At 57.6% G+C, this 56,948-nt stretch carries 51 protein-coding genes, 4 tRNA genes and 1 riboswitch (1 of these 56 running past the window's edge); of the genes, 21 read left to right on the plus strand and 34 right to left on the minus strand.

The window, feature by feature from the left end; all coding sequences use genetic code 11:
• Positions 1-416: 416 nt before the first annotated feature.
• Positions 417-493: transfer RNA gene (locus tag KGB21_RS08045), tRNA-Arg, on the minus strand.
• Positions 494-1,070: 577 nt separating this feature from the next.
• On the opposite strand from KGB21_RS08045, the gene KGB21_RS08050 reads away from it, so the two are divergent.
• Positions 1,071-1,397, plus strand: coding sequence for an Arc family DNA-binding protein (locus KGB21_RS08050; RefSeq protein ID WP_003178899.1), 327 nt, complete (start codon positions 1,071-1,073; stop codon positions 1,395-1,397).
• Positions 1,398-1,499: 102 nt separating this feature from the next.
• On the opposite strand, the gene mgtE is transcribed toward KGB21_RS08050, so the two are convergent.
• On the minus strand, positions 1,500-2,942 hold the full coding sequence (gene mgtE, locus KGB21_RS08055; RefSeq protein WP_034151449.1) for a magnesium transporter: 1,443 nt from the start codon (positions 2,940-2,942) through the stop codon (positions 1,500-1,502).
• Between the two features lie 320 nt (positions 2,943-3,262).
• Here mgtE and KGB21_RS08060 point away from each other — a divergent pair, with 320 nt between their 5' ends.
• The gene (locus KGB21_RS08060) at positions 3,263-3,781 is read left to right on the plus strand and encodes a cell envelope protein SmpA (RefSeq protein WP_223504644.1); all 519 of its coding nucleotides are present in this window, start codon (positions 3,263-3,265) and stop codon (positions 3,779-3,781) included.
• Between the two features lie 19 nt (positions 3,782-3,800).
• Here KGB21_RS08060 and KGB21_RS08065 read toward each other — a convergent pair.
• From KGB21_RS08065 to ltaE, 7 genes are all read right to left on the minus strand, one after another.
• Positions 3,801-3,877: transfer RNA gene (locus KGB21_RS08065), tRNA-Arg, on the minus strand.
• Positions 3,878-3,948: 71 nt separating this feature from the next.
• Positions 3,949-4,025: transfer RNA gene (locus tag KGB21_RS08070), tRNA-Arg, on the minus strand.
• A 107-nt stretch (positions 4,026-4,132) separates the two neighbouring features.
• Positions 4,133-4,223 (minus strand) — tRNA-Ser (locus KGB21_RS08075).
• Between the two features lie 62 nt (positions 4,224-4,285).
• Positions 4,286-4,474: a carbon storage regulator CsrA gene (csrA, locus tag KGB21_RS08080; protein ID WP_002554426.1), complete on the minus strand. Its 189-nt coding sequence runs from the start codon at positions 4,472-4,474 to the stop codon at positions 4,286-4,288.
• 188 nt (positions 4,475-4,662) lie between these two features.
• Complete coding sequence (locus KGB21_RS08085; RefSeq protein WP_034151451.1) at positions 4,663-5,904, minus strand: aspartate kinase; 1,242 nt, start codon at positions 5,902-5,904, stop codon at positions 4,663-4,665.
• A gap of 91 nt (positions 5,905-5,995) precedes the next feature.
• Complete coding sequence (gene alaS / locus KGB21_RS08090; RefSeq protein WP_223504646.1) at positions 5,996-8,614, minus strand: alanine--tRNA ligase; 2,619 nt, start codon at positions 8,612-8,614, stop codon at positions 5,996-5,998.
• Between the two features lie 146 nt (positions 8,615-8,760).
• Positions 8,761-9,765 carry a low-specificity L-threonine aldolase gene (gene ltaE / locus KGB21_RS08095; protein ID WP_223504648.1) on the minus strand — a complete coding sequence of 335 codons (1,005 nt, stop codon included), beginning with the start codon at positions 9,763-9,765 and terminating at the stop codon, positions 8,761-8,763.
• A gap of 196 nt (positions 9,766-9,961) precedes the next feature.
• Positions 9,962-10,132: riboswitch (FMN riboswitch) on the plus strand.
• Between the two features lie 103 nt (positions 10,133-10,235).
• Here ltaE and KGB21_RS08100 point away from each other — a divergent pair.
• The gene (locus KGB21_RS08100; protein WP_034151454.1) at positions 10,236-10,745 is read left to right on the plus strand and encodes a 6,7-dimethyl-8-ribityllumazine synthase; all 510 of its coding nucleotides are present in this window, start codon (positions 10,236-10,238) and stop codon (positions 10,743-10,745) included.
• Between the two features lie 132 nt (positions 10,746-10,877).
• Here KGB21_RS08100 and astE read toward each other — a convergent pair whose 3' ends face one another.
• The 7 genes from astE to KGB21_RS08135 all read right to left on the minus strand — a co-directional run bounded on the left by astE (position 10,878) and on the right by KGB21_RS08135 (position 18,823).
• Positions 10,878-11,888 carry a succinylglutamate desuccinylase gene (gene astE / locus KGB21_RS08105; RefSeq protein WP_034151455.1) on the minus strand — a complete coding sequence of 337 codons (1,011 nt, stop codon included), beginning with the start codon at positions 11,886-11,888 and terminating at the stop codon, positions 10,878-10,880.
• A gap of 12 nt (positions 11,889-11,900) precedes the next feature.
• The gene (locus KGB21_RS08110) at positions 11,901-12,191 is read right to left on the minus strand and encodes a hypothetical protein (RefSeq protein WP_034151456.1); all 291 of its coding nucleotides are present in this window, start codon (positions 12,189-12,191) and stop codon (positions 11,901-11,903) included.
• A 61-nt stretch (positions 12,192-12,252) separates the two neighbouring features.
• The gene (gene astB / locus KGB21_RS08115) at positions 12,253-13,599 is read right to left on the minus strand and encodes an N-succinylarginine dihydrolase (RefSeq protein WP_223504650.1); all 1,347 of its coding nucleotides are present in this window, start codon (positions 13,597-13,599) and stop codon (positions 12,253-12,255) included.
• 165 nt (positions 13,600-13,764) lie between these two features.
• Entirely contained in the window at positions 13,765-15,234 is a 1,470-nt protein-coding gene (gene astD, locus KGB21_RS08120) for a succinylglutamate-semialdehyde dehydrogenase (RefSeq protein ID WP_172668719.1), read from the minus strand.
• Complete coding sequence (astA, locus tag KGB21_RS08125) at positions 15,231-16,256, minus strand: arginine N-succinyltransferase (protein ID WP_034151459.1); 1,026 nt, start codon at positions 16,254-16,256, stop codon at positions 15,231-15,233. Before astA ends, astD begins: the two co-directional genes overlap by 4 nt.
• An 87-nt stretch (positions 16,257-16,343) precedes the next feature.
• Complete coding sequence (gene aruF, locus KGB21_RS08130; protein WP_008033116.1) at positions 16,344-17,363, minus strand: arginine/ornithine succinyltransferase subunit alpha; 1,020 nt, start codon at positions 17,361-17,363, stop codon at positions 16,344-16,346.
• Positions 17,364-17,602: 239 nt separating this feature from the next.
• Positions 17,603-18,823 (minus strand): aspartate aminotransferase family protein, encoded by a 1,221-nt coding sequence (locus tag KGB21_RS08135; protein WP_223504652.1) that lies wholly within the window; start codon positions 18,821-18,823, stop codon positions 17,603-17,605.
• 275 nt (positions 18,824-19,098) lie between these two features.
• On the opposite strand from KGB21_RS08135, the gene KGB21_RS08140 reads away from it, so the two are divergent.
• Positions 19,099-24,159, plus strand: coding sequence for a dermonecrotic toxin domain-containing protein (locus KGB21_RS08140; RefSeq protein ID WP_317846715.1), 5,061 nt, complete (start codon positions 19,099-19,101; stop codon positions 24,157-24,159).
• Positions 24,160-24,174: 15 nt separating this feature from the next.
• Here KGB21_RS08140 and argR read toward each other — a convergent pair whose 3' ends face one another.
• From argR to acs, 7 genes are all read right to left on the minus strand, one after another.
• A complete protein-coding gene (argR, locus tag KGB21_RS08145) occupies positions 24,175-25,155 on the minus strand; it encodes a transcriptional regulator ArgR (protein ID WP_034151469.1) in 981 nt (326 codons plus the stop codon).
• A gap of 246 nt (positions 25,156-25,401) precedes the next feature.
• Positions 25,402-26,166, minus strand: a complete 765-nt coding sequence (locus tag KGB21_RS08150) for an ABC transporter ATP-binding protein (RefSeq protein ID WP_034151461.1) — start codon at positions 26,164-26,166, stop codon at positions 25,402-25,404.
• A 27-nt stretch (positions 26,167-26,193) separates the two neighbouring features.
• On the minus strand, positions 26,194-27,306 hold the full coding sequence (locus KGB21_RS08155; protein WP_034151462.1) for a M14 family metallopeptidase: 1,113 nt from the start codon (positions 27,304-27,306) through the stop codon (positions 26,194-26,196).
• A gap of 1 nt (position 27,307) precedes the next feature.
• Positions 27,308-28,006 (minus strand): ABC transporter permease, encoded by a 699-nt coding sequence (locus KGB21_RS08160; RefSeq protein WP_223504654.1) that lies wholly within the window; start codon positions 28,004-28,006, stop codon positions 27,308-27,310.
• Entirely contained in the window at positions 28,003-28,692 is a 690-nt protein-coding gene (locus KGB21_RS08165) for an ABC transporter permease (protein ID WP_034151464.1), read from the minus strand. The genes KGB21_RS08160 and KGB21_RS08165 overlap by 4 nt, the downstream gene beginning before the upstream one ends.
• Positions 28,693-28,784: 92 nt before the next feature.
• Positions 28,785-29,558: an ABC transporter substrate-binding protein gene (locus KGB21_RS08170; protein ID WP_034151465.1), complete on the minus strand. Its 774-nt coding sequence runs from the start codon at positions 29,556-29,558 to the stop codon at positions 28,785-28,787.
• Positions 29,559-30,258: 700 nt separating this feature from the next.
• A complete protein-coding gene (gene acs / locus KGB21_RS08175) occupies positions 30,259-32,214 on the minus strand; it encodes an acetate--CoA ligase (protein WP_034151466.1) in 1,956 nt (651 codons plus the stop codon).
• Positions 32,215-32,664: 450 nt separating this feature from the next.
• Here acs and KGB21_RS08180 point away from each other — a divergent pair, with 450 nt between their 5' ends.
• The 6 genes from KGB21_RS08180 (at position 32,665) to KGB21_RS08205 (ending at position 37,731) form a co-directional block, all read left to right on the plus strand.
• Entirely contained in the window at positions 32,665-32,928 is a 264-nt protein-coding gene (locus KGB21_RS08180; RefSeq protein WP_034151467.1) for a DUF2790 domain-containing protein, read from the plus strand.
• 549 nt (positions 32,929-33,477) lie between these two features.
• Complete coding sequence (locus tag KGB21_RS08185; protein WP_007978181.1) at positions 33,478-34,725, plus strand: ribonucleotide-diphosphate reductase subunit beta; 1,248 nt, start codon at positions 33,478-33,480, stop codon at positions 34,723-34,725.
• A gap of 391 nt (positions 34,726-35,116) precedes the next feature.
• Entirely contained in the window at positions 35,117-35,830 is a 714-nt protein-coding gene (locus KGB21_RS08190) for an HNH endonuclease signature motif containing protein (protein ID WP_034149225.1), read from the plus strand.
• Positions 35,831-36,004: 174 nt separating this feature from the next.
• Positions 36,005-37,198 (plus strand): S-type pyocin domain-containing protein, encoded by a 1,194-nt coding sequence (locus tag KGB21_RS08195; protein WP_223504656.1) that lies wholly within the window; start codon positions 36,005-36,007, stop codon positions 37,196-37,198.
• A 10-nt stretch (positions 37,199-37,208) separates the two neighbouring features.
• Positions 37,209-37,460: a pyocin S6 family toxin immunity protein gene (locus KGB21_RS08200; RefSeq protein ID WP_034149223.1), complete on the plus strand. Its 252-nt coding sequence runs from the start codon at positions 37,209-37,211 to the stop codon at positions 37,458-37,460.
• Between the two features lie 13 nt (positions 37,461-37,473).
• Positions 37,474-37,731 (plus strand): colicin E3-like toxin immunity protein, encoded by a 258-nt coding sequence (locus tag KGB21_RS08205; RefSeq protein ID WP_223504657.1) that lies wholly within the window; start codon positions 37,474-37,476, stop codon positions 37,729-37,731.
• Between the two features lie 138 nt (positions 37,732-37,869).
• Here KGB21_RS08205 and KGB21_RS08210 read toward each other — a convergent pair whose 3' ends face one another.
• From KGB21_RS08210 to KGB21_RS08225, 4 genes are all read right to left on the minus strand, one after another.
• Positions 37,870-38,346, minus strand: coding sequence for a hypothetical protein (locus tag KGB21_RS08210; RefSeq protein WP_223504659.1), 477 nt, complete (start codon positions 38,344-38,346; stop codon positions 37,870-37,872).
• 74 nt (positions 38,347-38,420) lie between these two features.
• Positions 38,421-39,632, minus strand: coding sequence for a hypothetical protein (locus tag KGB21_RS08215; RefSeq protein WP_223504660.1), 1,212 nt, complete (start codon positions 39,630-39,632; stop codon positions 38,421-38,423).
• 12 nt (positions 39,633-39,644) lie between these two features.
• Positions 39,645-41,648 (minus strand): hypothetical protein, encoded by a 2,004-nt coding sequence (locus KGB21_RS08220; protein ID WP_223504662.1) that lies wholly within the window; start codon positions 41,646-41,648, stop codon positions 39,645-39,647.
• Between the two features lie 8 nt (positions 41,649-41,656).
• Positions 41,657-42,511: an SH3 domain-containing protein gene (locus tag KGB21_RS08225; protein ID WP_223504665.1), complete on the minus strand. Its 855-nt coding sequence runs from the start codon at positions 42,509-42,511 to the stop codon at positions 41,657-41,659.
• Positions 42,512-43,045: 534 nt separating this feature from the next.
• Between KGB21_RS08225 and KGB21_RS08230 the strand changes: the two genes are divergently transcribed.
• Positions 43,046-44,014: a hypothetical protein gene (locus tag KGB21_RS08230; RefSeq protein ID WP_223504667.1), complete on the plus strand. Its 969-nt coding sequence runs from the start codon at positions 43,046-43,048 to the stop codon at positions 44,012-44,014.
• Between the two features lie 30 nt (positions 44,015-44,044).
• Here KGB21_RS08230 and KGB21_RS08235 read toward each other — a convergent pair whose 3' ends face one another.
• The gene (locus KGB21_RS08235) at positions 44,045-44,740 is read right to left on the minus strand and encodes a DUF6933 domain-containing protein (RefSeq protein WP_223504669.1); all 696 of its coding nucleotides are present in this window, start codon (positions 44,738-44,740) and stop codon (positions 44,045-44,047) included.
• Between the two features lie 29 nt (positions 44,741-44,769).
• Complete coding sequence (locus tag KGB21_RS08240) at positions 44,770-45,141, minus strand: hypothetical protein (RefSeq protein ID WP_223504671.1); 372 nt, start codon at positions 45,139-45,141, stop codon at positions 44,770-44,772.
• Between the two features lie 222 nt (positions 45,142-45,363).
• On the opposite strand from KGB21_RS08240, the gene KGB21_RS08245 reads away from it, so the two are divergent.
• A complete protein-coding gene (locus tag KGB21_RS08245; RefSeq protein WP_223504672.1) occupies positions 45,364-45,681 on the plus strand; it encodes a helix-turn-helix transcriptional regulator in 318 nt (105 codons plus the stop codon).
• A gap of 47 nt (positions 45,682-45,728) precedes the next feature.
• Here the strand turns inward: KGB21_RS08245 and KGB21_RS08250 are convergent, their stop codons facing one another.
• Positions 45,729-46,787: an MBL fold metallo-hydrolase gene (locus KGB21_RS08250; protein WP_223504675.1), complete on the minus strand. Its 1,059-nt coding sequence runs from the start codon at positions 46,785-46,787 to the stop codon at positions 45,729-45,731.
• 213 nt (positions 46,788-47,000) lie between these two features.
• On the opposite strand from KGB21_RS08250, the gene KGB21_RS08255 reads away from it, so the two are divergent.
• Both KGB21_RS08255 and KGB21_RS08260 read left to right on the plus strand, forming a co-directional pair.
• The gene (locus KGB21_RS08255; RefSeq protein WP_034149213.1) at positions 47,001-47,612 is read left to right on the plus strand and encodes a TetR/AcrR family transcriptional regulator; all 612 of its coding nucleotides are present in this window, start codon (positions 47,001-47,003) and stop codon (positions 47,610-47,612) included.
• Positions 47,613-47,726: 114 nt separating this feature from the next.
• Positions 47,727-48,260, plus strand: a complete 534-nt coding sequence (locus KGB21_RS08260) for a DUF1003 domain-containing protein (protein ID WP_223504677.1) — start codon at positions 47,727-47,729, stop codon at positions 48,258-48,260.
• Between the two features lie 6 nt (positions 48,261-48,266).
• On the opposite strand, the gene KGB21_RS08265 is transcribed toward KGB21_RS08260, so the two are convergent.
• The gene (locus KGB21_RS08265) at positions 48,267-49,208 is read right to left on the minus strand and encodes a LysR family transcriptional regulator (RefSeq protein WP_080758003.1); all 942 of its coding nucleotides are present in this window, start codon (positions 49,206-49,208) and stop codon (positions 48,267-48,269) included.
• Positions 49,209-49,223: 15 nt separating this feature from the next.
• Between KGB21_RS08265 and KGB21_RS08270 the strand changes: the two genes are divergently transcribed.
• Both KGB21_RS08270 and KGB21_RS08275 read left to right on the plus strand, forming a co-directional pair.
• Positions 49,224-49,931, plus strand: coding sequence for a CTP synthase (locus KGB21_RS08270; protein ID WP_223504679.1), 708 nt, complete (start codon positions 49,224-49,226; stop codon positions 49,929-49,931).
• The gene (locus KGB21_RS08275; protein WP_223504681.1) at positions 49,928-50,251 is read left to right on the plus strand and encodes an antibiotic biosynthesis monooxygenase family protein; all 324 of its coding nucleotides are present in this window, start codon (positions 49,928-49,930) and stop codon (positions 50,249-50,251) included. The genes KGB21_RS08270 and KGB21_RS08275 overlap by 4 nt, the downstream gene beginning before the upstream one ends.
• 138 nt (positions 50,252-50,389) lie before the next feature.
• Here the strand turns inward: KGB21_RS08275 and KGB21_RS08280 are convergent, their stop codons facing one another.
• Positions 50,390-50,716 (minus strand): DUF2025 family protein, encoded by a 327-nt coding sequence (locus tag KGB21_RS08280; protein WP_223504683.1) that lies wholly within the window; start codon positions 50,714-50,716, stop codon positions 50,390-50,392.
• 220 nt (positions 50,717-50,936) lie between these two features.
• Here KGB21_RS08280 and KGB21_RS08285 point away from each other — a divergent pair, with 220 nt between their 5' ends.
• Positions 50,937-52,064 (plus strand): glycerophosphodiester phosphodiesterase, encoded by a 1,128-nt coding sequence (locus KGB21_RS08285; protein ID WP_223504685.1) that lies wholly within the window; start codon positions 50,937-50,939, stop codon positions 52,062-52,064.
• 183 nt (positions 52,065-52,247) lie between these two features.
• A complete protein-coding gene (locus KGB21_RS08290; RefSeq protein ID WP_034149206.1) occupies positions 52,248-52,553 on the plus strand; it encodes a PepSY domain-containing protein in 306 nt (101 codons plus the stop codon).
• Between the two features lie 63 nt (positions 52,554-52,616).
• Here KGB21_RS08290 and KGB21_RS08295 read toward each other — a convergent pair whose 3' ends face one another.
• The gene (locus KGB21_RS08295; RefSeq protein WP_034149205.1) at positions 52,617-53,051 is read right to left on the minus strand and encodes a hypothetical protein; all 435 of its coding nucleotides are present in this window, start codon (positions 53,049-53,051) and stop codon (positions 52,617-52,619) included.
• A gap of 208 nt (positions 53,052-53,259) precedes the next feature.
• On the opposite strand from KGB21_RS08295, the gene KGB21_RS08300 reads away from it, so the two are divergent.
• Together KGB21_RS08300 and KGB21_RS08305 are read left to right on the plus strand one after the other, a co-directional pair.
• Complete coding sequence (locus KGB21_RS08300; protein WP_223504687.1) at positions 53,260-54,282, plus strand: transporter; 1,023 nt, start codon at positions 53,260-53,262, stop codon at positions 54,280-54,282.
• Positions 54,283-54,535: 253 nt separating this feature from the next.
• Positions 54,536-56,149, plus strand: coding sequence for an inorganic phosphate transporter (locus KGB21_RS08305; RefSeq protein ID WP_223504689.1), 1,614 nt, complete (start codon positions 54,536-54,538; stop codon positions 56,147-56,149).
• Between the two features lie 151 nt (positions 56,150-56,300).
• On the opposite strand, the gene KGB21_RS08310 is transcribed toward KGB21_RS08305, so the two are convergent.
• Positions 56,301-56,741 (minus strand): multidrug/biocide efflux PACE transporter, encoded by a 441-nt coding sequence (locus KGB21_RS08310; protein ID WP_223504691.1) that lies wholly within the window; start codon positions 56,739-56,741, stop codon positions 56,301-56,303.
• A gap of 101 nt (positions 56,742-56,842) precedes the next feature.
• On the opposite strand from KGB21_RS08310, the gene KGB21_RS08315 reads away from it, so the two are divergent.
• Positions 56,843-56,948 carry the 5' portion of a LysR family transcriptional regulator gene (locus KGB21_RS08315; protein WP_034149201.1) on the plus strand. The gene runs 749 nt beyond the window's last position, so the window shows 106 of its 855 coding nt (coding positions 1-106); its start codon is at positions 56,843-56,845; its stop codon lies beyond the right edge, outside the window.

Below are 56,948 nucleotides of genomic sequence, written 5' to 3' on the forward strand. Positions count from 1 at the left end.
TTATTTTCAGAAGTTTTCAAGGAATCCTTAACAACTTCAACCACTTGCGCTTTCGATCTCTCGTCAGCGGGAGGCGAATTCTACAGCGTTACACGCTGCTGTCAACACCTCTTTTTCAACTTCCTTTTGGCTTCGATGACCTGAAGCAACCTGCTGCCGAAAACTGCGTAACTCGTTGTTTACCAAGGAGTTTTCCGTTTCGACTGCGCCGGAAGTGGGGCGAATTATAGACACCTGAGATCTGCCGTCAAGCACTGATTTTGGTTTTCTATCAATTACTTTGCCAAAGCATAAAAACACCTCACCCCCCTTCTTCTATATAGAAGAGACCGACTCAGACTCAATCGTAGGAAGAAGCCACGCAACACCCGAGAAATAACTACCAGGCATATGAGAGAGGGGAATAACGAAGAATGTGGTGTCCCAGGGCAGGTTCGAACTGCCAACCTTCCCCTTAGGAGGGGGATGCTCTATCCAATTGAGCTACTGAGACCCAGATTGCCCGCAAGAATGCGCGAAGCAATTGACGGCGTGCATGTTAACGGGCGAGCAACGCTTTGTCATGTCGTCCTTGGGCGATTTAAGTGTAGGCAAACTCCTCCGGAGTCGTTGAGAAGTACCGCAAAGACCCAAAAGCTCACGAAGACCTGTGCACCCCCTGATCCTCTCATCACTGAAATCGCTGCCTTCAATCCTAAATAGCACCCACCATGCGCCTCCCCCTAGTAAATCGGCCATTTGCCACTATCCTATAAAGGCAAGGAACAGTGACTGAATTCGCACGACATGCTGATCGCTTTTTGAGACCCAGGATCGGGCAGCAGACGCGCCCAGCAATACGGACACAGACGAGTTTTCAAAACCAGTCCGCATTTCTGACAACTGGTGCTGGCATAACGCCTTTATCCAGTTCAATATTTGTCACAGAATTGGCGCCAATGATCTGGCAATTTTGAGGCATCATGCCAGCCTCTTCAATTCAGGTTGAACATTTGGCCAGAGGGCTTGTCCTATCAGACATCCTGCGGCCAATCCCGAGAACCGCTCCCCTGAACTAACCGGTTAAATATATGCGCCCATTGAAACAGGCAATTTATTCCAGCCGTACGGCTGACAAGTTCGTCGTACGTCTGCCAGACGGAATGCGTGAACGCATTGCCGAGGTGGCTCGCAATCATCATCGCAGCATGAACTCTGAAATCATCGCACGCCTTGAGCAGAGCCTTATTCAGGAAGGTGCGCTGGGCGAAGAGCTGAGCATGCGCCTGGATAGCCCAGAGCTTTCTTTGCACGAGCGCGAACTGTTGCAACGCTTCCGCCAACTTTCCCATCGCCAGCAAAACGCTCTCGTTTCGCTGATTGCCCATGACGCTGAAATGGCCGCAGACGCCTCCTGAGTCACGCAAAAAAAACCCAAGCCAGCTTAATCGCTGGCTTTTTTTTGCCTGAATTTCGCGCATAAAAAAACCCGCCAATAGGCGGGTCTTAAAATAAACGATTCAGAGCAGGAAGATTGTTGCCAGACCAAGGAAGATAAAGAAGCCACCACTGTCAGTCATAGCCGTAATCATCACGCTGGCTCCCATGGCAGGATCGCGACCAAGCCGCGCCAGAGTCATGGGGATCAATACTCCCATCAACGCCGCAAGCAACAAGTTGAGCGTCATGGCGGCCGTCATCACAACCCCCAAAGACCAACTACCATAAAGCAGATAGGCGACAACGCCGATCACACCACCCCAGACCACGCCATTAATCAGCGCTACAGCCAACTCCTTGCGCATCAGCCGCGAAGTATTGCCCGTACTCACCTGGTCCAGCGCCATAGCCCTAACGATCATCGTTATCGTCTGGTTACCGGAATTACCACCGATCCCCGCCACAATAGGCATCAACGCCGCAAGCGCCACCAGCTTCTCGATAGAGCCTTCGAACAGGCCAATCACGCGAGATGCAACAAATGCAGTAATCAGATTCACCGCCAACCAGGCCCAACGGTTACGCAGGGACTTCCACACCGACGCAAAAATATCCTCCTCTTCGCGCAGACCAGCCATGTTGAGAACTTCGTTCTCACTCTCTTCACGAATCAGGTCGACCATTTCATCGATAGTCAGACGACCGATCAGCTTGCCGTTCTTGTCCACCACCGGCGCCGAAATCAAGTCATAACGCTCGAACGCCTGGGCTGCATCGTACGCATCTTCATCCGGGTGAAAACTCACCGGATCGCTCGCCATGACTTCAGATACCTGCTTATCAGGGTCGTTGACGAGCAAACGCTTGATTGGCAACACGCCCTTGAGGACGCCGTCGTAATCGACCACAAACAACTTGTCGGTATGGCCCGGCAATTCCTTGAGGCGTCGCAGATAACGCAGAACCACTTCGAGACTGACATCCTCGCGGATGGTTACCATCTCGAAGTCCATCAGTGCACCGACTTGCTCCTCGTCGTAGGACAGAGCCGAACGAACGCGTTCACGCTGCTGGTTATCCAGCGTCTCCATCAGCTCATGGACGACGTCTCGCGGCAGCTCGGAAGCCAGGTCAGCAAGTTCGTCGGCATCCATGTCCTTGGCCGCGGCCAGGAGCTCATGATCGTCCATGTCGGCGATCAGGGTTTCTCGAACGGAGTCAGATACTTCGAGCAGGATGTCGCCGTCGCGATCAGCCTTTACCAATTGCCAGAGCGTCAGACGATCGTCCAGCGGCAAGGCTTCAAGAATGTAGGCGACGTCGGCGGAGTGCAGATCGTCGAGCTTGCGTTGCAGCTCGACGAGGTTTTGCCGGTGAACCAGGTTCTCGACCCGATCGTGATGCGGGCCTTCCTGGCGGTGAGTCAGGTCTTCAACCACTCGCTGACGCTGCAACAGCTCAACAACTTGAGCGAGGCGGTCCTGCAAGCTTTCCTGCGTTTTCTTTACTTCTACTTCAGACATAGGCGAACTCCACTCCCAGCAGTGGAACACGCCGGAAGGATCAATCAGTCAATTCATGATTGGAAAAACGGTTTACTGAGTAACTACTGGGTAAGTCCATGGAGGTATTCCACAAGCCCCGGCGGGGCTGACGGGCGCAATGATACACCGCCTGACGGTTTTAAATGTTAAAAAATCGCGGCTGAAACAAGCGCTTGCGAGACAAACTTGAGCGCCGCTCTGATCCTTGAAACTGCGACGACTCATCCTGAAAAGAAAACACACCGGCAACTGAAAATGTAGCAGCTACCCTTGATTCGAGCCGTCATGGAGGACGTCGAATGCCACCGAAAATTTTCCGCTTCTTGCTAATCACCCTGCCCGGCCTGGCGTTTGCGGCACCAGCCACCACCATCCACCGCTGCGAGGCACCTGACGGGCGCATTACCTTTACGACGCTGAGCTGCGCCGTTGGTGACACCCTTTCCAACCAGGAAGTGCACACCTACCTGCCCAGCACCGCCACCGCACTCATGCCAGAAGCCAACTACCGTGAAACATCAGGCATTAAAATCAAAAACCGCGATCTGACAATCGTCGGAGAGCCAGAAGATGGATGCGGAAACTTAATCAGCGCCAAAGAGCGGCGCGAAGCGATCATCAATCGGCGAGTTGTGGCCGGAATGAGCCAGCAGGACGTCGTAAGCGCCCTGGGCAAACCTGACAAGATCAGTATTCGGAATTCGTCCACGAGTTACCGCTACGAAACCAAGCGAGGTCGCAGCGCGCAGATCGAGTTCGATGAGAGAGGATGCACGAAAGGAAAAGCCAAATCCCAGACGGCAAAAAGCCCGCATTAAATGCGGGCTTTCTGTTGTATGGTGCACTCGACAGGATTCGAACCTGTGACCGCTCGGTTCGTAGCCGAGTACTCTATCCAGCTGAGCTACGAGTGCATTTGTGTTTTTATACCAGATCACAACTGGTTGGAGCCAAGTCATTCACATTACTGCAAACAACTCTTAAATGGTGCACTCGACAGGATTCGAACCTGTGACCGCTCGGTTCGTAGCCGAGTACTCTATCCAGCTGAGCTACGAGTGCATTTGTTGCCGCGCATTATAGGCCGTCTAATCTCTATGTCAAACACTTTTTCTAGTAATTTCAACAACTTACCGAAGAAGCCAGATTACAACGTACTACGCAAATAATGGCGGAGAACGGGGGATTCGAACCCCCGACACCCTTTTGAGGTGTACTCCCTTAGCAGGGGAGCGCCTTCGGCCACTCGGCCAGCTCTCCGCAACACGGGGCGTATCTTAACCAACCTTTTCCCCGTTTGCAAACATAAAAAACGATAAAAATTAATGGCTTGGTTCTTCGTCCTTCTCTTTCTTGATACGCAGGTAGATTTCCTCACGGTGGACCGCGACCTCTTTCGGGGCGTTGACACCAATACGCACTTGATTTCCTTTGACGCCGAGCACGGTCACGGTGATTTCGCCATCACCAATAATCAGGCTTTCTGCGCACCGACGAGTCAGAATCAACATACCTTTCTCCTCACGCCTTACATTTCAGGGACAACAGTCTGCAAAAAAATAGGCACTCGACCTACAACCCAAATCGGTCGCGGCCTACATGCCTGAGTATTGACCAGCGCGAGCAAAAGAACAGCTTCGGGGTCGCGCCATTCAAAAAAACAAAAGGCGCGGTCAAACCGCGCCTTTTGGCAAACGCATCACTCACCCTGGCGGGAAGGCGCGTCCAGTTCGAAAGCCGTGTGCAGGGCGCGCACAGCCAGCTCCAGGTACTTCTCTTCGATCACTACGGAGACTTTGATTTCCGAAGTCGAGATCATCTGGATGTTGATGCTTTCCTTCGCCAGGGATTCGAACATGCGGCTGGCTACGCCTGCGTGAGAGCGCATGCCAACGCCGACGATCGAAACCTTGGCGATCTTGGTGTCGCCAACGACTTCACGGGCACCGATCTCGCGAGCAGTGTTTTCCAGCACGGTCTGTGCCGCCTGGTAGTCATTGCGGTGCACGGTAAAGGTGAAGTCGGTGGTGTTATCGTGCGCGACGTTCTGCACGATCATGTCGACTTCGATGTTCGCGGCGCTGATCGGACCGAGAATCTTGAAGGCAACGCCCGGGATGTCTGGCACGCCACGGATGGTCAGCTTGGCTTCATCGCGGTTGAAAGCGATACCGGAAATGATCGGCTGTTCCATGGTTTCCTCTTCATCGATAGTAATGAGGGTGCCCGGACCCTCCTTGAAGCTGTGCAGTACGCGCAGCGGAACGTTGTACTTGCCGGCGAATTCCACCGCACGGATCTGCAACACCTTGGAACCGAGGCTGGCCATTTCCAGCATCTCTTCGAAGGTGATCTTGTCCAGGCGCTGAGCCACGGACACCACACGCGGGTCGGTGGTGTAGACACCGTCGACGTCGGTGTAGATCTGGCACTCGTCAGCCTTCAAGGCTGCCGCCAGCGCCACGCCGGTAGTGTCGGAACCGCCACGACCGAGGGTGGTGATGTTGCCGTGTTCGTCGACGCCCTGGAAACCAGCGACAACCACCACGCGACCGGCCTTCAGATCACCACGAATCTTCTGGTCATCAATCTGCAAGATACGCGCTTTATTGTGCGCGCTATCCGTCAGAATCCGTACCTGGTTGCCGGTGTAGGACACTGCTGGCACACCGCGCTTGATCAGCGCCATGGCCAACAGGGCAATCGTCACCTGCTCACCGGTGGATACGATCACATCCAGCTCACGGGGAACCGGTTGGCCGTCACCACTGATTTGCTTGGCCAGATCGATCAGACGGTTGGTTTCGCCGCTCATTGCAGACAGCACAACCACCAGGTCATCGCCGGCATCGCGGAATTTCTTAACCTTGTCGGCGACCTGCTCGATTCTCTCGACAGTGCCGACCGAGGTGCCTCCAAATTTCTGTACGATCAAAGCCATTTCAAAGCCGCCTCTGCCCATGAAGGGCGCCCAAATAATCACTCAAACAGCGTTGCGGCCCGCCACTAGACTGCGAGCCGCAAGCACTGCCTTATAAACCCTGCTCTACAAATGGAACGGTCAGCGCCAGTGCTGCATCCAGTGCGCCAGCGTCGGTACCGCCGCCTTGCGCCATGTCTGGACGACCACCGCCCTTCCCGCCCACTGCCGCAGCGGCTTGCTTCATCAAATCACCGGCTTTGAGTTGGCCAGTCAGGTCTTTGGTTACGCCTGCAACCAGAACGACCTTTTCCTCATGGACACTGCCGAGCAGGATCACTGCGCGGCCGAGTTTGTTTTTCAGCTGATCGACCAGCGCCAGCAGCGCCTTGCCGTCCTGACCGTCGAGACGCACGGACAGTACCTTCACGCCTTTGACATCCAGAGCGGAAGCCGACAGATCATCGCCCGCCGCGCTGGCTGCCTTGGCCTGCAACTGCTCGAGCTGCTTCTCCAGCAGACGGTTGCGCTCCAGCACAGCCGACAGCTTGTCGATCAGGTTATCGCGGCTGCCCTTGACCAGGTTGGCCGCTTCCTTGAGTTGTTCTTCCGCAGCGTTCAAGTAGGCCAGTGCCGCAGCACCGGTGACTGCCTCGATACGACGCACACCCGACGCCACACCGCCTTCGCTGATGATTTTCAGCAGGCCTATGTCGCCGGTACGGTTGGCGTGGATACCGCCGCACAGTTCGACTGAGAAATCGCCGCCCATGCTCAACACGCGTACGTTGTCGCCGTACTTCTCGCCGAACAGCGCCATGGCGCCTTTCTGCTTGGCGGTTTCGATGTCTGTTTCTTCGGTTTCAACGGCGGAGTTCTTGCGGATCTCGGCGTTGACGATGTCTTCCAGGGCCTTCAGCTGTTCAGGCTTGATCGCCTCGAAGTGGCTGAAGTCGAAGCGCAGGCGCTGGCTATCAACCAACGAACCTTTCTGCTGAACGTGCTCGCCCAATACCTGACGCAATGCTGCGTGCAGCAAGTGGGTGGCCGAATGGTTCAACGAAGTCGCGTGACGCACCTCGGCATCCACGTGGGTTTCCACTGGAGCGCCGATGGTCAGGCTGCCGGAATCCAGCACGCCATGGTGCAGGAACGCACCGCCGGTTTTGGTGGTGTCACGTACATCGAAACGCGCGTTGCCCGCCTGGAGAAAACCGCAGTCGCCGATCTGGCCGCCGGATTCAGCGTAGAACGGCGTCTGGTTGAGAACGATCACCGCCTCTTCGCCTTCATTCAAGACGTCGACCGACTGGCCATCTTTATAGATAGCGACAATTTTCGCCGAACCGCTGGTGTCTGCATAACCGGTGAACTCGGTGGCCACATCAACCTTGACCAGCGTGTTGTAGTCCAGACCGAACGAGCTGGCCGAACGCGCGCGAACACGCTGGGCTTCCATCTCACGCTCGAAACCGACTTCGTCGACGGTCAGGTTGCGCTCGCGTGCAATGTCGGCGGTCAGGTCCATCGGGAAACCGTAGGTGTCGTAGAGTTTGAACACCACGTCGCCCGGCACCACGGTGCCTTTGAGTTCCAGCAGGTCCTGCTCGAGAATCTTCAGGCCGTGCTCCAGGGTCTTGGAGAACTGCTCTTCTTCGGCCTTGAGCACGCGCTCGATGTTGCTCTGCTGCTTTTTCAGTTCCGGGAAGGCTTCGCCCATCTCGGCGACCAGTGCCGCGACGATCTTGTAGAAGAAGCTGCCAGTGGCGCCCAGCTTGTTACCGTGACGGCAGGCGCGACGGATGATCCGGCGTAGTACGTAACCGCGACCTTCGTTGGACGGCAGCACGCCGTCAGCGATCAGGAAACCGCACGAACGGATGTGGTCGGACACCACTTTCAGCGAAGACTGATCGCCATTTTCGCAGCCGATCGCCTCGGCCGACGCGCTCAGCAGGTTCTTGAACAGGTCGATTTCGTAGTTGGAGTTGACGTGCTGCATTACCGCACTGATCCGCTCCAGGCCCATGCCGGTGTCGACCGACGGTGCTGGCAGCGGATGCAACACGCCATCGGCGGTGCGGTTGAACTGCATGAACACGTTGTTCCAGATCTCGATATAACGGTCGCCATCTTCTTCCGGCGAGCCCGGTGGGCCGCCCCAGATGTGGTCGCCGTGGTCGTAGAAAATCTCGGTGCATGGGCCGCAAGGACCGGTATCGCCCATGGTCCAGAAGTTGTCGGAGGCGTAAGGCGCGCCTTTGTTGTCACCGATGCGAATCATACGCTCGACCGGCACACCGATCTCTTTGGTCCAGATGTCATACGCTTCGTCGTCGGAGGCATAGACGGTGACCCAGAGTTTTTCCTTCGGCAGTTTCAGAACGCCAGTCAGGAAGGTCCAGGCGAAGGTAATCGCATCGTGCTTGAAATAGTCACCGAAGCTGAAGTTACCCAGCATCTCGAAGAAGGTGTGGTGGCGAGCGGTATAACCGACGTTTTCCAGGTCGCTGTTCTTGCCACCGGCACGCACGCATTTCTGGCTGCTGGTCGCGCGGGTGTACGCACGTTTTTCCTGGCCCAGGAAGCAGTCCTTGAACTGGTTCATCCCCGCGTTAGTGAACAGCAGGGTTGGGTCGTTGCCCGGAATCAAAGAGCTGGAGGCTACACGGGTGTGGCCTTGCTCTTCGAAGAAGCGAAGGAAGGCTTCACGGATTTCTGCGCTTTTCATTAGGTTCTTCCACGGAGGCTGCGGCCAAAGGCCTGTTCGAAACGTCAACAGACGAAGCGACGGCAAAGGGCCGCATTATATCGGCCCTGCGCGCGGGGTACAGCGTGTTTATACGATAGAAACAGTCAATTGGACCGCTAACCCTATCACTTGCGGGAAAAGTCGACGAATGTCGCGACGACCTGCTCGATTTGCCCACGGCTGACGTCCATGTGCGTGACCATCCGCAGACGCGCGGCAGCACTGAGCTTGATCCCGCGTTCGGCGGCGAAAGACTTGAGTGCTTCGGCCTTGCCGCCCATGGTCACGTAGACCATGTTGGTCTGCACCGGCTCGACTTCATAACCTGCCGCGCGCAGGCCTTCGGCCAGCAATTGCGCGTTGGCGTGATCGTCGGCCAGACGCTGAACGTTGTTGTCCAGTGCGTACAGACCCGCCGCCGCCAGAATCCCGGCCTGACGCATCCCGCCGCCGACCATTTTGCGCAGGCGTCGCGCCTTGCCGATCAACTCCGCCGAACCGCACAACACCGAACCGACCGGCGCGCCCAGGCCTTTGGACAGGCAGACCGAGACCGAGTCGAAATGTTGTGCAATTTCTCGGGCATCAACCCCGAGCTTAACCGCCGCGTTGTACAGCCGAGCGCCATCCAAGTGCAGTTGCAGTCCGTGCTCACGAGTAAAATTGCGCGCCCGGGCCAGATATTCCAGCGGCAAGACTTTGCCCTGCATGGTGTTTTCCAGCGCCAGCAACCGTGTACGCGCGAAGTGGAAATCGTCCGGTTTGATCGCGGCGGCGACCTGCGCCAGGTCGAGCGAGCCATCGGCCTGCACTTCCAGCGGCTGCGGCTGGATCGAGCCGAGCACGGCCGCACCGCCGCCTTCGTACTTATAGGTGTGCGCCTGCTGACCCACGATGTATTCGTCACCGCGCTCGCAATGGGCCATCAAACCAAGCAGATTGCTCATGGTGCCGGTAGGAACGAATAGCGCCGCAGCGAAACCCAGCCTTTTCGCCAGTTCCGCTTCCAGACGATTGACCGTCGGATCTTCGCCATAAACGTCGTCACCGGTGGCGGCAGAAGCCATCGCGTCGAGCATGCCAGCGGTAGGTTGGGTGACGGTGTCGCTTCGAAGATCGATAACACTCATGAATCTGGCCTCGGTTAGCAGGGGAAAATCCCTTTCAGAGAGGAATTACTGCGGTCATGCCGACGAATATTCAACCCTTGGGTAGGAAAAGGCGTATTGAACCGACGAAAAAGTCGATAGCAATCATCAGATAGCAGCAATGCACAGGTGAGAAATATGTGTTAAAAACGCTGCGCCGCCAAACATTCTGGCGGCAAAACGTTCTCAGGGCGGGGTGTAACTCCCCACCGGCGGTAATTGCGCGCAATGCGCATAGCCCGCGAGCGCTTGGTGACAGCACGGCTTCGGCGGTGACTGGCGGCAAGGTCAGCAGACCCGGTGTGATCCCGGGGCCGACGGTCATAGTCCGGATGAAGAGAGAACGGGATTGGCGCCAAAGGGCCGTCCGCAGGCACTCGTGCGAGCGTGCGTACCCTTAAATCCCATTCGATTCATAACGCCCTGTTTTTCACACAAACAGGAGTCAGAACATGCAACCCACCGCAATCGATAGCAAAAGCAAACACCATCAAGGCGAGCGCGTAGCGTTCATCCAGGCCTGCTGGCACAAGGAAATCGTTGATCAGAGCCGTAAGGGTTTCATCAGCGAAATGATTGCCCAGGGTTATCACGAGTCCGACATCGACTTTTTCGAAGTCGGCGGCGCCTTTGAAATGCCCCTGCACGCCAAGTTGCTGGCCAAGACCGGTCGTTATGCCGGCATCGTCGCCGCAGCCCTGGTGGTGGACGGCGGGATCTACCGTCACGAATTCGTCGCCCAGTCGGTGGTCAGCGGCCTGATGCAGGTTCAGCTGGAAACCGAAGTGCCGGTGTTCTCGGTATCCCTGACCCCGCACCACTTCCACGCTGGCGAAGAACACCAGAAGTTCTTCTTCGAGCATTTCGTGCACAAAGGTCAGGAAGCGGCGAAGACCTGCGCGGATACGCTGAGCAAGATTCGCGCGCTGCGTCGCACTGAGCCACGTGCGGTAGCCGTCTAAACACCGAACCTGTAGGAGCTGACGAGTGCAACGAGGCTGCGATCTTTTGATCTACAAAAACAAGATCAAAAGATCGCAGCCTGCGGCAGCTCCTACAGTTGTTGGTTTCAGGCCAGGTTTTAGTGTTTGTTTTCAGGCCAGGTTTTCGTCGGTGGTCGGCACGATCAGGATGCCGGCGCGCAGGCCGTTCTTCACTTTGGGGTTCGGGAAGATGATCCGGGCGCCCTCCTCCTCGATGATCCAACGGGTCTGGGCGATGTCCTCGGCCAGCAGATAGCCCACTTCCAACTCCGAAAAGTTTTCAATGTCCGCCGGCAGATTCAGGCGGAAGCTGTCACTGTGCTTGATGATTTCCCGGGCCACGCTAAACAGCTGCAGCCCATCGAGAGCTTCTTCAGTCAGCTCCGGCTCGGAGCCCTCGATAATCTGTTTGAGGCGGGTTTCCAGCAGGGACACGTTGACACCATCGTTGTGCCCGAACGGCCGTGCCTTGCCCAGTTCCAGTGTGAAGGCCTCGGCCCCAAGCTTGTCGTAGGTGTAGGAACTGAAAACGATGGACGGCTTGTTCTGCAGCAGCACCGCCTCCATACCGGCGGCGCGCAGACGAGCCAGTTCTTGGCGAGAGTGCTGACGACCTTCCTTCCACGGATACAACGCGAACTGTTCGATTTTCGAACCGCGAATTGCGGTGTGCAGGTCGTAGTGCAGTCGCTGGCGGTCCGGCAGGCTGAAGAAACTGGCGGCCAGGCGCTCCAGTTCACAAGCGCGCAAGGCTTCGGAGCCGCTGCTTTGTTCGTGACGGCCATTGAACAGCCGATTGACGTCCTGCTCGACGAAACGCTCGCCCTTGCGAATCGCTTCCGGGTTGCCGAACAGGAACAGAATGCGTGTACGCGGTTTCAAGTCGCCGCGGGCGATGTCGTGCAACAGGCGATCGAGCAACTCGATCGGCGCTGTTTCGTTGCCGTGGATGCCGGCCGATAGCAGCAGGTCCAGGCCATTGTCGCGAGCTTCAGGTGGCCGGACTTCCAGCGCACCTTCGCTCAACCAGCGCATGCGCACGCCTTCGACAGTCAGTTGAGTCTTCTCCGCCGGTTCGCGGCCGGCGAGGGTTAGTTCAAGCAGTTTGCCGAGGGCGAGCATAGAGCGGTTTCCTTAATGGTCGTGATTGCAATCCGGGCCGTGGACGTGGTCCTCGTCGTCACCGATTTCCGCCGGTTCCATTTCCAGTTGCAGACTTACCAGATTAGTCGCCAGTGGGCGTAACAGCAGGTTGGCGTATTCGGCGTCACCTTCTTCGACGTCCACGCCGATCAGCAACTGGCCGCGGCCGTCCTGCTGGATCCACAGCTCTTTGCCTTGCCACATGACCGCGACGCGGGTGCAGGACGTTTCCAGTTGCGTGCCGTCGGTGTCTTCAAGGATCAGCTGCAGGGTATCGCTCATGTTTTTACGCTCTCGTTTGAGATGAAGCAGCGCGCTGTCGTGCACAACAACGCGCCGTCGATCAATTGATCTGGAATGGATAAACCGCGCCCAGTTTAAGGATTTGCGTCAGTTCATCCAGTGCCGTCCGGCACTCAAGCAGCAATTGCGGGTCCGCGAGATCGTTTTCGGTCATGCGGTCGCGGTAGTGCTTGTCGACCCATTCGGTCAACGTGCCATACAACGGTGCCGTCATGATAACCCCTGGATTGACCGCCGCCAGTTCGGTTTCGTTGAGCGCGACGCGCAGTCGCAGGCAAGCAGGACCACCACCGTTCTGCATGCTCTGCTTGAGATCGAAAACTTTGACTTCGCGGATCAGGCCGCCGGAGCTGGTCAAACCCTGCAAGTATTGCCAGACGCGCTCGTTGCCACGGCATTCTTCCGGCACGATCAACAGCATGGTGCCATCAGGACGCGACAGCAATTGGCTATTGAACAAGTAGGACCGAACCGCGTCTTCGACGGTGACCGCGGAACGCGGTACGCAGACAGACTGAAATTTCCCACCGACTTTCGCGAGTTTGCTCTGCAATTCAGCGAGCATCTGCTCAGTCTCGAGGAAAGCGTCCTCGTGATAGAACAACACTTCGCCGTTACCCACCGCGATCACATCGTTGTGGAACACGCCCTGATCGATCACCGACGGATTCTGCTGGGCGTAGACCACGCCGTCATCACTCAAACCGTGCAAACGGGCAACGGCCTGGGACGCTTCGAGGGTCTGGCGTGCCGGGTACTTTTGCGGTGCCGGGTAGCGGGTGTCGAAAGCACTGCGACCGAAGACGAAAAACTCAACGCCGGCTTCACCGTATTCTCGGCAGAAACGCGTGTGGTTGGCCGCGCCTTCGTCACCGAACTGCGCCACGGCCGGCAGAGCGGCGTGGTGAGCGAAGTGTTTCTGGTCGGCGAACATCGCGCCCAGCACGCGACTGGTGGTCGGGTGCTCGATGCTGCGGTGATATTTGCAGTTGAGGTTGGCGGCGGTGAAATGCACGCGGCCATCCGCGGTGTCGGCGCTCGGGCTGACGGTGGCGGCGTTGGCTACCCACATGCTCGATGCCGAGCAACTGGCAACCAGCAATGGCATGGCTTCTTTGGCAGCACGCTCGATCACCTGGGCGTCGGTACCGCTGAAGCCCAGGCGACGCAGGGCCGCCACGTCCGGGCGTTCCTGCGGTGCCAGAACACCTTGTTGAAAGCCCATGTCGGTCAGCGCTTTCATTTTTGCCAGGCCTTGCAGCGCGGCTTCCTTCGGGTTGGAAGACTGCTGGCTGTTGCTCTGGGACGCGACGTTGCCGTAGGACAGGCCGCCGTAGTTATGGGTCGGCCCCACTAGACCGTCAAAATTGACTTCATAGGATTTCATCAGCGAGGCTCCACGAGAATCTGTTTTTTATAGGCATCAAGTAACTGTTCAGTACGACCGAGGGGTGGCCATCGCGGGCAAGCCCGCTCCCACAGGTTCAGCAGTGTTCACACGTTTTGTGTGCGACGCGGTCCTTGTGGGAGCGGGCTTGCCCGCGATTGGGCATCACGCCATTTTCACGCCAGGCGTGAGGGTGGCTGGCAACACCAGGCTCGGCGTTTCCAGCGAGGCCACCGGGTACGCGCAGTAGTCCGCCGCGTAGTAGGCGCTCGCGCGATGGTTACCCGAAGCACCGACGCCGCCGAATGGCGCGCTGCTCGCGGCGCCGGTCAGTTGCTTGTTCCAGTTGACGATACCGGCGCGGCTTTCCAGCCAGAACTGCTGGTAGCGCGCTTCGGAGTCCGAGAGCAGACCAGCAGCCAAGCCATAGGCGGTGTCGTTGGCCTCAGCGATGGCCGCTTCAAAATCAGCGTAGCGGATCACTTGCAGCAACGGGCCGAACAGCTCTTCGTCCGGGCGCTCGGCCACAGCAGACACATCCAGAATGCCGGGGGTCAGCAAGGCGGCTTGCGCCTGAGGCTGAGTCATTTCCAACAGCGCCACAGCGCCATTCGCCAACAGATGTTCCTGAGCTTCCATCAACGCTTTCGCCGCGCCGAGGGAAATCACCGAGCCCATGAACGGCGCCGGTTGCTGGTCGAAAGCACCGACTTCAATGGTCGAGCTCACTGCCACCAGGCGCGCCAGCAGCGAGTCGCCCCAAGCGCCCTGCGGCACCAGCAGACGGCGCGCACAAGTGCAACGCTGGCCGGCAGAAATGAAGGCCGACTGAATAATGGTGTACACGGCGGCATCGAGATCAGCGACCTGATCGACCACCAGCGGGTTGTTACCACCCATTTCCAGCGCGAGGATCTTGTCCGGACGACCGGCGAATTGCTGGTGCAGATGATTGCCGGTGCGGCTGGAGCCAGTGAAGAACAGACCGTCGATGCCCGGGTTCGCCGCCAGGGCAATACCGGTTTCGCGAGCGCCTTGCAGCAGGTTCAACACGCCAGCCGGCAAACCGGCTTCGATCCAGCACTTGACCGTCAACTCGGCGACTTTCGGGGTCAATTCGCTAGGCTTGAACAGCACACTGTTACCGGCCAGCAACGCCGGGACGATGTGACCGTTCGGCAAGTGGCCTGGGAAATTGTAAGGACCGAACACTGCGACCACGCCATGCGGCTTGTGACGCAAAACGGCGGTGGCGTCGCCCAGCGGGCCGCTCTTCTCGCCGGTACGCTCGCGGTAGCTCTGCACCGAGATCGCAATCTTGTTGACCATACTGGTGACTTCGGTCGCCGATTCCCACAGGGGTTTGCCGGTTTCCTCACCGATGGTGCGCGCCAGTTCGTCAGCCTTGTTCTTCAATGCGGCGGCAAAGGCTTCCAGCACCGAGATGCGTTCTTCCAGCGTCCGACGAGCCCAGTCCGGGAACGCCTGACGCGCCGCTTGCACGGCAGATTCAACTTGTTCAGTGGTGGCGCCGGCGCCGGACCACAGCACTTGCTGGGTCACCGGGTTCAGCGACTCGAAGACTTCGCCCTGCCCGGCCAGCCATTCACCTGCAATGTATAGCGACTTCATTATTTCGACTCCCGTGCAGCGGACAACGGAACGGCGCGCACTTGGTCGCCGGCGTTGAGTTGAAGACGTTTGGCCGTCAGCGGATCGACCACCAGCGTGCCGGCGGCGAAGCGTGCCGGTGCAGCGGTGATCCGGCAGTCTTCGCGCTTGCGGTTGTGAATGATGAACGGCGTGGCGTCGTCACCCGGCGTGCCGATGGCCAGCACCAGTGCCTGGCTGTCGCGCACCGCGCGGATTTTGCCGGTTTCGCATTCGATGGCCGGGCCGGCGTCGAAGATGTCGACGTAGCCCTGATAGCTGAAACCTTCGCTCTTGAGCATCGACAGCGCCGGCTCGGTGTCCGGGTGAACCTGACCGATCACGTTGCGCGCGTCGGGCGACAGGAAGCAGGTGTACAGCGGGAATTTCGGCATCAGCTCGGCGATGAACGCCTTGTTGCCCACGCCGGTCAGATAGTCGGCCTGGCTGAACTCCATTTTGAAGAAGTGTCGGCCCAGGCTTTCCCAGAACGGCGAGCGCCCGGCTTCGTCGGAGACACCGCGCATCTCGGCAATGATCTTGTTGCCGAACAACTGCGGGAACTCGGCGATAAATAGCATCCGCGCCTTGGACAGCATGCGGCCGTTGAGGCCAGTGCGGTAGTCGGCATGGAGGAACAGCGAGCACAGTTCCGAGTTGCCAGTCAGGTCGTTGGCCAGGAACAGCGTTGGAATTTCGCGATAGATGTTCAGCTCTTGCGAAGCGCTGACCGTCAGACCGACGCGGAAGTTGTACCAAGGCTCACGCAGGCCAACGGCGCCAGCGATGGCGGAAATGCCCACCACGCGACCATCGTCGTCTTCGAGCACGAACAGATAGTCCGCATCGCCCCGCCCGGCTTCGCCGCGGAAAGTCTTCTCGGCCCAGCCGACCCGATGGGCCAGACGTTCTTCGTTGGCCGGCAAGGTGGTCAGGCCGGTGCCGGTGCTGCGGGCCAGGTCGATCAGAGCGGGTAAATCGCTGCTGCGTACGGGACGAACGATCATGCTATCTCCTCAAACGGGCCGCTAACGCCACCCGTGAAACTCGCTGCTTTACTAAGCATTCATTCTTTATAGGCATAGTAGCAGGCGTTAAACCGCCACCAGGCGCACGCTGGCACCTTCACCGACGCCCAGGGCTTCGGCCGCTTCCAGATCCAGGGTTACGGGTTTGCCCGGTGCGTAATCCAGTTCGAGCAATACCGCGCGGTAATCCTGCAACTGGGCGTTTGCCACCAGGTATTGACGACCGGCACCTTTGACCGGCTCACCGATTTTCACCGGCACCACACGGCTCTGGGCGATCGAACGGATCCCCGAGACACGGGCATGCAGGGTCGGACCGCCGTCGAAAATGTCGATGTAGTGATCGGTCTCGAAGCCTTCGCGCATCAGGATGTCGAAGGTGATCTGCGCCCGAGGGTGAACCTGGCCCATCGCTTCTTGCGCGGAGTCCGGCAGCAGCGGCACATAGATCGGGTAATGCGGCATCAGTTCGGCGAGGAACGTCCGGCTCTTCAGGCCGCACAGGCGCTCGGCTTCAGCGTAGTTGAGGTCGAAGAAGTTGCGGCCGATGGCATCCCAGAACGGCGAGTCGCCATTTTCGTCGCTGTAACCGACGATCTCGGTTACCACGGAATCGGCGAAACGCTCCGGATGGCTGGCGACGAACAGCAAACGGCCTCGGGAATTGAGTTCCGCCCAAGGCGAACCCACCAGCTCGCGCTGCACGTAGAAACTGGTCAGCAAGCTGTTGCCGGTCAGGTCGTGGCACTGCGAGAGTACGTGGATCTTGTTGTGAATCTTCAGCTCGCGGGAGGCGTGCACGAAGGTTTCGTTGCGGAAGCTGTAGAACGGCTCGGAGTAACCGGCCGACGCGACGATCGCCGAGCAACCGGCGAGTTTGCCGGTGGCGGTGTCTTCCAAGACGAAGAAATAGCTCTCTTCACCGTTGAAGCTGACTTCAGCGGCGAACGAGGCTTCGCTCGCGGCGATCTTGTCGCTCAGGCGTTCAACGTCATCCGGCAAGGAAGTGACACCAATCGGGCTGTCCGCAGCCAGACGCTGTACCTCGCCCAGATCAGCCATTTGCGCGGGGCGCATCACCAGCATGGTGTCACTCCTTAATCAAGAACAGGTCGACCCGTTTGGTCGACAGGGAAAAAATACCGGGTTCGTCCTGAAACGCCTTTGTAGGAGCCGGCTTGCTGGCGATGGCGATCGTTTGATCGCCGCAAGGCTTTCGGGCCTCATCGCCAGCAAGCCGGCTCCTACAGGGGGGGGGTGCGTCAGGACTGGTCCGGCATAAAAATTAGGTTCGACGCCTGAAAGGTCAGGCGTCGAAGGGTCTATCAGGCTTGCGTCAGTTTTGCTGCGGCGCGTTCGAAACGGTCCAGACCGGCATCGATATCGGCGTCTTCCACCACCAGGCTCGGGGCGAAACGCACCACGTCCGGGCCGGCTTGCAGAATCATCAGGCCTTCTTTTTCAGCGGCGTTGAAGATGTCCTTGGCCTTACCTTTCCAGGCATCGCTCAGCACACAACCAATCAACAGACCCAGGCCACGCACTTGCGTGAACAGGCCGTACTTCTCACCGATTTGCTCAAGGCGAGCCTTGAACTTGTCGTGCTTGGCGTTGACGCCGGCAAGCACTTCAGGGGTGTTGATCACGTCGATCACGGCTTCCGCGACAGCACACGCCAGCGGGTTGCCGCCGTAGGTGGTGCCGTGGGTGCCGACGACAAGGTGTTTGGCCAGGTCTTCGGTGGTCAGCATGGCTGCGATCGGGAAACCACCGCCCAGGCTCTTGGCGCTGGTCAGGATGTCCGGGGTCACGCCGTAATGCTGGTAGGCAAACAGCTTGCCGCTGCGGCCCATACCGGTTTGAACTTCATCGAACACCAGTAGCGCATTGTTCGCGTCGCACAGTTCGCGGGCACCTTGCAGGTAGGCCAGCTCGGCCGGCAGCACGCCGCCCTCACCCTGGATCGGTTCGAGCACCACGGCACAGGTCTTGTCGGAAACGGCGGCTTTCAAAGCGGCCAGATCGTTGTAAGGAACGTGGGTGATACCGGTAATTTTAGGACCGAAGCCGTCGGAGTACTTCGACTGGCCACCGACGTTCACGGTGAACAAGGTGCGACCGTGGAAGCTGTTCAGCGCGGCAATGATTTCGTACTTTTCACTGCCGAAACGATCGAAAGCCACACGCCGGGCCAGCTTGAAGGCCGCCTCGTTGGCTTCGGCGCCAGAGTTACAGAAGAACACACGCTCAGCAAAAGTGGCGTCGACCAACTTATGTGCCAGGCGCAGGGCCGGCTCATTGGTGAACACGTTGGACACATGCCACAGCTTGTTCGCTTGCTCGGTCAAGGCACCGACCAGCGCCGGATGCGCGTGGCCCAATACGTTTACGGCAATCCCGCCGGCGAAGTCGATCAGCTCGCGACCGGACTGGTCCCAAACGCGGGAACCGGCGCCACGCACTGGAATGAAAGCGGCAGGCGCGTAGTTGGGAACCATTACCTGGTCGAAATCGGCGCGTTGTACCGCAGCGTGCTCAACGGACATCGGAGTCTCCTGAAAAGGAACACTCGCCTGAAACTGGCGAGCGATGGGGGGATTGTAAGGACAGTTTTCAGCCCGGCCTTGCCGCCAAGCGACAACTTCTTATAGCGCAAACCCCGGTTTTTCCCGGGTTTACGGCAATGCGACATATAGGGTCGCAAAGGCGCAGTTTAACTGGCGCAGAGCGTTTGCGGCAGGCTTGCTCCGTTGTAACCCATGGCCATTCGACGAGTGCGGTAAATATGTACCGCACGTCGTCCGTGTTCGCGGCGTTTCCTATGGCCTTATTCCAACTCGATGGCCACCTACAGCGCATGAATACCCAACACACCGATATCGCTTCCGATGCTTTCAGGCCGGACGCTCACTATCAGCACCTCATTAATGTGATCCCGTCCTGGCTCCGTCAGGCAACGCCCCAACGCCGTGAGGCGCTGCGCAACAGCAGGCCAGGCATGCCGGCCGGTCTCAAGGATGCGCCGCCCCATCAGCATGCGGAACTGGGCAAGCTCATCGCCCGACAGGTGACCAGCCAGAATCAGGTCGATCAGATGATGGCAAAACTGCAGAGCCCCGCTGACTTTGCCGAGTCGCTGCTCGAACCGGCGCTCAAGACCCGATTCGGTCTGGAACTGGACCCTCGCAAAACCTTCCTTCACCTTTACATCCCGGATCACATCCCCTGGCTACGGTTGAAGTCCGGGGCTGCGCGTACCTGGACGGTGTCACTGGTCGATGCCGCGCTGCACAACTTTGAAAGCGCCGAGACCGAAGCAGACGCCTACGAGCCGGCCTCGACGTACATCACGCCTCCTGCTGCCAACGGGCAATTCGATACATTGCCGCAGATTCTGGAAAAGATGCCCATCACGGCATTCACAAGCCTCTGCCGTGAGCTGGACATTGGCCAGCGTTATAAAGAGTATCTGGAGGACAATCTTGGCATCAGCAATCCGGTAGCCGCGGCCATACTGAAGTCGAAAATCCACGCCAGTCAGAAAGCCGCACTCACCGCCGCCCTGCACATGGCGCAGATGCAAAAGCTGCTGGGCAGTGATGCCCACCAACTGATACTTGGCTTGCTCGACAACCTGCCGGATTTGCGGTTGCGCGGTCAGCCCTGGGGCTGCCATGAACTGACCCTCATGAACTTTCCCCTGACCGGTATTGTGGTGTTTTCAGCGGATCTGGAGCGGGCGAAAGAAGTGTCCAGGGTAGTGGCCTACATTCCTGACGACCCCGAACATCCGATCAAGGAATACCCGTCGTCCGCCGCATTCGCCGAGGAGCTTGGTCAGCGCTTGCGCGCGCCCGAATACCAACAGTTCTTCAGCCGCTTCATCAATCACGAGGATCTTGGTCGCTTCTTCGCACAGTTGAACAACGAGCTTTCGTCCGTCACCTGGCAGCCCGTTCCGCCGGGCGATCCACGACCGACCTGGCGGGAACAGCCCAACGAACGTCCCAATCTGCGCATCGTGGCGACGCCGGTCCAAAGGCAGTTATTGACCTATTTTTTTCAGAGCAGACTTAACAAGATCCTCAACGATGCGCGAGTCATTGCAGTATCTACTGCAACGGTCGACCAAAAAGCGCGTTGGGCACTGTGGGATTCTTTCACCGAAATTGCCTCGTTCGTGCTGAACATCGCCGCCTTCATTGCGCTGCCGTTCGTGCCTTACCTCGGCGAACTGATGCTGGCCTATATGGCCTACCAGCTGCTCGACGAAACCTTCGAAAGCATTGTTGACTGGGCCGAGGGTCACACCATCGAGGCCTTCGAGCATTTCATGCGGATGGTTGAATCTGCCTTGCAACTGGGCGCCTTCGCGGTGGGCGGTGCAATTGCGGCAGGAGAGCTTCGCGCGATCCTGCCTCGGGAAATTGTGCAGTTCATCGATCGTTTCAATTCGGTGAAGCGACCCAATGGCGATGCTCGCTACTGGAAACCCGACCTGACTGCCTACGAGCAGCCCGTCACCCTCCCGGTGGACTCGAAACCGGACTCACTCGGACTGCACAAACATCAAGACAAAACCCTGTTGCCATTGGAAGGCAAACACTACGCGGTCAGCGAGGACTCCGTAATCGGCGAGCATCGCATCGACCATCCCTCCCGCCCTGAAGCCTACAAACCTCAGCTTAAACACAACGGCGCCGGTGCCTGGCAAACCGAACTCGACCAGCCACTAAGCTGGGACCAGGCCACCGTGCTGAGGCGAATCGGGCCTGACATGCAGCGCTTTTCCGAAAGCGAGCGCGAACGCATCCTCGCCATTAGCGGTTGCCACGAAGATGTCTTGCGCAAGATGCACGTAAATGGAGGGCAAGTGCCGCCGCTGTTGGCCGACACGCTTAAGCGCTTCAAGATCGATCAAGACATTCAAACGTTTATTCAGCAAATCGGCAGTGAGCTTCCGGAAAATCACCTCAAGGCCGATCCGGTGCTGCAACTTGAACTGCTCAATGAAAACGGCTATTGGCCGACGAACAAAGGACTGCGATTGACTGACGGGGCGGCGCAAACACTTTGGCAAAGCCCCGCCCCCGATGTGCCTGTTCTGCAAATCGACGTCAACAGACTCAACAACGGCGATCTGCTCAAGACCTTTCTGCTGGCCCTGTCGGATACCGAAATAAAAACCCTGATGGGCGAAGAGTTCGGTCTGCCCTCCCCGCCTATCGAAAGCCGTACACGCAGCTTGCGCCGAACATTGGCAGACATTGCCGAACGCAAGCGACAAGTCCTGTTCGACCAGCGTTATCGCACGCTCGAACGCGGCGCCTCTGGCGCCGTACAAACCCTCATGGATGCCGAAACCGGCTTGCCCACCAGCGTCGCAGAAGCACTCATGGGCATGGCGAACGATGCAGAGTTGCAGCTGCTCAAACGCGGAACCGTTTCCCCGCGATTAGAAGACCTGAGCCAAGAGGCCGGATTGCAGGTGCGCATTACCCGCGCCTACGAAGGACTTGAGTTGCCATCGGCCACGGCCAATCTCGACTCGGATCGATTGGCCCTGCACACCCTGGAAAACTTGCCCGGCTGGACAGGACAGTTGCGCCTGGAAATCCGTCACTACTCCTATGAAGGGCGCCTGCTCGACAGCCTTGGCACTGTGGACGCACCGGTTCGCAAGGTCCTTGTCCTTACCGAAGAAGGCGCTTACCAGCCCTTTGATAACACCGGCGAAGAACTCAGCGACTCGAACTCGCTTTACCACAGTCTTCTGCAAGCAATGCCGGACAGTGAGCGGATCGCACTGAACATTCACATCGGCGAAAGTGCACGACTCCAACAATTGATTCGCCAACACACCTTGCGCCGCGATGCCTTGCGCGTATTGCTGGCTGAACACCCCAATTACAAACCCACCTTTGATCCGACAGTGATGCGCCTGCTCGGTGGCGGTGATGGCCATCGTCTGATGCCGAAGAATACGCCAACCCTGCAAGCCCGAGCCCAAACCCTGTTCCCGCATTTAACGGGCGAGGAACTTGAAGCTTTCGTCTTGCGGTTGCAGCAACACCCAAGCGGCCCTCGGGCAGAGTTGAGTCGTCTTATTGCCGACCACCAGCAACTTGTCGAAACGCTGTCGCCCTGGACTGATGAAATCCCGTTATTCATTCCCGACACTGAAATCAGGGTCACCCCCGAGCAATTCGCAACCCAGAAGCAAACCCGCCAGCAATTCGTGATCGATCTGCTGGACTGTTGGCGACAGCAATGGACCCTTCCCGAATCCATACTGGAAACGGTCGATCTCACTTTCTTCCGACCAATTATCGGGGAGTTGCCATCGTTGAGCGCCGACTTCAGCGCAGTCACCCTAGTGACACTGGATGGCAGTAGTGCGACGCGGGGCATTCACGAATTCCTGCGCAATTTTTCCGGTTTGCGCGCCCTCACATTACGCAATTTCAACTTGGGCGAACTTCCGGACCTGCTCAACTCACCGCAAATAAAGTCGCTGATTCTCAGCGACTGTTCAATTACCCTCAGCCCCGAAAACCAGACCACACTCGCAGGACTGCATCAGCTGACGACACTGGATCTGTACAAGAACCTGTTGGGGCAGGCGCCCGATGTGGAAAGCATGCCCGATCTGAACTACATCGATATGTCGCACACCGGCATTACCAATCTGCCACGCGGCTTGCTGACGCGTCCGCGCCTGCGCACTGCCCTGCTAAACGACAACCTGATCGAGGAATTGCCTCCAACGCTGTTCACGCTGCAACGCAGCACTCAGGAAGGCATCGACTTGGGCAGCAATCCTCTTTCTACAGCCAGTCGCGAGCACCTAAAGCAGCACTTCCAACAGACTCATCAAGACTTCGGGATTTTCGCCGCCGAGTCAGATATTCATCGTGTGCAAGCGTTGTACCCGGCGATGGATCAGGAAATCGCGAGCAGATTCGTTTATCTACTGCCCGGTACTTTGAGCGAGGGCCGAATCGTGCTGAGTCACCTTGAAGCCGAGCTCGTGACCCTCGAAAGCGATCTGTCTGCCTGGACCGCCGACGTCCCCGCCGTACACCCGCAAAGCAACCAACCGTTCAATGCACAGCAACTGCTAATCGAACACTCGACCCGGGACGAATTCAGGCAGCTTGTGTTGCGCTGCTGGCGTCGAGAAAGCGAACTGGATGACTTCAACGACTTGATGCAGCCGACCTTTGATTTGAGCCTGGACACCTTGATTACCGGTGATCTGCCAACCTTGAGCGCTGACTTCAGCCACGTCTCGACGGTTTATCTGAACAGTCAATCCGGACTCACCACAGGTGTCACACGGTTTCTGGAACGCTTCCCGAAACTCAAGACCATCAGCATTCGCGACTTCCCCCTCGGCGATATTCCGGAGTCGATTTTCCGCATGGGCGACCTGACCTCGCTCAATTTCGCCGATTGCAACATCACCCTGACTGCGCAGACTGCCTCGAACCTGGCCGAAATGACGCGCCTTAACTTCCTGGATCTGAGCAACAACCCATTGGGGCTCTCACCGGACATCAGCCAGATGACCGAACTGGCCACTTTGCAGCTGGATAACTGCGGCCTCACCGAGCTACCTTCCGGATTGTTGCATCTCACCAGCTTGGTAACAGCGGATCTGAGCGGCAATGCCATCACCGCGATACCCCATGACATTTTGGAGCTGCCAACGGAAATCGCCGAAAGCATCGACCTGCGCGGCAATCCGCTATCCGAAGAGAGTGTGCAAATCCTGATCGCCTATTTCAGGCGGACCAACATCGACTTTGGCGTGGAAGCTGTGATCGAACGAGCAGAAATGGAGGTCTCGACATCTGAGGATTCCGCCCCCGACGAGTAAACGGTCAGACGCGGATCAACCGCGCTCCGACGGCACCGACGACAATTCGAACGGACTGCTGCTGCGCCGCTGGTTGCGATCTTCCCGCGGCGTGGCACCGAAGAAATTGCGGTAGGCGCTGGAGAAATGCGGCCCCGAGGAAAAGCCGCACGACAGGCCGATCTGGATGATCGACTTGCTGGTTTGCATCAACATCTGCCGGGCCTTGTTCAGGCGCAGCTCCAGGTAATACTGGCTCGGCACACGGTTGAGGTATTGCTTGAAGATCCGCTCCAGCTGCCGGCGGGACACGCACACGTGCTGGGCGATTTCGTCGGTGGTCAGCGGTTCTTCGATGTTGGCTTCCATCAGCAACACCGCTTGGGTGAGCTTCGGATGGCTGGAACCGAGACGGTTCTGCAACGGAATGCGCTGACGTTCACCGCCCTCGCGGATGCGCTCGACCACCAATTCTTCAGACACCGCTCCGGCCAGTTCGGCACCGTGATCACGGGCGAGCACCGCCAGCAGCAAGTCGAGCACCGACATACCGCCACACGCCGTCAAACGATCGCGGTCCCAGTCGAACAAATGGCTGGTGGCGATGACTTTCGGGAAACGTTCGGCGAAATCGTCCTGCCAGCGCCAGTGCACGGCAGCGCGATAGCCGTCGAGTAAACCGAGTTGCGCCAACGGATAAACGCCGGCCGACAAACCGCCAATCACGCAACCGGCACGCACCAGTTGCTTGAGCGCGCTACTCAGTGCTGGCGCCAAAGTGGTGGGTGGCTCGTCTGCGAGCAAGAACAGTTTCTGAAAGTTTTCGAGCTTGCCGGTCCAGGGTTCACCGGGCAATTGCCAGGTGCTTTCGCTCGGCGCTTCGGCCTGCAGGAACGACAGTTCGTAAACCACGTCCGGATGCACACGCTGAGCAACGCGCAAGGCCTCCTCAGCCAGCGCAAGCGTCAGTGCTTTAGTGCTGGGCCAAATCAGGAAACCAATTCGATGGGCAGTCATGGCGGGCAATCCGAAACGAAGAACGGTGATGAAGGCATGGGCCAATGCTAGCCCGTAAATGAACGCAAATCTCAAAACCAACAAAGAACTCTTGTGGGAGCTGGCTTGCCAGCGATGGCGGTCTGCCTGTGCAAAAAATGCAAGCTGACCCTACGCTATCGCTGGCATGCCAGCTCCCACAGGAATTGGGGGCCTGCCGCTAATTTGCGAAGCATGCACTATCCCGGTGCACAACGGCAGTCTTGATTACTTCAGGCTGCCGGACAGGAATTGCTGCAAGCGCTCGGATTGCGGGTTCACCAGCACTTCGCGCGGGTTGCCGCTTTCTTCGACCACACCTTTGTGCAGGAACACCAACTGGTTCGACACTTCACGGGCGAAGCCCATTTCGTGGGTCACCACGACCATGGTCCGGCCTTCCTGGGCCAGGGCCTGCATGACCTTCAATACGTCGCCGACCAGTTCCGGGTCGAGGGCCGAGGTCGGTTCGTCGAACAGCATCACTTCCGGTTCCATCGCCAGCGCACGGGCAATCGCCACGCGCTGCTGTTCGCCGCCGGACATGTGCCCCGGGTAAGCATCTTTGCGATGGGCCACGCCGACCTTGTTCAGGTAGTGCTCGGCCTTTTCACGGGCCTCGGCCTTGGACACGCCCAGCACATGCACCGGCGCTTCCATGATGTTTTCCAGCGCGGTCATGTGCGACCACAGGTTGAAATGCTGGAACACCATCGACAGGCGCGAACGCATGCGTTGCAGCTGTTTCGGGTCGGCGGCTTTCATGGCGCCGTCCTTGTTCGCCACCAGCTTCAACTCTTCGTTGTTGAGCAAAATCCTGCCCGCGTGCGGCTGCTCCAGCAGGTTGATGCAGCGCAGGAAGGTACTTTTGCCGGAGCCACTGGAGCCGATGATGCTGATCACATCGCCAGCCGCCGCTTTCAGGGACACGCCCTTGAGCACTTCGTGACTGCCATAGCGTTTATGCAGGTCTTGGACTTCAAGTTTGTACATGCGGTCGGTTCTCACAAAAACAGTCAGTCAGTCGTTGAGCAAGCGCCCGTGACGCAGCGCTTCGCGCCCCGCCACCTTGGCCAGCCAGAAACCGGGTTGGGCATAACGCAGCCGTTCAATGGCAAACAGCACCCCGGACGTACCAGCACACACCGTGCTGACCCGATCCGACAACGGATCGATCACTTCAAAAATCTCGTCACCGGCTTCAACCCATTCGCCGGGTTGACGCAGGAAACTCACCACGCCGGGATGCGGCGCGAACAGCAATTCGGTGCCTTCGAACGGCAGGCCTTCGCAAGCGTCCTGCGCAGGTTTGGGCCATTCACCGCTGATCAATCCCTGTTCGGCGAGGAACGCCAGAATGCCTTCGGCGTAGGCTTCGGTTTCAGCGCGACCGGTGTCGGCTTGACCACCCAATTCCAGGGTCGTCGCCAGACACGCCAGTGGAATCTGCGCGTCCGGGAACAGGCGCGACAGGCGCAACCACGGCAGCGAACAGGCCTCGTCGAAGGAGCTGCCGCCGGAGTCTTCCGCCAGCAAGCCAACCCGCACATTCAAGTGTGCAGCCAATGAGCGCCACTGCGGCCAGTGCTGCGGCAAGGCGTACATGTGCAGCGCCGCTTCGGCATCGCAATGCAGGTCCAGCACCACATCGGCGGTGCAGGCATGGCTGAGCAAGATGCGTTGCATGCCCTGCAACTGGCTGCTGGCCGGAGGCAGTGCGGCCAGATGATCGGCCATCGCCTGACGGATCAACTGGATATTGGCGTGTGGATCATCGCCGAGGCTTTCGGCCAACGCAGATGCCACCGGCGCGCTCAGCTCAACGAAATCGCGATTGAAATTCTTGCCGCTGCCGGCCTCGAAACGCCCTTGATGATTGCCCTGAAGCAGTTGACCGAGGCCCAGTGGATTAGCCACCGGCACCAGTTCGATCACGCCGTTCAACAGACCTTGGGTTTCGAGTTCGGCCAGACGCTTTTTCAGCGCCCAAGCCGTGCGCATGCCCGGCAGTTCATCGGCGTGCAAACTGGCCTGGATGTAGGCCTTGCGCTCGCCACTGCCGAAGCGAAACACCGAAATCTGGCGTTCGCTGCCCAGGTGGCTCCACGGCAATGAATGATCGATGCGTTCCATATCAGTGCTTCCGCGGGGCCAGGTAGCCCAACCAACGGCGCTCGGCCAGTTTGAACAGCTTCACCAGGATGAAGGTCAGGCACAGGTAGAACACGCCGGCGGTGATGTACGCCTCGAACGGCAGGTAAAACTGGGCGTTGACCGTGCGCGCGGCACCGGTGATGTCGATCAGGGTCACGATGGAAGCCAGACTGGTGGTCTGCAGCATCATGATCACTTCGTTGCTGTACTGCGGCAGCGCACGACGCAGGGCCGACGGCAGGAGGATGCGCTTGTACATCTTGTACCGCGACATACCCATGGCCTTGGCCGCTTCGATTTCACCGTTCGGCGTGGCGCGCAGGCTGCCGGCGATGATTTCGGCGGTGTAGGCGCTGGTGTTGATGGCGAACGCCAGGCACGCACAGAACGTTGCACTGGACAGCCACGGCCAGAGGAAGCTTTCGCGTACCGCTTCGAACTGCGCCAGACCGTAGTAGATCAGGAACAGCTGCACCAGCATCGGCGTGCCACGAATGACGTAGGTGTAGAGCCAGGCCGACATGTTGACGACCGGGTTCTTCGAGACGCGCATCAAGCCCAGCGGCAACGCACACAGCAGGCCGAAAAACAGCGACAGCGCGAGCAGTTTGAGGGTGGTCAGCAGGCCGCCGAGATACAGCGGCATCGCCTCCCAAATGACGTTGTAGTCGAAGATCATAGATCAGCCGCCCTTACGCCTACCGAGTAGCGCTTCTCAAGGTGACGCAATGCCAGCAACGAGACACTGGTGATCACCAGGTACATCGCCGCCACTGCGAGGAAGAAGGTGAAAGGCTCGCGGGTAGCATCTGCCGCCTGCTTGGCCTTGAACATCATGTCTTGCAGACCCACCACCGAAATCAGCGCGGTGGCCTTGGTGAGAACCAGCCAGTTATTGGTGAAACCCGGAATCGCCAAGCGAATCATCTGCGGCACCAACACCCGGAAGAACACCTGAAAACTGCTCATGCCGTAAGCCATGCCGGCTTCAGCCTGACCTTTGGGGATCGCCATGAACGCACCACGGAAGGTTTCCGAGAGGTACGCACCGAAGATGAAACCCAGGGTGCCAATACCGGCGGCCAACGGGTTCAGGTCAATGTAATCGTCGAAACCGAGCAGCGGCGCGACGCGGTTGAGCAAGTCCTGACCACCGTAGAAAATCAGCAGGATCAGCACCAGGTCGGGAATCCCGCGGATCACCGTGGAATACAGATCGCCCAGCCACGCCAGCCAACGCACCGGCGACAGACGCAGCGCCACGCCGATCAGGCCCAGGACGATGGCGAGGGCCATGGACGACAAGGCGAGCTGAAGCGTCAGCCAAGCGCCATCGAGGATGACAGCCCCGTAGCCTTTCAACATGATTCAGGTCCTCGAAAGTTGGGATGAAAAAATGGCGCAAACCTCAGAGATTCTGTTGCTTGCGCCATTTCGGACTGTTCGTTGCGACGTGTTTACTTGCCGTAAATGTCGAAGTCGAAGTACTTGTCCTGGATTTGCTTGTACTTGCCGTTCTCGCGAATGGCCGTGATCGCGGTGTTGATCTTGTCTTTCAGCGCGTCACCCTTGCGAACCGCGATACCCACGCCGTCGCCGAAGTATTTGACGTCGGTGAATGCAGGGCCAACGAAGGCGAAGCCTTTACCGGCGTCGGTTTTCAGGAAGCCGTCATTCAACAGGGTAGCGTCTGCCACGGTACCGTCGAGGCGACCGGCGGACACGTCGAGGTAAATTTCGTTCTGCGAACCGTATGGCTTGATCTCGGCACCCAGCGGGGCCAGGACTTCGCGGGCGAAACGCTCGTGGATCGAACCACGTTGCACGCCGATGTTCTTGCCCTTGAGCTCGGTCAGGCCCTCGCTGACCTGCGTGCCTTCCTTCATGACCAGGCGGGCCGGGGTGTTGTAGTACTTGTTGGTGAAGTCCACGGATTTCTTGCGGTCTTCAGTGATCGACATGGACGACAGGATCGCGTCGATCTTGCGCACTTTGAGTGCCGGGATCAGACCGTCGAACTCTTGCTCGACCCACACGCACTTGACCTTCATCTCTTCGCACAGGGCGTTGCCGATGTCGTAGTCGAAACCAACGATGCTGCCGTCCGGCGCTTTGGAAGCGAACGGAGGGTAAGCCGCTTCGATACCAATTTTCAGAGGCTTTTCATCGGCGAAGGTTGGCAGGGACAGCACGGACAGTGCCAGGGCGCCAAGCAGCACGAGTTTCTTCATCTTGGGACTCCATCGGTAAAGGGCTGAAACGGCAGAGTGAGCGATAGCCCAATATGCGAATGAGTGGAACCGGAAAGCATTGCTGCGTCTTACGTCGCGTGTGCGAGATTTCAACACAGGCAACGACGAGCGAGTGATCGGCATTCTAACGACAGGCCCGAAGCCGATATTTCTTCAATGCGACAACTAGTTACAGATGCACCGAGAAAGCCGTTTGAGCACGTTGACAGCCCTGCAAAATCATGCAAAGGCAAAAGACAGTGAACCGATCTTAGCTGCAAATTGCGGGCCTATTATTGGCAAAGCCTTCTAATCCGGCAAGCGCAGCGTTGGGTCTTATTTTATGCGGGGGGTTCTGAGGCCCTGAATGGGTGCTTTGCGTTTCCCTATGCCCCGGATCGGCGCTGGCGGTTACACATTCAGTAACCCGGGAGATCGTGGGTAACAGTGGGAAACCTCCCACAGATGAAGCCGATAATTATTGGTCCATGCTTAGTTGCTGTCTGACAGACCGCCATCGCGGGCAAGCCCGCTCCCACCATTTTTGTGGCGTGGCTCAGATCGCGCGCACACCGAAAATACTTGTGGGAGCTGGCTTGCCAGCGATGAGGCCAGCCCAGCCAACACAAGACCCTCAGCCACAAAAAAGCCCCGCCAGGCTCAACACCTGACGGGGCTTTCTGCGACTCAGAATCAGCGCTTACGCAACATTCATCGTCTTGTGCGTATCAATCAAATGCTGCACCACACCCGGATCGGCCAAGGTGGAGATATCGCCCAACCCATCGTACTCAGCGGTCGCAATCTTGCGCAGAATCCGGCGCATGATCTTGCCCGAACGGGTTTTCGGCAGCCCCGGCGCCCACTGGATGACATCCGGCGAAGCGATCGGACCGATCTCCTTACGCACCCAGTTCTTCAGTTCCAGGCGCAGTTGCTCATTCGGCTCTTCACCATTTTTAAGGGTGACATAGACATAGATGCCCTGCCCCTTGATGTCGTGCGGCACACCAACCACAGCGGCCTCGGCAACTTTCGGGTGCGCAACCATCGCGCTTTCGATCTCGGCGGTGCCCATACGGTGGCCGGAAACGTTGAGCACGTCGTCCACGCGACCGGTGATCCAGTAGTAACCATCGGCGTCACGACGAGCGCCGTCACCGGTGAAGTACATGCCACGGAAAGTCTTGAAGTAAGTGTCGACGAAACGATCATGGTCGCCGTACAGCGTGCGCGCCTGACCTGGCCACGAGTCGAGAATCACCAGGTTGCCCTCGGCCTCGCCTTCGATGATGTTGCCCAGGTTATCCACCAGCGCCGGCACCACGCCGAAGAACGGACGTGCCGCAGAACCCGGCTTGAGCGCGTGAGCGCCCGGCAGCGGGCTCATCATGTTGCCGCCGGTTTCGGTTTGCCACCAGGTATCAACGATCGGGCAGCGGGACTTGCCGACATTCTTGTAGTACCAGTCCCACGCTTCCGGGTTGATCGGCTCGCCGACCGAACCCAACAGGCGCAGGCTGCTGCCATCAGCACCTTCAACAGCCGCAGTACCCGAGGCCATCATGGCGCGGATCGCAGTCGGCGCGGTGTAGAGGATGTTGACCTTGTGCTTGTCGACGATCTTCGCCACCCGGGTGATGTCCGGATAGTTCGGCACGCCTTCGAACAGCAGCGTGGTCGCGCCATTGGCCAGCGGGCCGTAGACGATGTAGCTGTGGCCGGTGACCCAGCCGACGTCGGCGGTGCACCAGTAGATTTCGCCCGGACGGTAGTCGAACACGCGCTCGTGGGTCATGGCGGCGTACAACAGATAACCGCCAGTGGTGTGCTGCACGCCCTTCGGCTTGCCGGTGGAACCGGAGGTGTAAAGGATGAACAGCGCTTCTTCGGCGCCCATCTCTTTCGGCGCGCACACGGTGCCCGCCACTTTCATCAGGTCTTCGTACCAGATGTCGCGATGCTGGTTCCACTTGATGTTGCCGCCGGTGCGCTGGCACACGATGACTTTCTGGATGCTGCTGGTTTCCGGGTTGGTCAGGGCGTCGTCGACGTTGGCCTTAAGCGGGATCTTCTTGCCGGCACGAATGCCTTCGTCAGCGGTGATTACCACTTTCGACTTGCAGTCGATGATGCGGCCGGCCAGGGCTTCCGGCGAGAAACCGCCGAACACCACCGAATGAATCGCGCCGATCCGGGTGCAGGCCAGCATGGCGACCACGGCTTCGGGGATCATCGGCATATAGATAGTCACTACGTCGCCGCGGTGAACGTCCTGGCCACGCAGGGCGTTGGCGAATTTGCAGACTTGTTCGTGCAGTTCGCGGTAGGTGATGTTGCGGCTTTCGGAAGGGTCATCGCCTTCCCAAATGATTGCGACTTGATCGCCGCGCTCGGCCAGATGACGATCGAGGCAGTTGTAGGAAACGTTCAGGGTGCCGTCGGCGAACCATTTGATGTCGACATGGTGATCGTCGAAGGAAGTCTGCTTCACCGTGGTGAAAGGCTTGATCCAGTCGAGGCGCTTGGCTTGCTCGCGCCAGAAGCCGTCCGGGTTGACGACCGACTGCTGGTACATGGCCTTGTAGGTCGCCTCGTCAGTCAGCGTATTGGCCAGAACCTCGGGACGAACGGGATACAGGGAAGCCGCACTCATCTTTCTTACCTCGGTGGAATAGTTGTTTTTGTATGACCACGTTGTAGCCCGGGCCGGGCCTATAGAACCATTCGACGATGGTAGTAACAAGGCCCTACAAAATGTCGTGAATATGTAATCCAGCGACCTCCTGTCGCCCCCGAACCCTGTAGGAGCTGGCTTGCCAGCGATGACGGCCTTTCTGACACACCGCGTCGCCAATATCGCCAGCAAGCCGGCTCCTACAAGTGGTTTCAATGATTGTTACGAAAACTGTCAAAGGTGTTTATCAAAACCACGGCTATATGAATGTAACCCCCACGCCTAAAATTCGCCCCGCCAACCCGGCAACTGAGTTAACCAAGTTACAGCCCCCACGAAGGCAGTTAACCCAAATCCAAGTAGTTAGATCCACACGCAACCCCATAAAGGTTGCGTGACCCCACTCGACCTCAGAAAGGTAAATTTCAGATGAAAGCTTTATTGGTTCTGGCCCTCAGCAGTCTGTGCGTAACCGCCATGGCAGACGAGGTCCAGACTGATGTCGCACAGCAACAACCCGCCATCGAGGAATACACTTACTCAACACACCTGGACATCGCCAAAGTTATTTCCATGAGCGAAGTTCCGAATGTGTGTGAAGTTGTGCCGATGAAAATGGAATATGACGATTCAAAAGGTCAACGCCATATTCTGCGCTACAGCGTTATGGGTAACGGCTGCTCCGGCGGCTGATGGTGACTGCACCGAATCGGCACCTTTAAACTGATCGCTGAAGGTCGATTTCAGCCCGATTCCGGTCGGGCTCAGTTGTGTCTGGAGTCGTCGAAAAGCGTTTAGAAACACAAGATGTAGTGAAAAAAGCCGTTTTTTGATTGTTTTTTGAGCAAAACCGATTTCAAGCATTTTTTGCGAAAAAAAATCTTCACCCGCCAAAGCCCTGTAAACCCTCGCTCCGACCGAAAAACCTGCCCTTTCGACCGCCCCATGCGCGGATTCGCCCCACCACGCCCGTGAAAATTTCCCTATAATGCCGCCTTAAACGGGCCTGCAATATTCCCTTACAGGGATGAAAAGCCAGTCTGAAGCCCCGCAGTCGCATTCCATGCTCGCTGCGCCCATCAGAGGCTCTCGGAACCCCGTACAAAATTCTGTTTTATTGCCTGCCTCGGCTGGTGCAAAAAACGATTCCTTTAGATCCAACGCGGCCAGTACGGCCGTGTGAAATACCGACTAATCAATTTCACACGGGCAATCTGGCCCTCACGCAGGAGACGACACGTCATGCTGAGCTGGGACGAATTCGACAAAGAAGACACGGAAGTAGCAGTCAAGAGCGCTAACGCTGGCCACGCCACCGAAGCCAACATGGACCGTCTCGACAGCGCTGGCGGTGCCGCCGCCCTCGAAGCCCGCGCCGTAACCGCCGCTGACTCCGCTGCCGTTGCCCGCGCCAAAGCTGCCCTGGATTCTCTCGACGTCGCCGAAGGCCTCGCCGAACTCGAAGGCGCCTCCGCCCGTGTCGCCGTTGACGAAAAGCGCATGATCAACTGCCGCGCCGACCTCAACCAACTCGTGCCATTCAAGTACGACTGGGCCTGGCAGAAGTACCTGGACGGCTGCGCAAACCACTGGATGCCGCAAGAAGTCAACATGACCGCCGACATCGCCCTCTGGAAAAACCCGGAAGGCCTGACCGACGACGAGCGCCGCATCGTCATGCGCAACCTCGGCTTCTTCTCCACCGCCGACTCCCTGGTTGCCAACAACCTGGTCCTGGCCGTCTACCGCCTGATCACCAACCCGGAATGCCGCCAGTACATCCTGCGCCAGGCGTTCGAAGAGGCGATCCACACCCACGCCTACCAGTACTGCATCGAATCGCTGGCCATGGATGAAGGCGAAATCTTCAACATGTACCACGAGATCCCATCGGTCGCGAAAAAAGCCACCTGGGGCCTCAAATACACCCGTTCGATCTCCGATCCGAAGTTCGAAACCGGCACCGTCGAAACCGACAAAGAGTTGCTGCGCAACCTGATCGCCTACTACTGCGTTCTGGAAGGCATCTTCTTCTACTGCGGCTTCACCCAGATCCTCTCCATGGGCCGCCGCAACAAAATGACCGGTGTCGCCGAGCAGTTCCAATACATCCTGCGCGACGAATCCATGCACCTGAACTTCGGCATCGACGTGATCAACCAGATCAAAATCGAAAACCCACACCTGTGGGATGCCGAGATGAAGGAAGAAGCCTCGCAGATGATTCTGCAAGGCACTCAGCTGGAGATCGAATACGCTCGCGACACCATGCCTCGTGGGGTGTTGGGGATGAATGCGGCGATGATGGAGGACTACCTGAAGTTCATCGCTAACCGTCGTTTGAGCCAGATCGGTTTGAAGGAAGAGTACCCTGGGACGACTAACCCGTTCCCTTGGATGAGCGAGATCATGGACTTGAAGAAAGAGAAGAACTTCTTTGAGACGCGGGTTATTGAGTATCAGACTGGTGGGGCTTTGAGCTGGGATTGATTCCTGAGCTGGCCGCGATTTGACGACTTGAATCGGCAAATTGAACATCTGAAAGCCCCGATCTGATCGGGGCTTTTTTATGGAGTAGGAAAACTCTTACTCACGCTCTCAGCTAATGCTTAAGCTCCTACAGCAATTCAAGATCTATCCACATTAGGCTGCGGGATTTGGCCTATCTATCGAACGATCACACGCATAGAAGCGTGTCAGTGGCTAAGCCTTGGTGGCGGAAGCTAGCTCAGGTGTTTCAGTCGTTGAACCATTTGGTGTGCTAAGTGACTTGTTTGTAGGAGTGCTCGCGAGATCCGTCGCTATTTTCTGTAGGAATTTTCGTAGACAGCCGTAATGGCCACTCAGTATCGTCCGAGGGTTTTCATCTCTCGGCGATTGTATGAGCGAAAAGAAAAAGGACAGCGACTGGAGCGTTTCTGAGATTAAGGCTGCGGTGGATGCCTATCTGAAGATGCTCGCACTTGAGCTAAGTGGTCAGAAATTCGTTAAGACGGAAGTGAATCTTGCTCTGCGGAAATCGGCCTTGCCCACTCGTACCAAAGGCTCTGTCGAATTCCGAATGCAGAACATTTCTACTGTTCTAATGAAGATGGATCGAGAATTCATCAAGGGGTACAAGCCTGCCAAAAACGTCGGATCGAACGTTGAGCAATCAATTCGAGCCGCGCTCACTGAACGAGGCGTTCAGCCTGGCGACCCCACTGCTCCGACTGCTGATGAAGAAACGCTGGAACGTCGTGCCGCGGTGCTTCAGAAACAAAAGATAAAGGAACCGCCAAAAGGCATTAAGAAGCCTAGGCGAGTGGCGAGCTCTCGCTCGGCATACGTTCGTGATCCCGAGGTCCGAGCGTGGGTGCGAAATGAAGCCGAAGGTCATTGCGAAGGTTGTGACGAACCCGCACCGTTCCAAAAGCTAGGTTTACCTTATCTGGAAGTTCATCACGTTAAACCGCTTGCCGACAAAGGCTCGGATCAAGTCAGCAACGCCGTAGCGCTGTGCCCGAATTGCCATCGGCGTTGCCATCATTCGAGTGACAGTGAGGCATACGCTGAGTTGCTCTATAAAAAGATTGGACGGTTAGTTCGCGAATAGCTGAGCGAATCGCCTTCTGTGGTGAGGGAGCTTACCCCGCACCACAATCCTGAAAAACAAAGACATTTCCTAGCATCATTCAAGAAGCATCCTACTGCCACACCTTGTCCCGTTCGCTAACGTCGCGCAGCCCTTTCACAGGGTCGCCGATGGACGAACGCACAAGGACAGTCAGTGGCTGACAACAAGGACATTCCCCAGCTTAGGAACCCGCCTTCCGGTGACGGCCATCACGTCACCTACCGCTTCATGACGCCTAGCGAACTGGCCGAGCGCGATGCTTGGCAGGACGCCTACGAGGCCATGCTCGCCAGGCAAGACGAATTACTGCGCAAGCGACAGGTTGTCGAGGTTGAACAGAAACCGGTTCAAGTCGGATGCGTCTTCGCCAAGTCCTGCAATTTGCCGGACGCGGTTATCAACTACTCCAATCCTTCGGGGATGGTGCCCACCGACAGCCTGCAGGACTACGGCGAGATCGCCTGGCTCGGCGCTCGCGAGGTCGACGATGGCGGTCTGCTGAATCTGCAAACGATCAGCGGATCTACGCTTTCGCTTGGCATCGGTCGGCTGGCCCTTGGCACCCCAAATATCGCAACTCCAGCCTTGAGCACACTCGGTGCGGTCGGAGCCAAGACACTCGTCGGTTTAGTTGCGCTGTTCTGGACGTCCAGCCTTGGCGACAGCGCCCTCTATACCGAAGACCAACTACGTGCGCTCAAGCAGGCCCGCACTCGAATGCGCCTGCAAATCGAACAACAGGCTGACGGCAGTCTCAAGGGCTACGCCTTCTACACCGGTAAAAACAATGATTGGGAAATGGTCGATGTGGTGCAGATCGCTTTGCGCGAGAGCCATTACGTCGCAGACCTCGGTCAAGGCATCGAACTGATATGGACCCCGGCCGAAGACGGCTCCGACATCCTCGGCATTCCTAAGCTTGAAACTGCACCGCAGGCGCCGCACATCTGGGTTTATCCGCCGACGAAACAGGCGGATAGCATCATCGTGAACCCGATCTATCCGCCTGAGTACAAGGATTTTATTCTTGTGTTTCCGGTGGGGTCTGGGGTTAGGCCGGTTTATATCGTTGTCAGTCAAATCGGGGATCACTCGTATTATGACCACCCGAAAACGCTACCCGCTTTCCCCGATGCAGTCCGAGCAAAATCAAAGTCATCTGTTCAAGGAGGAGGAAGGAAACGCGCCCGTTGGGTTGACCGTAAGGGACGAATTTATGAATGGGACTACAAAAGTAATGCCGTGGAAAAATACGACAAACTGGGGATTCACCTTGGTGAATACAACCACATTACCGGCGAGCAAACAAAACCAGCGAAACCGGGTAGGAAAACCTCAAGAAATTAAGGAGTAAAACATGCGCTACCTATTAATCACTGGCTTTCATCCGGACGATAAGAAGGACGATTCTTTACAATTCGAACTGGACATTGATGGCAGTGAACTCAATGAAAAAGTCGCTCAACTCATTGAATCCAAGCCACTCGCTGAAATGGAACCAGGCGAGTTACTTTTGAACGAGTCTCAAGTAATGGCACTGTCCGAAATTTTAGGCGTTAGATTTCCTGCGGGCTTGGAATACTTCATAGGAACTTGTGCCAAGCAATGAAACAGGGTGAGCTATGGGATTGAAAATAAGACTTGAATGGTACGACAAGGAAACTGAGCTAGGCGAAGGAGAGGAACTGTCGCAAGATCTTGGCGATGATGGCTCGGTGATCGAGGCATTTGGCCTGCCAATCGAAAACAACATAAACAACGGTGGATTTGACGTTGGCTCTCAATGGGTCAGTACGCTTCAACCCCATTTCCTCCATATCATTCGCTTGTCTGCCTTTGACTACCAAGTGGCGTTCATCTATCGGGACAAATTGTTTTGAGGCTGCTTCGCAGCCCAGCGAGAGCAAGCTCCCTCGCCACAGTGGAGTGTGTTGTTGCGGGGCGGTCCGGATCGGAAATTGAACGAAACATCCATAGCAAGCAAGCCCCGCCGACACCGGCTCATTATCGCAGCCAGTTCAACCGCGAGCCTCCGCTTGCAAATCATCCAACTCGTCAATGATGTCCTCGTCGCGGTCTTCAAAGGCCTTCGCCATATCGCGCTGCAAGTCCGCCTGGACTTCCATGGCCTTCTTCGCGAGGTTCATTCCATCCTTGGAGTTCATGATGACTGCCATCGCGTTGGCGGGATTTTTGTTTGCCTTGATCATGAGTTCAAGTTCGTCCGCGTCGAAGTGTTCGGCGTAGACCTCGATCAGTGTGTCTTTGAGCAGTTCCTGGGGGATGTTTTCTTCGATGACGGCCCGGATCTTCGCCGAAGGGACATCGCGATACTTTTGCGAATAACCTGCCGTGGCGACTTGAACAACCATCTTGTACTGGGTGTCCAGCCCCATGACTTTTACCAGTTCTTCAGCCTTGTCCGTGCTGGAGCCGCAACCCGCCAGCAGCGCTGCGCACAGCGCGCCGATCGCCCATTTTGATGCATTCATCATGAAGTGCCCTGTCCTTTATTTACGATGTTGACCGAGGAACCCGGCAGGCCGGGCTCCTGGTTGGGAGATGGAGATCAGTTGGTCTCTAGCGTGTAGCTTTTGCTGACGAACAATCCCGCGAACAGTGACTTGTCCTCCTTGAACTCGTAGTCCTCGACGAACTTACCGTCGGTGGCGAGTTTCTCGGCAATCGCACATTCCGAGTCGCTGTGATTTTTCGCTTTGGCGCCGAAGTCGCTCTGGTAATCAGACAGGCCCGCTTCATGACAGAAGCCGGCGAAGTCCTGGCTCTTGGTCGCTGCCTTGTATTCGTCGAAGCCGTCCTTGAGTTGCTCAAAGCCTTTGTAAGTCAGTGAGTAACTGGCCACTTTGGTTTTGCGCGCAAAGTTACCCACCGCTTCGGCGAATACGGTCTGGCCCATTGAAGTACTGAAAGCCCCCATGATGAATCCGCCCAGGGCCCCTTTGAGTTGCTCCTGGACATCATCCAGTTCTGCCAGCGAAGCGAACTTGGCCTCACGAACAATCCGTCCGATTTCGCTGCCATCAATTCGATGCACGACCACGAACTTGACCGAGCCTTCACCGTCGTCGGAGCGCTTGAGGGTGAAGTCCACGTCCACTTTGGTACCGAACTCACCGGTTGCACCGGTGATAAACGCACCGGTAGACGGAAGGCGCGAGACCATGTTGCTGCCCCACGAGTAGTTCGATTTAACGACGCCACCGTACTGGTCGATGTCCACGCGAGGCTGAATTTCATCAGCAACTTCCGACACCAGGACGACGTCCGTGCCCTTGCGCGACAGATAAGGGTTGCTCATGTCCATGCCCAACAACTGGACATGAATCTCACCGTCTTTGTTATCGCCGGAGTGACTGACCTTGAGCGCGTCGGCCTTCAGATAAACACCGCCTGCATTACCGCCGGATGTGGTGGACACCAACAAATAACGCGACCAGGCCGCCAGGCCGGTTTCACTCGCGCCGCCATCTTTTCCACCCAGCATGGACGCGATGCCCTTCAGGAACTGCTCGGCTCCGTTGGTATGGGCAGCCACCATGCGGATTTCTGGCGACTCCACCGTGACGTTGCCGGACCAGAAGGAATAGGAGATCTCGCCCTCGCTCAGTACGTTATCGAGGAAAAACTGCTGCTTGAGCTCCTCGTAGTAACTGATTGATTTCTTCTTTGCGGCGCTGGACAGCATTGAGGCCCCAGCGATGATCGCAACGCCTGCGATCGCAACGGCGATGAGAATGTGCTTCTTGTTCATCGTTTTCATAGTGAGCAGGCCTTACTGAATTTGGGCGGATGCTTGCTGCCAGGCAGCCAGATACTGCTGGGAGACTTCCGGAGTCCAGCTGAAGTCGATGCCGGCGTTCGGGAATTCCTTGGCCAGGACGGCGCCGAAGGAAACCCTGTCTGCGCAGTGATCCTGTTCACAGGCTTGCGCATCCGCGACCGGGTAGACACGGAAGGTAGGAACAGCGCGACCGTCTTCCAATGGCAGGTATGGCGTCATGTTGGCCGCCGGCATCACGTACCACTGATTTTCCAGCTCGACGTCGGCCTGGACTCGGCCCTTGCGCGGGAAGTCGATCTCGTAGAAGTCGCCGGACTTGCCCGTGACGTGAATCATCATCGGTACAGCAGACTTTGAAGACGATGGATTGAGCATGGCGATTGGCGAGCTGAACGAAACTTTGATGCCCGCCATCTGAGCCAGGGCTTCCGCCTCGCGCCCCTTGTAGTCCTTCATGCCAGCTTTCAGTTGCTCATAACGATCGAGTACCCGAGTGTGCGTCTCCGCCATTTGCTGCTGCAGGCGGCGCGCCTCTCTCAGGCGCAGCTCTTCACGACGAAGGGCATAGTTGGTGCCTTGGCGGGCGTCGAAATAGAACTCGCCGCGATTTTCACCCATGCGCGAGCGCAGAATATTGTCCTTGGTTTCGGAGGCGTAACCCACTGGGTACAGCGCTTGGAAGTTTTTCGCGAAGAACAGATTCGACAGGCCGACGGTACTTGGTGACGTGGCCTTCACCAGTTGGTAGACCTCGACGACTGCACGCTTCAACTCGACCGGATCGAGAGCAAATGCTTCGTCCGCGGTGATGACCACGTAATACGGATCGCTCCCGAACGGCGACAGCACGCGGTACGAAGGGCGTTCGAAGGCCAGATAAACCTTCATGCCGCGTGCCGGAAGTTCACCCACCTGAAACAGCGCCTGATCGGCGTTGTGGCTCAAGAAGGACAGCGCCTTTCCTTTCACGGCGGGGGCGATTGCCGGGTTGAACATCAGGCCGCTTGGATGCACGGTGGTTTTCGACCAGGTATCGCCGCGGTAGGTGTTCGGGACAGCCCACTTCAACTTGTCAAAACTACCCTCGGCATAACCGGATGCCCCGCAAGGCATTGCGGGTGTCGACGTGAAGGACAGGCTTGGATCGCTTTCATCAATGACCGATTTACTGATCAACCATTTGCATCCGCTACCGTCGGTAATTCCGATCAGGTTTTGGTTGGCCAGTACCAATGAACGGCCAAAATCAGAAGTTGGCACCGCGGCAACGGCAGTCGGTGGCGCGACTGGAGCGGCTGGAGCGGCTGGAGCAACGGGCTTGGGAGTTTCGGCTGCGGGTGCAGCCGCAACAGGTGCGGGAGCGACAGGCGCTGCCACCGTAGGCGCTTGAACTACAGCAGCATGCTGCACCGAAACAGGAGCAGCAACAGCCACTGGCACCGGCGCTGGAGCCGGTTGCGCCACCACCGGAACCGGTACAGCCTCGGGAGCCGGGGACACCGCGACAGGTGCGCTCACAACAGGCTCAACCGGCACAGCGGCGACTGGAGCCGGGGCTGGGGCGGCCACAGCGACCTTTGCCTCTGCCGGTGCAACTGCCGCAGGAGCTGTTGCTACAACTGCCGGCGTTGCTGGTGCTGCTGGAGCTACCGGCGGTGCCGTCAGCGTGGCAAGCCCCAGGTTGGTTGCGTTGCCCGCGCCAGTGGCGAAAACCGCCCCTTTCGCGTCGACAGCTTTCCAAGTGACCTTCGCCGTCGGGCACTCTTGGCCGAGAATGAAGGGCAGCTTGCTCAGAAGCGTGTTCAATGGCTTCTGGTCATCCCACGCGGGACGCTGCATGGTGATGGCCACTTCAGGTTTGCACCAGGTGGTTGCGTCTCCATCAACGACGACGTGAATCTGTTCGGTTTTAGAGAAAGCGAGTTCGTGGGAGAACGCTTGCGGTGCGATGCCACAGGCCCCCGCCACCACTAGAACGATTGCGCGGTTTTTCATGGAGATCCTTAGATGAGTTCCCAAGTGCCATTGGCCTGTTTGCAGAAGGTGTTTTTCTCTTCCTCGGTGTTACCGTCAGGCGCCTTCAGGCTCACGGTCACGGGACGGCAAGAGGTTTCTGCAGCGACCTGCTGAGTGGGCAGCGTCGGGATCGAATCCAGATCGAAGGCCTTGGTTTCCTTGTCAGCCGCGACGTTCATCTCGTCCAGGTTCACCGCTGTTTTCTGGTTTTTCGCCAGCGCTGCAGATTTTGGTTCGACCAGGTCCTTGTTGACGTAACCCACGGTCACGCCCTTGCGGCCGACAAGAATCCAGTCGCCGGTAGAGCCAACAGCGGTGAACTCGGTACCCGGTTTCAAACCGCCCACTTTTTCCGCGTTTTTGTCGGGTGCAGAGCGGACGTTGGAGCTGCTTTTGGTCAAGTACTGCTCGTTGAGCAGTTTCATCGAAGGAACCGCAACGATCTTCGGCGCACGTTTGACTTCAACCGTCTTGGTTTGCGTGTACTCCTGGCCCTGAGTGATCTGCGCAGACGCACCAGAGTGGCCAGAAGTCCAAGTCACAGGTTGTTCTGTAGTACTTGCCGACGAATTCAAAGCTTCCTGGGTACGAAGCGCCAGTGCCTGTTTATCCTGGTCATCGAGCATTGCGCCGATCTTGTTACCGACGAAACCGCCGATGGCGCCACCAAGCAGCGTGGCGACAACCCTGCCGCTGCCTTTGCCAATGAATTGACCTACCACCGCGCCAGCGACGACGCCGACCGCAGTACCGGCTTGCTGCTTGTTGATACCCAACTCGGCGCAGCCAGAGCTTGCTGCAATGGCCAATGCCAGCACTGAAACGAGAAGCTTTTTACGCACGGTGACTCTCCCTATGTGTAAGTTCACTCTGCTCTCAGCAGAGGCTTTGTCATGTTGTAAAGCGTTGAATCTGAAGGCATGGCCCGATGGGAAAACGTGGTCAGCACAATTGGTCGCTGTACCCGGGGCTGCCGGTAATTGGATGGCCAGTCACTCGAGGGAATATGCCGATCGAAACGGTTGCAATCCGCTCAGGCAGGCGTCGCAGCGCCTCGGGAACCGAGACGATCAAGACCACATGTGGGTGACTGGCGGGAGCTGGCTGTGCAACTCACGTACTTGCGAGTTTCGGAGGGGGATGAGCAGCAGGCTGCAGATCAAATAGATGGCGTTCATAACGACGAGCGCGATTAGCATCCAACGAGTCCTTGTCAGAAATTCGAACGCCTGCCCCCGGATGATGAGGGGGCAGCGCAAAAAGATATAGCATAGTGCCATCTTGCTTGGAGCCACACCACTCAAAATGTGGAAATAACCGTGCAGCGCGAATGCTTTACGACTATAAAAACGATCCACTTCAGAGCCTGATAGCCCATGAAATTCGACCTCGCCTACTGCCTCAGCCTCGACGCCAAACTGTCGATCTATGACGTGCGCGATCTGAATTTCGACGAGACGATGGCGTTCGACTCCTCCAAGGAACATTTCCAGTGCCCTAACGATGCCTGTCGTTTAGCGTTCGATGCGGCGAATGAACTGGGGACGTTCAACGCCAAGAATGTGAACTACGTGCGCACGCCGCATTTCAAGAACTTGCCGAGTACACGGCATGTCGAGGGCTGTACGTATGTCAGCCTGAAGACACCGGCTTCGGGTGTGGAGTTGGACGGGGCGGAAACGGATGACAATCGTGAGGAACATTTTCCGTCGGAATTGTTGCTGACCCGGCGTGCGTATGTACGTAAGCCGTCCAGCGCTGCGGCGTCCCCCGATACGCAAAGGCATGAGCCTTTAGCACCTTCTGCCGCCACTGCCGTCGAGCAGCCAAGCCGCGATTCGGCACCGGACAAAACCAGCATCTTCGCCCATCCGGTGGAGTGTTTCGTGTCGAACTTCGAGGATAAGGATCTGCTCAAGCGCATGCCGCTGAAGATCGGCGAGCACACTGCGCCCTACGCTTCGTTCTTCAAGAAGATCGAATACCTGCAAGACAATAAGGGGCTGATTTACTGGGGCAAGGTCAAGCAGATCAAGGATTACACCCAAAGCTTTCGTATCGATTTCGAGAAGAAAGTGTGGTTCGAGAAGAAACCGTATTCAGTCAATGTTTACCTGAGCAAGAACCTGATCGACACCTACCGCAAGCGCAAGGCGTTCCTGGAGGAGATCAAGCATGCCATCGAGAGCGGAAGTGAGTTGTATTGCTTCTTTTATGGTGTGACGCCGGAGCTGAAGCAGGTGCCGAGCAAGAAAAACCCCGAGCAGACGTTCGGGGTTTTTAGCGCGAATATTGAGAATCTGGATCACTTTATTGTGCGGGAGGCGACGGGGTTGGCAGATTAATAGACTGGGTCACAGCGTCATCGCACCGGCTTATTGCGCGTCGTAATCAAGCTGACGTTGGAGTTTCCATATCTCCCGCTTCACTTCCATGCGCCGTTCACGGGCGGCCCGGACGCCAGGCTCATCGAGGCCCACGTAATGACGCAACCAGTGGGCGATCATTTCCTCATCGGGGAAGTAATAGTCCTTGTGCCCTTTGCTACTCCTTGGAGCGTCGTTCATATCGCCATCGAAGCGGCCGGCCGAAAACTCGTCCGAGGGTAAGGAGCCCCATTCGGCGGCGAAGTCTTCAAACACCCAGGCAATTTCATTGAGATGTTTTTGCGCTCCGCGATGACCGCGTTTGTAAAACAAGTAGTCGCCGCAATTTTCAACAAAACGCTCCATCATCGGCTCGTCATCAACCCAGCGAAGGATGTCGTATTGCCCGGCATGACGGATCAGGCCATTTATCCAGCGCTCTGTAAAACGTTGAACGAAACCTTCGATATCTGCTTTTTTCGCGTCCGCGAAAATCATGCAGTAACGGGTTTGTACGTGGATGACGAACAGCACGTGCTTGCGCTGGACGGTGATCGCGTGGACCAGCCACTGCTCTGCTGACTCGTCGGGCGCATCGTCTTCGATAATGGACGATGGCGGTTTTTCCACCGGGGTGATTTTCTTGCCCTTGTGCACGCGGCTGAAGAATTGGCTGGCTGCTTCGGTACAGTTGAAGATCAACATGCGGGGTCCTTTGATGAAGTCTGATGCGGCTACCAGTCCCGTGGCTCGAGTTCGTCAACCCACACCATCTCATAGGGCTGGCGCACCACACCTGAGATGTAGTCCAGCGCATCTTCACTGAGGATCGATAACTCTGCATCAGTCAGCAAATCATGCATGACCATCAAAGCTAACCCCCTGAGCGCACTGGAGCGCGATTGGCTGTTGTGGTCAAAGGCCCGGGCCATGTCCTTGTTTCGATCCTGGATCAGCCCGTAAAGCATTCCGTACCCAGCGTGAGCCGAGAGAGCACCGTGTTGGGTAATCGCCTTGGCATCGGCGAGTACACCTTGGCAGAAACGATCGAGCGCAATCTGGCGCAGTGTCTTGAATTTCTTCCAGTCGCTTTCAGCTATCGCCATGGTGTCCTCCTGCACGCGTTTTGAATGTTGGACGCGTGATTGTTGCGGAAAAAACCGCGCATACCAACCCCGAAATCGAGACGAAATACAGCAAGTAGCCAGACAGGTGCCGTCCGTCTGCGTATTAGCAAAAATAAAAAAATCAATTTGATCCCGGCTCAAAACAACTGTACAAAAACACAGTATATTTTGAATCAACACTCTCGAGCCCGGAGAACACCCATGGCCTCTCAAGCGATGAAAATCACCCTGGAACGTATCGCCCTCTTCCAATTCACCCCGGCCCACTGCGCCCAGGCCCGAGCGATGCTGGGTTGGAGTGTGGAAGAGTTGTCGCAGGAATCCGGGGTTTCCGTCGATGCCATTCAGCGCTTCGAAGCGGAGCGTGAGGTGCTGGATGTCACTCGGTTGACGCTTGCGTATCGGTTTGAATCGGAAGGGTTGGTGTTCTTCCCGGGGTTTGCGCCAGGGCGCGGGATGAATTTGAGAGGGTCTACGCCGAATCCAGTGGGGCGGGCGGATTTTGCGATGGTTGAGTGAAGGCTTTGCACGGGCCGCTTCATGAAAAGCGGCCCGTTAGAAATGCATTACGCATTCTGCACTGTGATCTGTTCACCCTCCCCTTCCACCGCCAACCACCACGCACCACCACGTTGCGGATGCATCAGGTTGAACGCTTCACCCATCTGCGGCGTGGTGATCGAAACGTTTCGCTCCCAGGCCAAGGCGAGGATGCGGTCGAAGGGTTCGTACCAGGCGTGCATCGACAGGTCGAAGGTGCCGTTGTGGATCGGCAATAGCCAGCGGCCCTTGAGGTCGATGTGGGCTTGCAGGGTTTGTTCGGGTTGCATGTGCACATGCGGCCAGTCGACATTGTAGGCGCCGGTTTCCATGAGGGTCAGGTCGAACGGGCCGTATTGTTCGCCGATGCGTTTGAAGCCGTCGAAGTAGCCGCTGTCGCCGCTGAAGAAAATGCGTGTGTCGCCGTCGATCATCACCCATGAGGCCCAGAGGGTGCTGTTGCCGTCGAACAGGCCGCGGCCGGAGAAGTGTTGCGACGGGGTGGCGATGAACTGAATGCCATCGACTTCGGTGCCCTCCCACCAATCCAGTTGCCGAACTTTGCTGGCATCGATGCCCCACTTGATCAGGGTATCGCCCACGCCCAACGGGGTGAGGAAGTATTTGGTTTTGTCAGCGAGTTTCAGCACAGCCTGATGATCGAGGTGATCATAGTGATCGTGGGAAAGAATCACGGCTTCAATCGGCGGCAACTCTTCCAGGCTGATCGGTGGTTGGTGAAAGCGCTTGGGGCCGGCCCACTGCACAGGCGATGCGCGTTCGGCGAACACCGGGTCGGTGATCCAGAACTTGTCATGTAGCTTCAGCAATACCGTGGAATGGCCGAGGCGGTAGACGCTGTGGTTCGGCGCGGCAATCAGCGCCGCCTGCGTCAGGGGTTGTACCGGCACCGGGGCGCTGGGGCGGGTGTTGTGAGGTTTGTGGAAGATGACGTTCCACAGGATGCGCAAGGTTTTGCGAAAGCCTTCACGCTTGACGGGGGCATGGTTTCGGAAGAGTCCTTCCACCTGAAGGGACGCTTCAGGCGTAGAGGCGTTATCCGCCGGGGAAGTTGAATTGGCCATGACTGAATGACTCCAGGAAAACCGCACGTCTCACGATTTCCCGCTTTGGGACGATGTATGGCCGTTGCACGCACGCATTAGCCGAAACTCTATTTTTGACTGTGCCGCATTAACAAAACGTTACACTGCACAGTGTAGTTCCAAGGTTGCATCAAAGCCGTTCGCAAGTAAACTGCCGAGTGTAATTTTTAACTTTTCTGCCGAAGCGTATTTATGACAGCTCCACAACGCCTCACCGACCGAAAACGCGAAGCCATCATTCAGGCGGCGATTGCCGAATTCCGTGCCAACGGTTTCGACATCACCAGCATGGACAAGATCGCCGCTACTGCAGGCGTGTCGAAGCGCACGGTGTACAACCACTTCCCCAGCAAGGAAGAGTTATTCGCCGAGATTCTTAATCAATTATGGATTCGGGTGACTGCAGAAGAGGAAACGCCTTACAGCAGCGATCGGCCTCTGCGCGAACAATTGCGCCAGCAACTGACGGCAAAGCTACAGATGTTGAGTGATGAAAACCTTCTCGACCTGGCGCGAGTCGCCATCGCCGCAGCCATCCATTCTCCCGAGCGCGCCCAGAGCATGGTTGCAAAAATGGGTGAGCGCGAAGAGGGCCTGACCGTCTGGATTCGTGCGGCCCAAGCGGATGGACGATTGAAAGCGGTCGCCCCGGAGTTCGCGGCACAACAGGTTCAGGGTTTGCTTAAATCCTTCGCGTTCTGGCCGCAGATTTCCATGGGCCGGCCGAGCTTGCCCGCCGAAGAGCAAGCCGCCGTAGTGGAGTCCGCGCTAGACATGTTCCTGGCCTGTTATCAGCTGCAATAAATGACAAGTTCGGCGGACCTGTCGAACAATGGTTAGCGGCGAACATGTGTTTCAGAATGAAACTGGCGTCGGGGCTATAGTGAGCCTCAGTCCCAATGTCCTGCTGAGAACACCATGACCACGCCGACCCGCGACACCGCCGCACCCGTCGACCATCTGCGTTTCCATCGTCCCCACGCCCATCTGGCGCCGACATTTGGCACCGACAAATTTGCCCTGCGCGCCGAAGCCTTTGCGCGGTTCTTCGGCACGCCGACCTTTCTCGGGGCGCAGACGCTGATTGTGCTGCTGTGGGTGTGCCTTAACGTCACCGGCGTTACCCATTTCGACGTTTACCCGTTTATTCTGCTCAACCTGGCGTTCAGCTTGCAGTCGGCGTATGCCGCGCCGTTGATTTTGCTGGCCCAGACCCGTCAGGCCGCGCGAGACAAAGCGCAGTCAGAAGCCGATGCGCAGCACCGCGAAGCGCTGGCGGTTGCCAACACTGAACGGCAGGCCCAAGCCGCGCAGAACACCGCGCAACTGTTGGAGTTGCTGCAGCAAAACACCCGCCTGACACAGATGACCAAAGAACTGACCGAACGCATCGAAAGCCTGACGACGGAGATGCATCAACATTTCGTGCGCAAGGATCAGCCAAAGGCCTGAGCAGGCTCACGACAGTTTTAGTGCCCGCCCTAACTCGTCAAACAGTGTCACCACCGAACGCAAGGCGCGGCAATCCGGGCGGGTCAGCAGCCATAGCGCGGTGTCGTAACCGTGCAGAGGCTCGCCCAACGGCTGTAATCCATCACCGATCAAAAAGTCCGGCAACGCCGCCACACCCAGCCCGGCCCGCACCAGTTCCGTGACAGAGAGCATGCTGTTGCAACGATAGCCTGGTGTCACGCCCGGAAACGCTTGGCGGCGCCAGGCAATGGTCGGGTGATCAGGCAGGAAATCGTCCGGGGCAATCCAGGTAAGTGCGGCCAGGTCATGGGTATCGACCGTCTTCAAATAACCGGCACTGGCGCACACGCGATAGGAAATATCCCCCAGACGTCGCCCCACCAAATGCTCGGGCGGAGTGCGGGTCAAGCGCAGGGCGATGTCGGCATCTCGACGGCTGAGGTTGGCGAAGTCGTTGGAGGTGCTGAGTTCAATGGTCAGCGCCGGATAGTTCGGCATGAACTGCGCCAGTGCCGGCAACAGCAAACCTTGCAGGACCGAATCGGTGCAGGTCAGGCGCACGGTGCCGCTGATGACTTCGCCGCCCTGCTCCACGCCGATGCGCGCCGCTTCCAGCGCTAGTTCGGCACGCTCAGCCTGTTCGGCCAAGGTCTGCGCCAAGGAGGTGGGCAGGTAGCCGGCACGGCTTTTTTCGAACAGTTGCTGACCGAGCGCGGCCTCCAGTCGACGCACGGCGCGAAACACCGTCGAGACGTCCACCCTCAACAGCTGCGAAGCCCGAGCCAGAGAGCCGCCGCGCACCAGCGCAAGAATCAGGGCCAGGTCCGGATAGTCCAGTCGATAGTGCGTAGCTGCATTGATCACTTGGAGTAACGCCAATATTGAGTGCGTGAACGCCAATCTATAGTGGGCGTCAGTAATCAACAAGTGCAGAGACCACTCATGGAAAACCGCACCATCCTCATCGCCCTGATCGGTGACTACGACGCGCAGGTCACCGCCCACCAGGCCATTCCCGTGGCTCTAGGCATGGCCGCCGAACACACGCGGCTGAGTGTGCAATGGCAATGGCTGGCGACCGAGAGCATCAACGCCGACACACCACTCGATGAGTTCCACGGTTTCTGGTGCGTCCCCGCCAGCCCTTATCGCAACATGGACGGCGCGTTGCGAGCGATCCGTTTTGCCCGCGAGCAAAAGCGACCTTTCCTCGGCACCTGCGGTGGCTTTCAACACGCGGTACTGGAATATGCCCGCAATGTGCTGGGCTGGACGGATGCTGAACACGGCGAGACGTCTCCCGATGCTGCCCGGGTGCTACTCACGCCACTGACCTGTTCGCTGGTCGAGGCGGTCGACAACATTCATTTGCTTGAGGGTTCGTTGACGGCCCAGGCGTACGAAACTTCCGAAATTCGCGAAGGCTATCGCTGCAGCTACGCTGTGAATCCGCAGTTCGAACGGGAGTTGCTGAAACATGAACTGCACAGCGTCGGCCTGGATTCGGCACAGGGTTTGCGAGCGGTGGAACTCAGCGATCATCCGTTCTTCGTCGCCACCCTGTTCCAGCCAGAACGCGCCGCGCTCAAGGGTACTTTGCCGCCGTTGGTGCGGGCCTTGGTCGAAGCTTGCGTGGAGCACTCGTCATGAGCGCCAATACTCCGCCAGCGCCGTATTACGCGGTGATCTTCACCTCGCTGCGCACGGAAGGTGACCAGGGTTACGCCGAAGCCACGGCGCGGATGGTGGAGCTGGCCCGAGAGCAACCGGGGTTCCTCGGCGTGGAGTCGGCGCGGGGCGATGATGGGTTGGGAATTACGGTGTCGTATTGGGTGAGTGCGGCGGCGATTCTGGCGTGGAAGCAGCATCCGGAGCACAGTACGATTCGGGAGCGGGGACGATCGACGTGGTATGCGCGCTGTCATACCCGGGTTTGCCGGGTTGAGCGGGATTACAGATTCAGTCATTAGTTGATGTGGATTGCTCAAGACCGCCATCGCTGGCAAGCCAGCTCCCACAGGTCTGTGGTATTCGCCGAATCTGCATTTCACACAAACACTGTGGGAGCGGGCTTGCCCGCGATGAGGCCCGCACGGGCAAGGTAAAACTCAGCCCCGCAGCAAACTCCGCACCGCCGAAATCTCCGGCACTTCCCGCCGATTCATATACACCCGCAACGGTTCGGTAATGTTGATCCGGTCGTCAATGTTCTGATCCAGCAACAGCTGAATCAACTCGCGCTTGAGGGTCATGGTCTGTTCGGAACCGGCGGCCCAGACGAATTCGCTGGTGGGGATGATGCCGTTGTCAGCCACGTCCATGCCGAAGGAATCTTCACTGAAGCGGACGATGTAATGGCCGGTCTTGCGATTGAGGCCGACGAAGCCTTTGAGTTGGTCGGCAGCCTGGCAGATGAGTTGGGACGTGATGCGCATGGAAACCTCACAAAAAGTGTTCGAGGGTTTACACGCAAGGCCAGCGAATGGATTTCCCTCTGCCGGGGAAATGCCGGGGCCAAGAGTACTGCAAAGCACCGCACAAAAGTGTTGATAAATTCAGCTTTAAACACGTGTAGGTCGGTCTGGTGATAGCGCCTGCAACGTTCAGTTGCTAAAAGAGACGTCTTTGAATAGCCATCGCGAAAGGATCTCGACCATGCCTGCAACCTTTAGCAAAAGCGCCCTGCTGTTGAGTCTGCTGCTTGCCGTTGGCCAAGCCCACGCGGCCAGCGAGCCAAGCCCCACGGCATTGGCGACCCGTTTGGGCATCCCGCACCCGGCAGTAATCGCCCACCGTGGTGCGTCTTTCGATGCACCGGAATCCACCGCCGCCGCCTACAAAGCCGCACGCGACCTGGGCGCCGACTATCTGGAATTGGACCTGCAACGCAGCAAGGATGGCGTGCTGTTCGCCCTGCACGATAACAACCTGCAACGCACCACCGACGTCGCCAGCAAATTCCCTGAGCGCAAGGACGGCCCCGCGAATGCCTTCACCATCGCCGAACTGAAAACCCTGGATGCCGGCAGTTGGTTCAACGCGGCTTACCCGGATCGCGCGCGCCCTGGGTTCGTCGGACTGAAGATCCTCACTCTCGATGAAATCATCGACATCGCCCAGGGCAACCCGCTGCACAAGCCCGGTCTGTACATCGAAACCAAGGAGCCAAAGCAATTCCCCGGCATTGAGCGCGACCTCAAAGACAAACTGCAGGACCGTGGCTGGCTGAGTCCCGCAGGGTCGAAACTGGCGAAAAGCGAGCAGGCGGTGGGCCAAGGCCCAGGCAAGGTGATTCTGCAAACCTTCGAAAAGAGCAGCCTCGAATTGCTGGAAAAGGAAATGCCGCAGGTGCCGAAAATCCTGTTGCTGTGGGTCGGCGAAGGCAACATCGAGCCTGCTTCGAAAGTGACATTTGCCGAGTCCGGTGAGAAAGACAAAGCCGCTTACTACGCCAGACAGCAACCGAAAGACAAAGCCGAATTCCAGCGTTGGGTCGACTATGCCAAGGTCCAGGGCGCAGTCGGCACCGGCCCTTCCGCCGCATTGACGAAGGGTGGTGATCAGAGTTACGCGGATCTGGTGAAGCCGTGGATGAACCAATACACCCATGACCAGGGCCTGTTGGTGCACGTCTACACCATCGACGAGGCGGTGGATTTCCAGAAGGTCATGGATGCCGGGGTTGATGGCATCTTTACCAACCGCGCCAGCGAGCTGTTGAAGTTTTATAAACGTCCGGCAGCGGCGAGTGTTGATCAGGTGTTGAAGAATAATGGGTATTGATTTGGGACCGAGGTGTCTGCATCGCTTGCAAGCCAACTCCTACAGAGTGGTGTAGTTCGCAAGCGTTGTGAACAACTCAGTCCAAGGAGCTGGCTTGCCAGCGATGTGTGTGAATTAAGCCTGAATTAAGTTGCCACAGTTAATCTGATCCCACTTAAACAGCTCACCCAAGGAAAGAAGCTCATGAAAACTTTGACTGCCCTGTTCGCCGCTGCTGCTCTGACTCTCACCGCTGGTTTGGCCCAGGCTGATGTGCCTGTCGACCAGATCCCTCAGTTGGTCAAGGATGGCAAGATCAAGCCATTGGAAGAACTGAACCAGATCGTTCTAAAACTGCATCCGGGTGCCACGATTACCGACAGCGACTTGGACAACCACTTCAACGGTTACGAATACGAAGTGGAATTGCGTGACGCGAAAAACGTTGAATGGGACGTGGATTTGAACGCCGCCACCGGCGAAGTCCTGAAGAATAAAAAAGACGACTGATACGCACAGCAAAAAGCCGCACGATTTAACGATCGTGCGGCTTTTTTGCGTCTGGGTGATTGATCAGGCCGAAGTGCTGACCAGCGAACCCGACGTGCTACCGCCCTCGTCCAGCAACGCTTGCAACAGCGACGCGGTGGCCGTTTGCAACGAGGCCGAGGTCGCCGATATCTGCGATTGAGCCGCCGCCACGTCGGCTGCCTTGGCATCGGCGCTTTCCTGTTTGGCCTGGGCCTCTTGCAGTTGTTGCTGTTGTTCCTGCAACTGCTTTTGCAACTCGGCGATCTGCTTGCGCAGTTCCTTCACCGAATCGGATTCTTCGCTGCTGCTGGAACTGCTGTCACCCGACGCAGGCGCGCCACCAGCGGAAACCTTGGTGTCGTCGGTCGATGTCGACGCCGACGCCGTTGCCGCCGCGGAAGTGTCTTCAGTGCTGTTGGCGCTGGTCGAGGCAGTCGACAAAGGCTGCGTGATCGTAACGGACGAGATGCTGACCATGGGGTTATCCAATGTAGTTCGAAGTAACCCCATCATCGACAGCCCAGGCCGGCAATTGAGATCGACTGTGTATCGACTCGGCCTCAGCCCGGATACAAACACCGCAGCCATTCAACAAACCGTCACAAAACGGTCAAACAGCCTTGCGATGATGCGGCTCACGTAAACCTGTAAAACCCGCGACAGGCGCCTCTCTTTGCGAGCTCTCATGAACCACAGCATCGATCACAGCCATCGCGATCCGGATCTGTTCGGCTTGCTTTACGGTTTCAGTTTTCGCCCCGGTGAGCGCGGTCAGGAAATCGACTCGGCCAGGGCGTTGCGCTGCCTGCAACAACCGGAAGACGACGAGCAGTTTCTCTGGTTGCACCTCAACCTCGCCCACGCCGCGTGCGAGCGCTGGATGAAAAGCCATCTGGAATTGCCCGACGAGTTTTTTGAAGCCTTGCATGAAGGTTCGCGGTCGACGCGCATCGAGCATGTCGACTCGGCGCTGTTGGCGGTGGTCAACGATGTGGTGTTCAACCTCAGCAGCATGGTCTCGTCGGATGTGTCGACGCTGTGGGTGTGCGTGCGCAGTCGGCTGATCATCAGCGCACGCCTGCAACCGCTGCACTCGGTGGATAAGTTGCGCTCGTCGGTAAAGGCCGGCGAACGCTTTCGTTCACCATTGGAACTGTTGGTGCATTTGCTGCGCGATCAGGGCGAAGTGCTGACCCAGATCGTGCGCAAGACCAGCCTCAGCGTCGATCAGGTCGAAGATGAATTGCTGTCCTCGCGACTGTCGACCAACCGCGCCGAACTGGGCACCAATCGTCGGGTGCTGGTGCGCTTGCAACGGCTGTTGGCGTTGGAGCCGGGTTCGTTGCTGCGGCTGCTGAATCGACCGCCGCCGTGGTTGCAAAAGGAAGACGTGAAGGAGTTGCGCAAATCCACCGAGGAGTTCGCGCTGATCATCAACGACCTCACGGCATTGGGTGAGCGGATCAAATTGTTGCAGGAAGAGATCGCCGCCAACCTCAACGAACAGAGCAACCGCACGTTGTTTACCCTGACCGTGGTGACGGTGTTGGCGCTGCCGATCAACATCATCGCCGGTTTCTTTGGCATGAACGTTGGTGGGGTTCCGCTTTCGCAGGATCCGGAAGGGTTCTGGATTCTGGTAGCACTGGTGGCGACGTTTACGGTGATTGCGGGGCGGTGGGCGTTTCGTAAGCGGCAGGATTATTGATTCACTCCAACCACTGTGGCGAGGGAGCTTGCTCCCGCTCGGCTGCGCAGCAGTCGCAAGGCCTGAACATGCGGCGCAGCTGAACGAACGGGGGCGCTTCGCACCCCAGCGGGAGCAAGCTCCCTCGCCACAGGTTCTTCATTTCAGATCAATGGATCAGGTAAAAACCGCAAACACTGACCCAGGGCAGTCTCCCTGTAATATTTGGCAACGATCATGAGCGACACTCCTTCCCTCCTCAGGAATGTCCGGCATGGCTACGCCCTCCTTCACCGCCGCCCAGGCGCCCGTCAGTAGTGGCAAACCGCAACTCGATAAAAAACCCAGCCTGCTCACGCTCGTTGTGTTTTTTGCCGTACTGGCCATGGGGCTGTTGTTCACCGCCTATAGCCTGATGCGCGACATGAACGAACTCGGCACGGTGGTGACCACCTGGACACCATTTCTGCTGTTGGGCGTGGCGCTGCTGATTGCCCTTGGCTTCGAATTCGTCAACGGCTTCCACGACACCGCCAACGCCGTCGCCACGGTGATTTACACCCATTCGCTGCCACCGAACTTTGCCGTGGTCTGGTCGGGCTTCTTCAACTTCCTTGGCGTGTTGCTATCGAGTGGCGCAGTAGCCTTCGGCATCATCGCGTTGCTGCCGGTGGAGCTGATTCTGCAAGTCGGTTCATCCGCCGGTTTCGCGATGATCTTTGCCCTGCTGATCGCCGCCATCCTGTGGAACCTCGGCACCTGGTGGCTGGGCCTGCCGGCGTCGTCCTCGCACACCCTGATCGGTTCGATCATCGGCGTCGGCATCGCCAACGCGCTGATGCACGGCCGCGATGGCACCAGCGGCGTCGACTGGGCTCAAGCAACCAAGGTCGGTTATGCGCTGCTGCTCTCGCCGTTGGTCGGTTTTGGTTGTGCGGCGCTGTTGCTGCTGGCCCTGCGCGCCTTCGTCAAGAACCGTGCGTTGTACAAGGAACCGAAGGGCAACACGCCGCCGCCCTGGTGGATTCGCGGCATGCTGATCCTGACCTGCACCGGTGTGTCCTTCGCCCACGGTTCCAACGACGGCCAAAAGGGCATGGGCCTGATCATGCTGATCCTGGTTGGCACCCTGCCGATGGCTTACGCCCTAAACCGCACCATGCCAGCGGACCAGGCTTTGCAATTTGCTGCGGTGGCTGAAGTCACTCAGCAAGCGCTGGTGAAAAGTGCGCCACTGCCGGCGCCGGGCGATCCGCGAGCGATCCTTTCCGAATACGTACGCAGCAAGGAAGCGACGCCTCAATTGGTGCCGGCCCTCGCCGCGCTGACCGGCAGCATTGGCGCCGAGGTCAAGGGCTATGGTTCGCTGTCGAAAGTCCCGGCCGAGGCCGTGGGCAACGTGCGTAACGACATGTACCTGACCAGCGAAACCATTCGACTGATGGACAAGAACAAGGTCGGCGAATTTGACGCCGACACCACCGACAAGCTGCAATTGTTCAAGCAACAGATCGACAGTTCCACGCGCTTCATTCCGTTGTGGGTGAAGATCGCCGTGGCCATCGCTTTGGGGCTGGGCACCATGGTTGGCTGGAAGCGCATCGTGGTGACGGTCGGCGAGAAGATCGGCAAGACTCACCTGACCTACGCCCAGGGCGCCTCGGCGGAAACCGTGGCCATGCTGACCATCGGCGCCGCCGATATGTTCGGCTTGCCGGTGTCGACCACGCACGTGCTGTCATCAGGCGTGGCCGGGACCATGGTTGCCAATGGCGGCGGCTTGCAGATGAAGACCATCCGCAACCTGCTGATGGCTTGGGTCCTGACCTTGCCGGCGGCGATTGTGTTGTCGGGGAGTTTGTATTGGTTGTTTACCCAGATTTTCTGATGCATCGCATAAAAAATTGTGGGGGCGAGCGTCGGGGGGATGTTTTTGTAAAACTCTGAAGATCAAAAGATCGCAGCCTGCGGCAGCTCCTACAGGGGATTGAGTACACATAATCCTCTATAGGAGCTGCCGCAGGCTGCGATCTTTGCTTTTACTCCGGGCAAGACTCGTAACGCATCACCACCCGCTCGCGCACCACGTCATATACCCAGTGGTAAACGTAGGTGTACGGCAGGAAAAACAGCAGCACGCCGATATCCAGCAGGAACGCCTGCCACAGGCTGACATTCAGCCACCAGGCAATCAGCGGCACGCCCAATGCGACCAGCCCACCTTCGAACAACAGCGCATGCACTACGCGGACCCACGCGTTATGCACAATGGCAAAGCGCTTGATCATCCGGTCGAAAAAGCCGTTGAACACCACATTCCACGCCAGGGCCAAGGCTGCCATTACAACTGTGACGGCGCCCATTTCGAGCATCGGTCTGTCCATGATCCAGGCCAGCAACGGGGTACAGATGAGAATGGCCAGCAGTTCGAAACCGATGGCCTGAAAAATACGTTCAATGATGGATTTGTTGGCACTCATGGCCTGACTCCCGGATTGTCTATGTGGGCGACGATGGTTGCCATGATCCTCCAGCACACCGATACTTCATAACCAATAACCATCGATCAAGGCGATAGTTCATGGCCTCCCACGAAGTGTTGCTGGCGTTCGTCCAGGCAGCGACCCAAGGCTCTTTTTCCGCCGCGGCGCGCAAGTTGGGCCGCAGTCAGTCGACCATCAGCGCGG

The sequence above is a fragment of the Pseudomonas sp. GL-RE-29 genome (assembly GCF_019947275.1).
Lineage (GTDB): Bacteria > Pseudomonadota > Gammaproteobacteria > Pseudomonadales > Pseudomonadaceae > Aquipseudomonas > Aquipseudomonas fluorescens_A.

Excerpts from the sequence above, each read along its gene's own strand:
- KGB21_RS08050 (WP_003178899.1), top strand. The coding sequence starts at position 1,071 with ATGCGCCCATTGAAACAGGCAATTTATTCCAGCCGTACGGCTGACAAG.
- mgtE (WP_034151449.1), bottom strand. The coding sequence starts at position 2,942 with ATGTCTGAAGTAGAAGTAAAGAAAACGCAGGAAAGCTTGCAGGACCGC.
- KGB21_RS08060 (WP_223504644.1), top strand. The coding sequence starts at position 3,263 with ATGCCACCGAAAATTTTCCGCTTCTTGCTAATCACCCTGCCCGGCCTG.
- csrA (WP_002554426.1), bottom strand. The coding sequence starts at position 4,474 with ATGTTGATTCTGACTCGTCGGTGCGCAGAAAGCCTGATTATTGGTGAT.
- KGB21_RS08085 (WP_034151451.1), bottom strand. The coding sequence starts at position 5,904 with ATGGCTTTGATCGTACAGAAATTTGGAGGCACCTCGGTCGGCACTGTC.
- alaS (WP_223504646.1), bottom strand. The coding sequence starts at position 8,614 with ATGAAAAGCGCAGAAATCCGTGAAGCCTTCCTTCGCTTCTTCGAAGAG.
- ltaE (WP_223504648.1), bottom strand. The coding sequence starts at position 9,765 with ATGAGTGTTATCGATCTTCGAAGCGACACCGTCACCCAACCTACCGCT.
- KGB21_RS08100 (WP_034151454.1), top strand. The coding sequence starts at position 10,236 with ATGCAACCCACCGCAATCGATAGCAAAAGCAAACACCATCAAGGCGAG.
- astE (WP_034151455.1), bottom strand. The coding sequence starts at position 11,888 with ATGCTCGCCCTCGGCAAACTGCTTGAACTAACCCTCGCCGGCCGCGAA.
- KGB21_RS08110 (WP_034151456.1), bottom strand. The coding sequence starts at position 12,191 with ATGAGCGATACCCTGCAGCTGATCCTTGAAGACACCGACGGCACGCAA.
- astB (WP_223504650.1), bottom strand. The coding sequence starts at position 13,599 with ATGAAATCCTATGAAGTCAATTTTGACGGTCTAGTGGGGCCGACCCAT.
- astA (WP_034151459.1), bottom strand. The coding sequence starts at position 16,256 with ATGATCGTTCGTCCCGTACGCAGCAGCGATTTACCCGCTCTGATCGAC.
- aruF (WP_008033116.1), bottom strand. The coding sequence starts at position 17,363 with ATGCTGGTGATGCGCCCCGCGCAAATGGCTGATCTGGGCGAGGTACAG.
- KGB21_RS08135 (WP_223504652.1), bottom strand. The coding sequence starts at position 18,823 with ATGTCCGTTGAGCACGCTGCGGTACAACGCGCCGATTTCGACCAGGTA.
- KGB21_RS08140 (WP_317846715.1), top strand. The coding sequence starts at position 19,099 with ATGGCCTTATTCCAACTCGATGGCCACCTACAGCGCATGAATACCCAA.
- argR (WP_034151469.1), bottom strand. The coding sequence starts at position 25,155 with ATGACTGCCCATCGAATTGGTTTCCTGATTTGGCCCAGCACTAAAGCA.
- KGB21_RS08150 (WP_034151461.1), bottom strand. The coding sequence starts at position 26,166 with ATGTACAAACTTGAAGTCCAAGACCTGCATAAACGCTATGGCAGTCAC.
- KGB21_RS08155 (WP_034151462.1), bottom strand. The coding sequence starts at position 27,306 with ATGGAACGCATCGATCATTCATTGCCGTGGAGCCACCTGGGCAGCGAA.
- KGB21_RS08160 (WP_223504654.1), bottom strand. The coding sequence starts at position 28,006 with ATGATCTTCGACTACAACGTCATTTGGGAGGCGATGCCGCTGTATCTC.
- KGB21_RS08165 (WP_034151464.1), bottom strand. The coding sequence starts at position 28,692 with ATGTTGAAAGGCTACGGGGCTGTCATCCTCGATGGCGCTTGGCTGACG.
- KGB21_RS08170 (WP_034151465.1), bottom strand. The coding sequence starts at position 29,558 with ATGAAGAAACTCGTGCTGCTTGGCGCCCTGGCACTGTCCGTGCTGTCC.
- acs (WP_034151466.1), bottom strand. The coding sequence starts at position 32,214 with ATGAGTGCGGCTTCCCTGTATCCCGTTCGTCCCGAGGTTCTGGCCAAT.
- KGB21_RS08180 (WP_034151467.1), top strand. The coding sequence starts at position 32,665 with ATGAAAGCTTTATTGGTTCTGGCCCTCAGCAGTCTGTGCGTAACCGCC.
- KGB21_RS08185 (WP_007978181.1), top strand. The coding sequence starts at position 33,478 with ATGCTGAGCTGGGACGAATTCGACAAAGAAGACACGGAAGTAGCAGTC.
- KGB21_RS08190 (WP_034149225.1), top strand. The coding sequence starts at position 35,117 with ATGAGCGAAAAGAAAAAGGACAGCGACTGGAGCGTTTCTGAGATTAAG.
- KGB21_RS08200 (WP_034149223.1), top strand. The coding sequence starts at position 37,209 with ATGCGCTACCTATTAATCACTGGCTTTCATCCGGACGATAAGAAGGAC.
- KGB21_RS08205 (WP_223504657.1), top strand. The coding sequence starts at position 37,474 with ATGGGATTGAAAATAAGACTTGAATGGTACGACAAGGAAACTGAGCTA.
- KGB21_RS08210 (WP_223504659.1), bottom strand. The coding sequence starts at position 38,346 with ATGATGAATGCATCAAAATGGGCGATCGGCGCGCTGTGCGCAGCGCTG.
- KGB21_RS08215 (WP_223504660.1), bottom strand. The coding sequence starts at position 39,632 with ATGAAAACGATGAACAAGAAGCACATTCTCATCGCCGTTGCGATCGCA.
- KGB21_RS08220 (WP_223504662.1), bottom strand. The coding sequence starts at position 41,648 with ATGAAAAACCGCGCAATCGTTCTAGTGGTGGCGGGGGCCTGTGGCATC.
- KGB21_RS08230 (WP_223504667.1), top strand. The coding sequence starts at position 43,046 with ATGAAATTCGACCTCGCCTACTGCCTCAGCCTCGACGCCAAACTGTCG.
- KGB21_RS08235 (WP_223504669.1), bottom strand. The coding sequence starts at position 44,740 with ATGTTGATCTTCAACTGTACCGAAGCAGCCAGCCAATTCTTCAGCCGC.
- KGB21_RS08240 (WP_223504671.1), bottom strand. The coding sequence starts at position 45,141 with ATGGCGATAGCTGAAAGCGACTGGAAGAAATTCAAGACACTGCGCCAG.
- KGB21_RS08245 (WP_223504672.1), top strand. The coding sequence starts at position 45,364 with ATGGCCTCTCAAGCGATGAAAATCACCCTGGAACGTATCGCCCTCTTC.
- KGB21_RS08250 (WP_223504675.1), bottom strand. The coding sequence starts at position 46,787 with ATGGCCAATTCAACTTCCCCGGCGGATAACGCCTCTACGCCTGAAGCG.
- KGB21_RS08255 (WP_034149213.1), top strand. The coding sequence starts at position 47,001 with ATGACAGCTCCACAACGCCTCACCGACCGAAAACGCGAAGCCATCATT.
- KGB21_RS08260 (WP_223504677.1), top strand. The coding sequence starts at position 47,727 with ATGACCACGCCGACCCGCGACACCGCCGCACCCGTCGACCATCTGCGT.
- KGB21_RS08270 (WP_223504679.1), top strand. The coding sequence starts at position 49,224 with ATGGAAAACCGCACCATCCTCATCGCCCTGATCGGTGACTACGACGCG.
- KGB21_RS08275 (WP_223504681.1), top strand. The coding sequence starts at position 49,928 with ATGAGCGCCAATACTCCGCCAGCGCCGTATTACGCGGTGATCTTCACC.
- KGB21_RS08280 (WP_223504683.1), bottom strand. The coding sequence starts at position 50,716 with ATGCGCATCACGTCCCAACTCATCTGCCAGGCTGCCGACCAACTCAAA.
- KGB21_RS08285 (WP_223504685.1), top strand. The coding sequence starts at position 50,937 with ATGCCTGCAACCTTTAGCAAAAGCGCCCTGCTGTTGAGTCTGCTGCTT.
- KGB21_RS08290 (WP_034149206.1), top strand. The coding sequence starts at position 52,248 with ATGAAAACTTTGACTGCCCTGTTCGCCGCTGCTGCTCTGACTCTCACC.
- KGB21_RS08295 (WP_034149205.1), bottom strand. The coding sequence starts at position 53,051 with ATGGTCAGCATCTCGTCCGTTACGATCACGCAGCCTTTGTCGACTGCC.
- KGB21_RS08300 (WP_223504687.1), top strand. The coding sequence starts at position 53,260 with ATGAACCACAGCATCGATCACAGCCATCGCGATCCGGATCTGTTCGGC.
- KGB21_RS08305 (WP_223504689.1), top strand. The coding sequence starts at position 54,536 with ATGGCTACGCCCTCCTTCACCGCCGCCCAGGCGCCCGTCAGTAGTGGC.
- KGB21_RS08310 (WP_223504691.1), bottom strand. The coding sequence starts at position 56,741 with ATGAGTGCCAACAAATCCATCATTGAACGTATTTTTCAGGCCATCGGT.